The organism is Daejeonella rubra, from assembly GCF_900103545.1.
GTDB lineage: Bacteria > Bacteroidota > Bacteroidia > Sphingobacteriales > Sphingobacteriaceae > Daejeonella > Daejeonella rubra.
On sequence record NZ_FNHH01000002.1, the window covers coordinates 230,686 to 273,461 of the forward strand.

The window sequence follows — 42,776 nt, forward strand, 5'->3', positions numbered from 1 at the left end:
TTTCCTGCAACGTTGAGGAGATATTTAATTGATTCCAGCCGTTCCTGATAGTTTTTTGATGAATAAAACTGTTCAACATATTTATCTGCATCCTTTTGCCCATCATTGATCAGCATTTTAAGGAATCCCCTGGTATATCTACTGCTATACCTTTCTTTTTTAATTAGATCCAGGTTTGTACTCATATTCTCGATTATGGTATTTTTTCATTAAGCTGCTTTATTCAATTTAGCTTTAATTATAAAGTCAGATATTTTACTTCTGAATTGGAACTCTTTTTATTCAGACCTATCTTCGTGTAATAATTCTTGGCTTTTCTGCATTTGTAAAGAATTTGTTGATTCTTGTAATCTGCCAGCCTTGATTTTTGTCGAGTTCTATCGTGATGAAATTCTCGATTATGAAATCCTCATAAATGAAATTAACTTTTGCCAAAACCAGAGCTTCGCTGCTCGCTATTAATTCAAAATTGGTAGAACAGTTTTGAACAATTCCATCATTCTGCTTTGCCAGTTTCATGATCGATAGTTGATTCTGTGTTAACACTTCTTCACCCTTCGTGAATTTAAGGATAGCATCTTTACTCAGGATCTTTGACAATTTGCTGGCATCTGTATTTACATGGCTTTCTGCAAACTCTGAAATGATATTTTTTGCGGTTTTAAATGGACGGTTATTTGCAAAAGCTGTGAGAGTTAAGGCAGTACTCAGTACGGCACCAAACAGGAATGATTTAAATTTCATGACTTGTGGTTTTTAGTTTAATTAATAACCTAAAGTTCAGTAGTAAATGAGGGTTGGATATAAGCTAAAAGCACCATTTATAAAAGGTAACATAAATGATATTTTGTATTTGATTGATTTATTTTATTTAGGAATTTTTTATATAAACTATTGATAAATAATTAGTTATGTTTATTATTTTGATGATAATTCTATTCTGTTTTCAATTATTTAAGGGCAAATTGAAAATGTTCTTTGTTAAAAAATGTTAATGAGAATAAATGCCAGATATTTCATGTTGATTGCTTAACTTATTTTGTGAATATTTAATATCTGGAGGGACTGATAAATAGGTTATTCCAGCTTTAATATTATATTTATTAGTTGCGAGATAGGTTTTGTAATTATGTTTAAAAAAATATTTTTTTTCTGTATTTTTCTTGTCATCCATTTGGTCAGTTCAGCCCAATCCAGTTCCTCATTTAATAAATTAGCCTTCCTGAATGGCAGATGGTCATTAAAGACTGAAAGGGGTAAAATTGTAGAATTTTGGAAACAGACCGATGATTCACTACTGGAAGGAATTAGTTATTCTATCAGTCATACAGGTGATAGTACATTGTTGGAAACTGTAAAACTCCAGAAATTGGATGGTGATATCTTTTTCATTCCCACAGGATATGGTGGAGGGAATAATAGTACTGTAGCTTTTAAGCTTATTTCTGCTGAGAATAATACCTTTATCTTTGAGAATAAGGAGCATGATTTTCCCTCCCGTATCGTTTATCGATTAGTCTCAGATGATAAAATTATTGCATGGATAGAAGGGTCAATTAATGGAAAATTCAAGAAAATTGAATACCCTTATTCAAGGGAAACCCCCTAGAAATTTAGTCGGAATTTGCCTGGTGTTATCTTGTTCATTGCCTTAAAAAGGCGAATGAATGAACTTGGACATTCAAAGCCAATGATCTCCACGATTTCATTGATGGTGTATTCGGAATGCTTTAGCAGGTATTTTGACCTGTCTATCCTAACCTGGATAAGGTATTGATGCGGAGATTTCCCATAGGCCTGTTTGAAGGTTCGCAACAGATGGTTTACCGATAAACAGGCACTTTGTGCAATATCTTCTAAATCTATATTTTTATTGTAGTTACTGATAATGTACTCTTTAGCTAATGTCAGTCGTTTTAAGATCTCTACTTTGGTGCTTTTATTCAGAAATTTCAGATTTTCAGATTTGCTCACTACCTCATTTTTATAGACTTTAAAGTAATTTATGAGGCAGTGATGCAGATATTCATTGACCAGCAAATCATCAGGGGCCTCCTGCTCAAGTTGTTGTTTTAAATGCATGATATTATACTTCATATCACCATCAAAGGGATAAATAGTCTCTAAAAAGAAGTTTTCAGATATTTCCTCGTTAAAAAAGGGCTCATCCAGGAGTTCTTTTTGGGTTTTATGATGCGATCTATAGAAATCAGAAAGAAATGTTGGGGAAAATGAAATCGAAAGATTATTTACAGGAATATAGGAATCTACTTTGCTGGAATAACTCGTTCCCTGGTTAATTGCAAGAAAACTATCCGGAAAAAGATTCAATTTTCGCCTGCCTATGTTATAGCTTGTATTGCCATTAAACACTGTTTTTATTGAGAAATTACTGATATGTTCTGGATAGAAGGCCTGCTTTACAGTCTCACTTGATATCTGATTGTTATTCTTAAGTACTCGTATGAATTTCATGGCTAAAATGATTAAAGTTCTTATAAGGATTCAGTATAAGTTCTTTCTTCCAATAAAGTATACCGGTCGTTATGCCCTAAAAAATCGACTTGCAAGCCTGCAGCAGTATATTCCGGTCTGTTGACAAATTCGATCCCTGCAATCAGGTATTTATGGTAATCTCTCAGGCAATCATCAGTATGAACTATAATGTGTTGGATTTCAGGGTCATTTTCAAGCTCTTTTATAATCAATGTTATTGTTTTCCCATTTGAATCTTGAAGAGTTATTGGTTCCAAAAAAACCATTTTATCGAAATTCATTTCTTCTTCCAATTGAAAATTCAGGCTCATTAAAATAAAATTTATTGCATCTGATATTTTCCCGGCAAGATCAGGGATATAACTCATCCGGATAGTTAAAGGCTTACGATCCGTTAGCTTTGGCTGATCTCTATTATTTTGATTTGGGTTTAACATAGATTGCAGCTTTAAAAATCCTTTTGCTTGTTTTTGTTTATATGACGCTATCTGTTACAAAATGTTGCTGGGAAAATCAAAAAAAGTGATTTTCGCATATATTCTAATCCCGGATCTGTACTGTGTATGCAGAGAGCCTTATTTACTCAAATAATCCGTTCAATTGTATTAGATTTGTAGTAGAAATTATGAAAGATTTTAAGAATTATTATCTCATACAGGCAAGTCCTGAAGAGGTATATCTGGCATTAACCAATCCCCTGACAATCTCATTATGGACAGGTGCTGAAGCAATAATGAGCACTGAGCCTGGCTCAGAATTTTCTCTATGGGATGATAGTATCGTTGGAAAGAACATAGAATTTATCGAAAATAAAAAAATAGTTCAGCAATGGTACTTTGGTGATCAGCCTGAAGAGTCAATTGTGACTTTTATACTGCACCCTGATAAAAATGGGACATCTCTGGAACTCCGGCATACAAATATTCCTGATTCCGATATTCAGGATATGATCGATGGCTGGAACTTGAACTATTTTGGCGCACTTCAGGATTTTTATGAAGAGTAACCACCTTAAATTAATTTAGTTTCAAATGATAAGCAACAATAATTTATAGTTTTTGTTTGCCTGATCATTCACTTACCTCATTTTTTAAAATCACCGGATTAGAAGCAGGAGCTAAAAATTTTACTTCCCAATATAAGTATCCAACCACAATAAAATATTCCAGGCCTGTAATCCAATAGTTTTCATTGTATGGTAAAGTACGATAGCTCATATAGCTTAGGGGGATTAGTGCAGACCAAACCAGAATAAAACGGTATCTGACGAATATACTTAAGGCAACCAGGGGTGTCAGGTACCAGGGATGAACTACTGCTGCAAATCCAAGATAGATTAAGAGTACCCAGAAGAAACCAGAGAGTGTATCTGATTCTTTGAGATAAATATACACCATTCCTGTCAGGGTGAAAAGGATCATCAGCTTGCTTATTAATACAATTGGATTATAGTCAATTGCCGCCCAGCCAATGGTCCTGAAAAGTAAATAGATACCTCCATTAAATTCAAATTTTCCATAATAAAGATTCAGACTTTCGGTGATATGAGATATACGTTCAGGCGTATTTATAATTCCGATGCTTAGCAGAGTCGTTATTAGAATGCATATTAATCCATACCATACAGTTTTCATTAAGCCGATTTTTTTAATGAGTAGGGGGATAACCAGTATCGGTAATAGCTTTGCCTGTATGGCGAGTGATAATGCAGCTGCTGATCCAATAAATCTCTGATTGTAGAAAAGCAGAACAGTAAGCAGGAAAAAGAAGATCATGAATGCTTCAAAGTGTATGTTTCCTGTAAGCTCTAGGATGACAAGGGGGTTAAGAAGATAGATTAAAACGAGTGAAAGGTCTTTTTTTCTTTTTAGAATAAGCCTGTACAAGATATAGATCGTTCCAATTTCAGAAAAGAATATCATCGACTTCAGGACTATTAAATTTACCTGCAAGTTATCTTGCCCAATTCCTGAAGCAATCTTAAATAGTATCTGAGAGAACGGGGGATACACACTAAAATAATCAGGAGAGTTGAGCAAAGGGAACAATTGATTTAAAAAGGCATCTGAGTTCTGATTTAAGAATTGCCTGGGAGTGAAGTCGAAGGGGTTAAAACCTAATTGTTGAATCCGTCCATCCCAGATAAAGCGATAAAAATCATCCGACAAAGCTGGTATTGAAAAAATAAGGCAAAACCGAAATAATATGCCACTAAGTAGAAGAACATTGAAATTATAAGCGCCTTTATTTTTTATTATTAAATAACTGAGCAGAAATAAGGAAGTATAAACAGTAATGAGAAGTTCAAAGTTTGATCTTTCAATAAAATAGCCCATCAGAACATAGCCTGCAAGAGATATGATCAGAAGTGAATACAATGTCAATCTAGGCATTTATAAAAAATAGCTTAATTTGTAAAAGTATGCAAAAACGCACATTTACAGATCAGATGGGTCGGGTTATTTCCCTTAATTATCCACCCAAAAGGATTATTTCGCTGGTTCCTTCGCAAACTGAATTTCTCTTTGACTTGGGTTTAGACGAGGAGGTAATCGGAATAACTAAATTCTGTATCCATCCAAATGATAAGTTCAAGTCTAAAACAAAGGTTGGTGGCACAAAAAAGCTTAATCTGGAGAAAATAAGAAGTTTGAATCCGGATCTTATTATAGGAAACAAAGAGGAAAACGAACAGAGTCAAATGGAGGAGTTAATGAACGAATTCCCAGTTTGGATGAGTGATATCCTGGTTCTTGAAGATTCTGTAGAGATGATAAAACAGGTAGGTATTCTGACGGGGCATGCTGAGGAGGCCGAATTAATTGCTTCAACTATTATAAATAGTTTTGCAGATCTTCAATCTGTAAGTGCAGACAATTTAAAAACTGCTTATTTTATCTGGAAGGATCCATACATGTTGGCTGGAAAAAATACATTTATTGATAATATTTTAGCAAAGGCTGGTTTTGCTAATTCATTAACTATGAACCGGTACCCTGTAGTGAGTTTAGAGCAGTTGGAGGAGCTTGGTCCGGAAGTGATATTTCTATCTTCAGAGCCCTATCCATTTAAGGATGAACATGCTCAGGAGATGAAGTCTAAGTTTCCAAACTCAAAAGTATTGATCGTGGATGGAGAGCTATTCTCCTGGTATGGCAGCCGGCTTCTGCATACCCCTGACTATTTAAGATCACTTATAAAGCAAGTAAATTGTCATTCTTAAATAATAAGCACAATAGATTTTGTAATTATGTAGAAAAAGGTTAGTTTTGCCGACCGAAATACTTCTAGAAAAGCTGAGTTTTTACGCTCATTGATCTGAAGAATTTTGAAAATAATCCTAAATATGCGGATGTGGCGTAATTGGTAGCCGCACCAGACTTAGGATCTGGCGCTTCACGGCGTGGGGGTTCGAGTCCCTTCATCCGCACTGATTAATTCCCCGGCTACAAACCGGGGAATTTTTGTATAAACTAAAACGACATAAAACTCAGAAAATGAACATTACACAGGACAAAATAGACAATCTGAATTCTGTACTTACTGTTAAGATTAATCCTGAAGATTACAAAGAGCGTGTAGAAAAGGCGATCAAAGCCCAGGCTAAAAAAGCAAAATTGCCTGGATTCCGTCCTGGAATGGTACCTGCAGCGCATATAAAAAAAATGTATGGTAAGAGTATTTTAGTTGATGAGGTCAACAATATTCTGAATGATACATTAAGTAATTATATAACCGATAATAAGCTTGAAGTTCTTGGACAGCCATTGCCTAAGATCGATGACAGCAAGGAGTTTAATTGGGATTTTACCGATAATTTTGAGTTCGTTTACGAACTTGGATTGGCTCCTGAGTTTGACCTTGAATTTACATCTAAAGATAAATTGGTCAATTATCAGGTGAAGGTGGATCCTGAAACTCTGGCATCCCGTATCACCAACTTAAGAAAAAGCTATGGCAAAATGTCAAATCCTGACGTATCGGCAGATGATGATGTTTTGTATGCAGATTTAAAGCAACTTTCTGCTGATGGTTCTGTTTTTGAAGGTGGTATTAGTGCTACTGCATCTGTTCGTTTAGATCAGGTAAGTGACACTAAGATTAAAAAGTCACTTATTGGATTAAAGAAAGAAGATATAGTGGATGTGGATCTTCAAAAAGCATTTGATGGCAATGCTACAATTATTGCCAAGGTTTTAAATATTTCTGAAGAGGATGCACAAGACCTGAAATCTAAATTTCAGTTAACGGTTAAGAATATTAATCGTCTGGAAGAAGGAGATTTGAATCAGGAGTTCTTTGATAAGATATTCGGTGTTGATGTTGTTAAAACTGAAGAGGAGTTTAAAGAGAAGATCAGAGAAGAGCTTGAAAGCATGATGGTTCAGAATGCTGACCAGAAACTTCAGGCAGATATGCTTCAGTTTGGTTTAGATAAAGTTAAACTAAGCCTTCCTGATGAATTTTTAAAGCGCTGGTTAAAAGCGACCAATGAAAAACTGAGCGATGAGGAATTGGAACAGGGTTATGAAGATTTTGCACGTAACCTTCGCTGGACTTTAATTGAAAATAAGATCATTAAGGATAATAAACTCGAGATCAAATATGAAGAAGTCTTTGCAGCTGCTAAAAATCGTTTAGATTCTCAGTTCCGTATGTACAGTCCGCAGCCGCTTTCTGAGGAACAACTGGGACAGTATACTGCACAGTTTTTGCAGAATAAAGAAAATGCAAACAGAATATTTGAAGAGGTTAAAGCTCAGCATGTATTTGAATATTTGAAAGGTGTTATTACCTTAGATAAAAAGGAAATTCAATATGATAAATTCCTTGAGTTAAAGTAAATGATGATTGTTTTTGGTCTTATTAATTCCATTTATTTTGATCTTTCATTTACTGCATTAAAAATAAGTGTTAAATAATAATTAGAATATCTCAAAATGAACATTGATAAGAACGAATTCAGAAAATATGCGGTAAAACATCATCGCATAGGAAGTCAGCATGTAGATAGTTTTATTGGAAGGGTTCAAAATGCTTCTTTACCTACTGCAATGACTCCATATATCATTGAAGAGCGTCAATTAAACGTAGCACAAATGGATGTGTTTTCACGTTTAATGATGGATAGGATCATTTTTTTAGGTGATGCGGTTCATGAGGGGATTGCGAATATCATACAAGCCCAGTTATTGTTTCTTCAATCAACTGATGCTAAAAGAGACATCCAGATCTATATTAATTCTCCCGGTGGTTCTGTATATGCAGGTTTAGGTATTTATGATACTATGCAATATATATCACCTGATGTTGCAACTATCTGTACCGGTATGGCAGCGTCAATGGCAGCTGTATTGCTTTGTGCCGGAACCAAAGGTAAGCGAGCGGCATTGCCTCACTCAAGAGTAATGATTCATCAACCATCTGGAGGTGCTCAGGGTGTTGCATCTGATATGGAGATCAACTTGCGTGAGATGTTAAAACTTAAAAAAGAACTTTACGATATCATTGCCAAACATTCAGGTCAAACCTATGAATGGGTTGAACGGGCATCTGACCGCGATTATTGGATGATTGCAAATGAAGCCAAAGAGTTTGGTATGATTGATGAAGTATTAGTTGGAACCGGAGATAAATAAGAATGAGTAAAGGAAATAAAGATGTTAAATGTTCATTCTGCGGCTCCGGCAAGCAGGATACGCTCATGCTGATCGCTGGTCTGGATGCCCATATTTGTGATAAGTGTGTTACTCAGGCTAATCAGATCCTTGCGGAAGAACTTAATGTCCGTAAAACTAAATCAACTCAAACTTTTGAAACCCTTTTAAAGCCTATAGAGATCAAAACGCATCTTGACCAATATGTGATTGGACAGGATCAGGCAAAAAAAATACTTTCTGTGGCTGTTTATAACCACTACAAGCGTCTGAACCAAAAAATTGGGAAAGATGAGGTGGAAATTGAAAAGTCGAACATTATAATGGTTGGCGAAACAGGAACTGGAAAAACTTTACTTGCCAAAACCATCGCCAAAGTATTAAATGTGCCATTTTGTATCTGTGATGCTACTGTGTTAACTGAAGCTGGATATGTTGGAGAGGATGTAGAAAGTATTTTGACACGTTTGCTACAGGCCGCAGATTATGATGTGACTGCTGCCGAACGTGGTATTGTATATATTGATGAGGTTGATAAGATCGCCCGCAAGAGTGATAACCCTTCTATTACACGCGATGTGTCAGGAGAAGGGGTTCAGCAGGCCTTATTGAAGATATTAGAAGGAACTATAGTTAATGTTCCGCCCCAGGGAGGAAGAAAACACCCTGATCAGAAAATGATCGCTGTAAACACAAATAACATTCTGTTCATTTGTGGTGGAGCATTTGATGGTATTGAGAAGAAGATCGCGAACAGGCTTCGGACTCAAACAGTTGGATACAAAGTTGAAAAAGAAGAGTTTAATATTGACCTGAAAAACCTATATAAATATATAACCCCACAGGATCTTAAATCATTCGGACTTATACCTGAACTGATTGGAAGGCTTCCGGTAATTACTCACCTGAATCCATTGGATAGGGAAACTTTATTAAGTATATTGACGGAACCAAGAAATTCACTGATCAAACAGTATAAAAAGTTGTTTGAATATGAAAATGTAAATCTTGAGTTTGAGAAGGATGTGATGGAATTCATTGTTGATAAAGCAATGGAATTTAAGCTTGGCGCGAGGGGCTTAAGGTCGATTTGTGAAGCAATCATGATCGATGCTATGTATGAAACGCCTTCAGGTAAAACAGGAAAAGAATTGTATATCACACTGGATTATGCCAAAGATAAATTTGAAAAATCTGATCTGAAAAAGTTAAAAGTTGCATAAATGAGCCCCGATTCAATCGGGGTTTTTTGTAAGCTAAAAAATGGAATTATGAATAAAAAACAAGAACCCAAAGTTGAAGCTCCGGAATCTGTAAAAAAGACTACTGAAGTTGAGACTCCCGTTAAATCGGGACTTAAAAATAAGTCGGATATTGTTGACAACTGGTTGCCCCGCTATACCGGCCGTCCATTAACAGAGTTTAGTAAATTTATTCTATTAACTAATTTTTCCAGGTACCTCAACTTATTTTCGGAATGGAATGATAATGCTCCTATAATCGGACTTGATAAACCTATGCAGAGTGTCTCAGCCAATGGAATTACATTAATAAATTTCGGAATGGGTAGCCCCATGGCTGCAACCATGATGGATCTGTTGACGGCCATTCAGCCAAAGGCAGTTTTGTTTTTGGGAAAGTGTGGAGGATTAAAAAAGAAGAATAAGATCGGTGATCTGATCTTACCAATAGCTGCAATCAGAGGTGAGGGAACTTCCAATGATTATCTTCCTGCTGAAGTTCCTGCATTACCAGCATTTGCTTTGCAAAAGGCAATCTCAACAACCATTCGTGATCACTCGCGTGATTATTGGACTGGAACTGTATATACTACTAACCGTAGGGTTTGGGAGCATGATAAGAGCTTTAAGAAATATCTCAAAACTTTAAGAGCAATGGCGGTTGATATGGAAACTGCAACAATTTTTACAACCGGTTTTGCGAATAAGATTCCAACAGGTGCATTATTATTGGTATCAGACCAACCAATGATACCAGAGGGTGTAAAGACAGCTGAAAGTGATTCAAATGTTACTGAACAGTATGTTGAGACGCACCTGAGAGTGGGAATAGACTCATTAAAGCAATTGATAAATAATGGTTTAACTGTGAAGCATTTGAAATTCTAATCCAAATAGCTTCCAGATATATTAACCATATTTAACTTAAGACATATACTGTTTTTCACCCAATTTCCATTGGTTAATACTACTAAAACAGTAGATTTTTAAAATATAATTTCGTGTGTTTAATAGATGCGATACAATCTTTGTATTTTATTCACTTTTGGCATTTAATCTGTTGTTACGAGCTTAAATGCTTATTTTTGCACTATGTGGTATAATAATATTCTTGAAACCATTGGGAATACTCCTTTGGTCAAATTGAACAATATAACGAAGGATGTTAAAGCTACGGTTTTAGCAAAGATCGAAACAACCAATCCTGGTAACTCAATTAAGGATAGGATGGCCGTGAAGATGATTGAAGATGCAGAGCGGAGCGGTAAACTGAAGCCAGGAGGTACTATTATTGAAGGCACATCCGGAAACACTGGAATGGGGCTTGCAATGGCAGCAATAATAAAGGGCTATAAGTGTATTTTTACTACCACAGATAAGCAGTCAAAAGAAAAAGTTGATGCTTTGCGGGCTTTTGGGGCTGAAGTTATTGTGTGTCCTACAAATGTTGACCCTGAAGATCCCAGATCATATTATTCTGTTTCCTCGCGCCTGGAGCGTGAAGTTCCAAATTCATGGAAACCAAATCAGTATGATAATTTGTCAAACTCTCTGGCTCACTATGAACAGACCGGTCCTGAAATCTGGAAACAAACAGATGGTAAGATCACTCATCTTGTAGTTGGGGTTGGTACTGGTGGAACTATCTCAGGTACTGGTAAATACCTTAAAGAACAGAATCCTGATATAAAAATATGGGGTATTGATACTTATGGATCCGTGTTTAAAAAGTACAAGGAAACGGGAATTTTGGATAAAAATGAGATCTATCCTTATATTACCGAGGGAATAGGGGAAGACTTTCTGCCGAAAAACGTAGACTTTAATATCATTGACCGATTTGAAAAGGTAACAGATAAGGATGCTGCTCTGATGACCCGGGATATTGCCAGAAAAGAGGGAATATTTGCTGGTAATTCTGCAGGATCTGCACTTGCCGGACTTATGCAGTTGAAGGATGAACTAAAAGAAGGTGATGTAGTTGTTATCATTTTTCATGACCATGGTTCCAGATACATGGGCAAAATGTATAATGAAGACTGGTTAAGGGAGCGTGGTTTTCTTGCTGATGAGAAACTTACAGCTAAGTCAATTTTATCAAAACGCGGGAGACAAGAAATTGTTACCATTGATTGTGAACAATCTGTTTTGCAGGCAATCAACACAATAAAATCATTGAATATTTCCCAGATTCCAGTTACTCAGAAAGGAATGGTTGTAGGGAAAATAACGGAGAGCGATATTTTGAACGCAGTATTGGAGAATCCATCACTTCGTTCGGGTTCTGTAAAGGATATCATGACTGCTTCTTTTCCTTTTGTGGATCTGAATACAACCATAGATAAGATCACAAGTATTATTAATAAAGAAAATATGGCGGTTCTTGTTGAAGATCAGAATGGTAATATTGAGATCATAACTCAATATGATATCATCAATGCTATATCAGTCTGATCAATTATTGACCTGATCTCTCATCATAAGCACAAAACAGAACAAAACCAAAACCTGATAACATTAATAAATGATAGATCAGAAATCCGAAATCCTTAAAATATAGTCCGGCAAGAGCAGCTAGAAAAAAATAAATAAATAGTAGAAATTCAGGAATAAATTTCCCCAGCCTCTGCTTCTTTGAATAGTGATTTTCCTCTTTTGATTCGCTGAACTTTGGGGTTCTGATAAACGCTGTTTTTTGGCCTTGAATTCCTTTTAAAATAGCTATGGTATTGTGATATGACATACCCATCGATACAACTATAGCTATCGGAAATGCACTTATGATCTCTATTATTGCGTCAATTGCTTTCTTTTTATCCATTAAAATTGCTGTAAAGCAATAAAGAAAATTGATTAGCAAGACTATAATTAATGAGGTACTCCAATTAAAGAACTGATCAAATTCAGTTGATTTATTCTTCAAAATCATTAGAGGAACACTTAGCAAACTTGTTATGAGGATAAATGCATAGATATAATTGTTTAGGAGCTGCAGGCTTCCAAACAATTTTGTTGAAAGAGGTAGTTTACATTTCCATAGTCTGACCATCAGTTTTTTGGAGGTTTCAACTCCTCCCTTTATCCATCGAAATTGTTGTGATCTTACTGCACTGAGCAGATTCGGAAGTTCCGCAGGAGAAATGATTTCAGGACAATAATTGAACCTCCATCCTTTCATTTGGGCACGATAACTCAGGTCTAGATCTTCTGTAAGTGTATCAGCTTCCCATCCTCCTGCATTTTCAATACAGGATTTTCTCCAAATTCCAGCGGTGCCATTAAAACTTATAAAATATCCACCCTTTGCACGACCATCCTGGTCAATAATAAAGTGACTGTTTAGTCCGATTTCCTGTGCTCTTGTGAGCCATGACTCCCGTGGATTGATATGTCCCCATCTGGTTTGCACCATTCCAATTTTATCATGGCTGAAATGTGGTAGAGTGTTGATCAAAAAATCCGGACCCGCAATAAAGTCGGCATCAAAAATCGCAATGTATTCTCCTGTAGCCAAAGTTAACCCGTTTTGTAGAGCACCCGCCTTAAATCCTGTTCTGTTTTCGCGTTTAATATGAGAGATTGTAAAACCTAATGCCCTTAATTTCCCTGTTATTTGTTCAATAATAGCACTTGTATCATCATTAGAATCGTCAAGAACCTGTATTTCTAACTTGTCTTTAGGGTAGTTTAAATTGGAAATTGAATCCAGGAGTCTTTTAATTACAAATCGTTCGTTATAAATTGGTAACTGGATGGTTATAAGAGGAAAGGTTTCTAATTGAATTTTGGGATTTACTTTATTCCTGTTTGCTAAAAAAGTAATTAGCAGCGCTAACTGTCCAAGACTGAAGAGGATGATGAAGAAGAAAAAAAAACTATATAAAATTATAATGCCAAGCGCTAACATGATTGATTTGAATCCCGGATTAAATATTTTTAAAGATGGTAAGTAATATTTTATATCCGGCCATAATAGTTCCATAGATAGTCCCGGATACTTTACTTACTCCAATTCTTCTTCTATAGCTTACCGGTACTTCTGTAAAATTCATTTTGTGTTTTGCTGCCTTTACCTGCATTTCTACTGTCCAGCCAAAGGTCTTATCCTTCATGTCTATTTGTTGCAAGGCTTTCCATCGAATTGCTCTGAATGGTCCCAGGTCCGTAAAATGGACATTGTAGAATGATTTTATCAGTTGTGTTGCCAGCCAGTTTCCTGCTATTTGCTGAATAAGCATAGATCCTGGTTCCCTTACACCCAAAACTCTTGACCCGATCACCATATCATAACCTGAATTTAGTATTGGGGCAATAAGTATGTTAATTTCGCCAGGAAAGTCTGAATAATCGCCATCTAAGAATACAATAATATCTTCAGGATCTGCTTTTGACTGGAGATGATCAATACCTTTCAGGCAGCTGTATCCGTATCCTTTTCTATTTTCCCTTAGGACAGTAGCCCCGTGCTCATTTGCAACTTTCCCTGTATTATCTGTGGAAGCATTATCAACAACAATCGTTTCATGTACCAGTTTGGGAATATCTGAAATGACTTTCCCTATCGATTGACTTTCGTTGAATGCAGGTATGATTACATAAACTATTGGTTTTTTGGTATCAGCACTCATTATTAAATTTCATGACGATTATAAGGTTCAAATCTTCCTTCTTCCTCCATGTTTTCCAGTTTAAGAACTCCTCTTGGGCAGACAGCTGAGCATATTCCGCATCCCACGCATGAGGCACGAATTATATTCTCGCCTTTTTGAGCGTAGGCTCTTACATCGATACCCATCTCACAATAAGTGGAGCAATTGCCGCATGAGATGCACTGCCCCCCATTGGTTGTTATCCTGAATTTTGATTTGAACCGTTGAAATAGTCCAAGAATTGCTGCCATCGGGCATCCGAAGCGACACCAAACCCTTGATCCCATTATTGGGTAAAATCCAGTTCCGATCACCCCTGAAAATACCGAACCGATCATAAATCCATACCATTGCGAAAATAATCCGGATGCATCGCCAAGAATAGTACCGCTCTTCCATGAATTTAACCATAATAAGGCTGTGGTTAAAGTAACGAATACCAACACAGAATGGACCATCCAGCGTTCCACTTTCCATGCTTTGAGTGATTTATCCGAATTTTGCCTGTATGGATCTCCAAGCGTTTCCGCTAAAGCACCACAGCCACAGATCCATGAGCAATACCAGCGTTTGCCATAATTATAGGTCAATATTGGTGTGGCAATAAAAGTCATGACAAGGCCCCAGAAAACCATAAAAACACCAATATTCCCGGACTTGATCAGATAATCGATGTCATTCGGGAACAGATAAGAATATTTTAATGGCCAGAAATATGAGAAGTAAAATTCAGGTTGATTCAATTTCAGTAAAAATGCAGGAATTAAAAAGGCAAATCCAAGCTGGAAAAACATAACAGAGAAGGTTCTCAAAATCTGGTATCTGCTGTGTCTGTACTTACCGATGAAACGAATACCCATAATGAGAACTGCCAGGGTGTAGAAAGTGCCGTATAAAAACCACTGATCAGATACTTTGTTCCTGAGTATCATGCTTATTGGGTCCATTATCCTGATCAGTCCATCTAAATAATAGGGAAACCAATATAGAATAATGTAAAATCCCGTCATCAAAATGGCAATTCCCCAGGCAATTGCACCCCGGTTTGTTGCGGGGCTCTGCATAATACCATTGTTCTTTATTCCTGGTATTGCTTTATAATATGGAATCGAAAATATAATTCCTCCTGAAAAAACCAAGCTGATAATTAACCAAAAAAAGAGTTCAGGCTGAGTTTCTCCCTGACCAGATGATGCAATTATTGAACAAAGTATTGCAGCTGCAATAAGAGTTGCGCCTATCTTTTGTGAAAGAAGGCTTTCTGATGGCTTTGCTATTGATAAGGAATTGTCTTGCATTTTTTTTTATTTGGAAAATGATGCATCTATATTAAAATCTATGAATGCTTTTGCTATTTCTTTATAATGAGCTTTCGAAAATTCAGGATCAAACCAGCCCTGGTTTAGGTGTTCTATAACATATTCTATCTCTTTTTGATCACGTATCCATTGTTCAGCAATAACTTGTCTGAACCGTATTCCCATAAAATTAAACCCGAGAATACTTCTATCTGATTTGTTATAATTGGCTCTGAATGAAATTTTGCTATTTTCGTGTTCCCAGTAAAAGCTTTCTTGTTCATTGGTAATGACAGGAGGAACCTTTCCATAGGTTTGATATTCAATATCAAAGAATTTTGCTGAATTGAACCAAATGCCCCGGTCATATGATGTTCTGTGACCGCATATCGTGTTAGCTAATGTTTCGGCCTGCATTTTACCAGTATACCATAACTGTTCTATAGGAGCTTCACCTATTTTTGCAAAACGAAATTGGGCACAATCTCCGGCAGCAAAAATATCAGGGATATTGGTTTCTAAAAATTCATTTACCAATATTCCTTTCTCTATTTCTAATGTGCTATTTTTTAGGAAATTAATGTTGGGTTTAACTCCTGTAGTTATCCCTACAAACTGGCAATTAATGATTTCTTCAGTATTGGTAATAATGCTATTTACGCCAAGCCGATCGATCGATCGGATTTCTTTGAGTTCTGTATTGAATCTCAGATCAATCCCATGTTTATGGAGGTGATTCCCAATTAATTGGGCTTCTTCCTGTGGTAATACATTGGCCCAATAGGCATTCTCACGAATCAGCATAGTGACAGATATATTTCGGCTGTGAAGCATTTCAGCCATTTCAATACCAATTAATCCGCCACCAACAATAACAGCTGAAGAAATATTGGAGGTGTTTTTCTCCATTTCCTCAAGATCCTGAATACTGTAGAGACCTTGAACACATTTTAAGTCTTCTCCCGGCCAGCCAAATTTGTTTGGAATTGACCCTGTTGCCAAAATCAGTTTGTCATAAGATAAGAAACTATTATCCTCTAATTGAATAGTTTTATTCTCTGGATCTAAGCTTTTAACAGATGCCTTTACTAGATTAATTCTATTCTTTTTCCAGAACCAGTCTTCGTAGGGTTTGGTATTTTCATGTTTCATGTGCCCCATGTAAATGTACATAAGGGCCGTACGCGAGTAGAAATGTTCGCTCTCTTCTGAGATGACAGTTATTTTCGCATCTGAATTTTTCTTACGTATGTTGCGGGCACAGGTAATACCGGTAATGCCGTTTCCTATTATGATAATATTCATAAATAGTATTTAATACGCGCTTTTGAGTTATACTTGACCAATAATACTATTATACGGAAAACCATCTATTATTGGATTTTTAATCTGTATTTAAGGCAATAGAAATTTTATGCAGACTACTATTTTTGAAGATTTATTGTCTTAATTGTCCAATTTTGACCGTAATCCCTTTCTTGGAGTAGTTTAATCCTGGTTTTTAGGAATAATCTACTTATTGAACTCTTAATTTTTCTTTATTAAAAATCTAATTAAAATCAATTCTATTAGACAATAGCATTCATGGCAAAAATACTAAAGCTGAGTGAACTTAAAAATTACCTCATTAATACGTTATTATACCAATCTTTGATCAGTGTCCTTTAGCATACGCCTCAATCCTTTTGATATCAGCACCCAAAGCTCTAAGACGTACGTCAATATCCTGATATCCGCGCTCTATTTGTTCGATATTATAGATTATAGAGGTTCCCTGTGCAGATAGAGCTGCAATAAGTAGGGATACACCCGCTCTGATGTCTGGGGAAGTCATTTCTATACCGCGAAGTTTTACTTTTTTATCAAGTCCAATTACTGTAGCACGATGTGGATCACATAAAATGATCTGGGCACCCATATCTATTAATTTATCGACAAAGAACAGACGGCTTTCAAACATCTTCTGGTGTATAAGCACATTCCCTTTGGCTTGTGTTGCTATTACAAGCATGATACTCAATAGATCTGGTGTGAATCCAGGCCATGGAGCATCAGCAATGGTCATAATTGAACCATCAATGAAAGTTTCTACTTCATAATGTTTTTGGGAAGGAATAAAGATATCATCTCCTCTTAATTCAAATTTTATGCCCAGCTTCCGAAATACCTCAGGGATCATTCCAAGTTCTTCATATCGAACATTTTTAATGGTAATTTCAGACTCAGTCATAGCTGCCAGGCCAATGAATGATCCAATTTCAATCATGTCAGGTAATAAACGATGTTCTGTTCCACCAAGTTTAGTTACACCTTCTATTTTTAGCAAGTTTGAACCAACCCCTGTTATTTTTGCTCCCATACGATTGAGCATTTTGCACAGTTGCTGAAGATAAGGCTCGCATGCGGCGTTATAAATTGTGGTTATTCCTTTAGCTAAAACTGCGGCCATGACAACATTTGCAGTTCCTGTTACAGAGGCCTCATCAAGTAAAATATAAGCACCTTTCAGATTGCTTGCGTCTACGTTAAAGAAATTTGTTTTTTTATCATAAATGAATTTAGCACCTAATTTTTCAAACCCCAAAAAGTGTGTATCTAGTCTTCTACGTCCTATTTTATCACCTCCCGGTTTTGGAATGGCAGCTTTTCCGAAGCGAGCCAATAATGGTCCAACTATCATTATTGAACCTCTCAAGCTGCCTCCTTTGGCTCTGAATGATTCGGATTGGAAGAAATCGAGATTAATATTTGTAGCCTCAAATGTATAGGTATCTTTATTTAACCGTTCAACTTTTACACCAAGGTCACTAACCAGTTCAATCAGTTTATTTACATCCTTTATGTCTGGAATATTACTGATAGTGATTTTTTCTTCAGTCAGTAGTACAGCTGAAATTATTTGTAATGCTTCATTTTTTGCTCCTTGAGGTATTATTTCGCCCTTTAGGGGCTTACCACCAACAATTTCAAATGCGTTCATCTGTACTGCGAAATTTTAAATAAGAGATTAGTTAATTGGGGAAAGCACTAATTTACAAAAACTAGCTTTTGTTCCTTGAATAAAATGAAATAGTATTTATTAAGAGATAGAAAAGCCCATTGCTTTCATTTTTTTAGAATTTTCGGCTGTGTTTTTTTTAAGGGGAGCAGAATCGAGGGACTTTTAATATTATTAATCGGAGTGAAGTCAGTAGCGTTTGCCACTTGGGTTATTAGTCCTCTGACGATTTGAGCCTGGATTATTCCGGTTAGTGTTTTGTCTTCCTTTATTTTGGTTTGAATTTCGTTGTCTGCTGGGTGAGACAGCTTGTCTAACTTCAACCCGCTGAAGATTTACATTTTCTTCAAGTTGTAATGCTCCATTTGACATTTCACGCAGATCTTTGATTATAGTTTCATCTGCAACACTATCCTTATTCCAGGTTACATAAGCCATTTTCATGAAATTAGCAATTGATTGCACCATAGCTTGTTTTCTCTCTGGATCTTCGATTGCTTTAGCTCTGCTTATCATTAACTCAACTGTCTTGCCGTAATGTTTATATTTAATACGTTGTTGAGGGTAGGATAGAGGGGCAGGTTTAAATCTGATTGCATCCTCGGAAGGTTTTGGATATGGTGAATCTACATCGATCTTAAAGTCGGAGATGATATGTAGATGGTCCCATAATTTGTGTTTGAAATCAGCTACATCACGAAGATGAGGATTTAAAAACCCCATCAAATCTATGACAACCTGAGCATAACGATTCCTTTCATCTTTGGTAGGTAAATCAACAATATATTTCACCATATTTTGAACATTACGTCCATATTCGGCTAATATTAATTTTTTCCTTGTAGTATTATAATCGAATGTCATTGTAATTGTATTATTTCGCAGTACAAATATGCGGTTTAAATGCCTTAAATTGCGATTTTGATTTTATTTTATAATCCTCAATTTAGCAAATTTTAATAATAATTGCTTCTGTCCTAAATCTTTAAAGAATATAGTTGCTTTTATGTCTGGTTTGTTGCCTTCCATATTGATAACCTTTCCAAAACCAAATCTCTCATGCTCCACTTCCATACCAACTTGTAAGCCCGAAGTATCGGATGGACTGAATCCCTCACTTGGGACATGAGCTTTTGGTAATATAGAACTTGTTCTTACTGAAGAAGATGGTTTAGGTTTGCTAAACATTTCTTTTTGCTGCCATGGAGATCGTTCTTCATCCAAAAACGGATTGTCCGTTTTTTTTTGCGCCTGTTTAAAGTCAAGTTCAAGATACCTTGCGTCAATTTCTTCAATAAATCGGCTGGGTTCACAGCTAGTTAAAGTGCCCCATCGGTAACGTGATGTTGCATATGAAAGAGTAAGTTTTTTACCAGCGCGGGTTATTCCAACATAGAATAATCTACGTTCTTCTTCCAGGTCTGTTCTTGAACTTAAGGACATTTGAGAAGGGAATAGATTCTCCTCCAGGCCCACAACGAATACATTGTCAAACTCTAATCCTTTAGCTGAATGAATGGTCATTAACGATACTGTATCTGCATCAGGATTTTTGTCGTTGTCATCATTAGTCAGGAGAGCAACATCTTGCATAAAAATGTCAAGACTTCTCTCTTCAATATCTTCACGTTCGCTGAATTCTTTTATGCCATTCAGTAATTCCTGAATGTTTTCATACCTGCTTAATCCTTCAACTGATTTGTCTGAATAGAGATCTTTAAGTAGAGTTGAATGTTGTGCTATATGCAGCGCTGTATCATAAGCGGAATGAGTTTTAGTCATTACCTGAAAACTTTGGATAAGTAATGCGAAATTTGCAACCGAACCAGAGCTTCGGGAATCAAGATACTTATGTGCGTTACAAATTATTTCCCATATGGTCAGATTGTTTTGATCAGCAGCTATCATAATCCGCTCAATTGTGGTATCTCCAATTCCTCGTCGAGGGTAATTGATGATTCTTTTTATTGCTTCTTCATCGTTAGGGTTGAATGTTAATCTAAAGTAAGCGATAAGGTCTTTGATCTCTTTTCGCTGATAAAACGAAAGGCCACCATATATTTTGTAAGGAACGTTAAGTTTTCGAAGGGCTTCCTCCATTGCTCTCGATTGAGCATTTGTGCGATACAGGATAGCGAAATCATGGTATTTAGACCCTTTTAAAGCCTGTTCCTGAGCAATAGCTTCAGCAACTATTTTACCTTCCTCATTATCGCTAAAAGCTCTGTATACTTTTATTTTATCTCCTGTTTCATTTTCAGAAAATACAGATTTTTTTAGTTGATTTTTATTGTTTGCAATTATGCTGTTGGCTACATTGACAATGTTTTGAGTAGACCGATAATTCTGTTCTAGTTTATAAACTTTCAGGTCTGGGTAATCCTTTTCAAAATTTAGTATGTTTTGGATGTTCGCACCGCGAAAAGCATAAATACTTTGAGCATCATCACCAACTACGCATATATTTTCATTGTTTGCAGCAAGTTTTTTTACGATAAGGTATTGTGAATAATTAGTATCCTGGTACTCATCAACCATTAAATACTTGAATTTATTCTGGTATTTGTATAGAACTTCCGGATGCTCCCTTAAAAGAACATTGGTTTTATAGAGGAGGTCATCAAAGTCCATAGCACCAGCCTTAAAGCATCTTTGCGCATATATTTGGTATATTTCACCGATGCTTCCCCGACCGGTTGAAAAGTCCTCAGCCTGAATTTGAGCGTTTTGCAAATAGGCTGCCGGTGAAACCAGGTTGTTCTTCGAGGAGGAGATACGATTGTAAACAAAGTTGACATTATAGAGCTTTTCGTCAAATTGTTTTTCCTTTATAATCGCTCTGAGCAGACTTTTACTATCATCTGTATCATAGATTGTAAAGTTACTTGGATAGCCAATTTTTGTTGATTCAACTCTAAGGAGTTTGGCAAAAACGGAGTGAAATGTTCCCATCCAAATGTTTTTGGCTTCGTTTCCAACCACTTTCATAATGCGTTCCCGCATTTCTTTCGCGGCTTTATTCGTGAAAGTGAGTACCAGAATGTTGAATGGATCTACATCTTTTCTTATCAAATGTGCCACACGGTAGGTTATAACTCGCGTTTTTCCTGATCCTGCACCCGCCACTATCATCACTGGTCCTTCGGTCTGCTCTACTGCTGCACGCTGCGAAGGATTCAATCCATCTAAATAATCCAAAATTAACTCCTGTTTTTGTCTGCTAAATTACTAAAGAGATTTGAGATTAGAGATTCAGGTCATTGGACAATTTCTCCACCATGTAACCTAAAATTGGCTAAATTGAGGAAATCGAAATAATGAATAGTGATAAATTAGTCATTATCAATTAACCCCGACTTACCCGGATTATTAAGGTTTTCGTTAATGTTGATTATTTTATCATCCAGGTCATTAATACAATAGCCTAATTGTTCAACAAATTCATCTTTTTCAATGAGGTTATCTTTTTCAAGAAACATCAATCCTTTTAGGGTAGCAACAGGACTACGAATCTGATGAGAAAGGTGGGATGAATACTCTGAAAGTTTTTTATTTTTTACTTTAAGGTCTTTTGTCCGGTCATCGATAATTTCTTCAAGGTTCTGATTTGCACGGTCAAGGTCATCCTTTTGTTTGGAGATTTCAAGATTCAATCGGGTTAAAACTTTATTAGTATTCGCAGATTTCCGAACGTTTTTAATTAACAGGAATATAACGAGAAATGCCATAGCTGCAATTGCACTGCTTGCCCAGAAAAGTATCTGGGTGTTTTTCTGCTTTGCAATGGTTAGCTCGTTTTCTTTTTGTTTCTCGAGTTGGATATGCTGAGTCTCCAAAAGACTTATTTTTTCAGAAATATTATTGGCATATTTTGCGCTGTCTTGTTTATATGCTTTTTGCAGATAATTTAATGCTTGAAAATAGTTTTTACGTTTGTTTTCTAGTTCATAAGATACGATAGTGAAATTATATTCAAGTTTGGTGTCCTTGAGCAATTTTGCATAGAGTAATCCCTCATTGATGGTTTTCTCTGCTTTGGAAAATCTGCTTTGTGCTATATGAATTGAGCTGAGTGTTAAATTAACAGCTGCTATCGAGTTATTTAATTTTTCTTCTTTTGCATTCTTCAGAGCATCTGAAAGGTGTTTCTCTGCTTTCTGATAATCTCCAAGATTAAGATAAAGTACCCCCATGTTTTGATTACTTTGAATAATTCCTAATTTATTATTCAAAGTAATAAACATTGAAAGGCTTTTCTGATAATCAGAAAGTGCCTTTGTGTAATTTTTGCTTTGCTGATTTGCAGTACCGATATTTAAATAAAGGCCCGCTAAAAGATTTTTATTTTTTAACTTCTCTGCTATTTTTAAACTTTTGTTAAAACTTTCCAGCGATTTTTTTAAATCAAGGTCTCTATAGAGATTTCCTATATTGTTATAAACTTTTGCTTCTCCTTCTAAGTTTTTACTTTTTTTAAAGTAGCTCAATGCATTTAAATAGTTTTCAATAGAAATATCAATTGAGTTTTTGTAACTGTTCCCAACACCAATTACTCGATAGGATTCAGCTATACCGTTAATGTAATTTAATTTAAAGGATAATTGCAGAGCTTTTTTTGCGTTTGTGATTGTAATATTCGGATTAATTAAACGAGACTTAAATGCATTGTTATTAAGCTCAATAATTTCAGATGTATCAGTAGTATTTGTGATTTTATTGGAACCATTTCTGATATTTTGCGTATAAATTAAAAAGGCTATAGGTATTAATATAAAACTTAAAATTTTCATAACTATATTTGCATGTAAGTTTAAAAAAAAATAAGCAAACAAAATAGAAGAATTGGTTTAATTTTTCTATAAAATGAAGTTTGAAAAATGAGTTAAGATATAAAATTTATTAATTAATCATAAAAATCCCCAAAGTCATGCAAAGAATTCTATGCATTTTATCCTTTTTAGTAATTATTTTACTAAATGGTTGTGAAAAAGATCAATCAATTGTGCCAAATGAGAAAACTTTGATCAAATCAGAGAAGGGCCTCTTATGCCGTGGTTGTGGTGATTGGGATCTATCAGATCCAACTTCTACAACTGAAGCAACCACAACTAATAAACAAGCTGGTACAGATACCGCTTTTGTTAATAGTAAAAGATTTAGAAGAGATATTCCAGTTATACCAACAAATTCGAAAGAAAAATAATATTTCATTTGAATTTGTTAATGGTTTATGCCATTAATATACTGGTTGTCAATTTTAATAAACATATTTCATTTACAGTTTGGTGAGATTTATAAATCATTCAACTTGTCAATTGATTAACACATTTAACCATGAAAAAAATAATTTTAACAGTTGCAATCTCTGTTTTTATTTCGTTTGGTTTAATAGCTAGTGAAAAAAGTAATACTTCAAATACTGAGGTAAATGTGAAGAAGGAAAAAGTTAAGCCTGTCGAAAAAACTTTAGCATCAAGTGATGCAAGCGACAAACGTTTGGCTAGCTGGGATTAAATATTTCAGAAATAAATAATAAAATAGATTGAGTTTAGACTCATTCTATTTGAATCAGCAAATAAATAATCCAATTGGATTATTTATTTGCTGATTTTTTTTAGCCTTTTAGGCTGAAATTAGATTTATATCTTTGTGTCAAAACCAATTATATGCAAAATATTAGAAAGTATGTTCATGATAATAAGCAGCGCTTCTTAGATGAGCTATTCGATCTGCTTAGATTCCCATCTGTCAGCGCCGATCCAAAATATAAGGCTGAAATGCTCAAAACTGCTGAGTTTGTCGCAGACAAGTTGAAGATTGCTGGAGCTGATTTGGTAGAGATTTGTCCTACAGCTGGTTACCCTATAGTTTATGGCGAGAAAATCCTGGATGCCTCACTACCTACAGTTCTGGTATATGGCCATTATGATGTTCAGCCACCAGATCCACTAGAATTATGGAAAACCCCACCATTTGAGCCAACTATTAGGGACGAAAAGATTTATGCCCGAGGTTCTTGTGATGACAAGGGTCAGTTTTATATGCATGTGAAGGCTTTTGAGCTTATGATGAAAACCAATACTCTTCCATGCAATATTAAATTCATGATTGAGGGTGAAGAAGAGGTCGGTTCCAGTAATCTTGCAATTTTTGTTAGCGATAATAAAGAAAAATTAAAGGCAGATGTTGTATTAATATCTGATACTTCGATGATCAGTCTGGAACATCCATCTCTGGAAACTGGTTTACGTGGACTTTCATATGTTGAAGTGGAAGTTACCGGACCAGACCGTGATCTGCATTCTGGAGTTTATGGTGGTGCTGTTGCAAATCCAGCTACAATACTTGCGAAGCTTATTGCTTCTTTGCATGATGAAAACAACCATATTACTATTCCTGGTTTTTATGATGATGTATTAGAATTGAGTGCTTCGGAACGCGAAATGCTTAATAAAGCCCCATACAACGAAAATGAATATAAAATTGATCTTAAGGTTGACGAATTATGGGGGGAAAAAGGATATACAACTTTAGAACGTACCGGTACTCGCCCAACTCTTGAAGTAAATGGAATTTGGGGTGGTTATATAGGTGAAGGAGCAAAAACAGTATTGCCTTCAAAAGCATTTGCTAAAATTTCCATGCGCCTTGTTCCTAATCAGCAATCAGATAAAATTACCAAATTATTTAAGGACCACTTTGAAAGTATAGCTCCAAAAAGTGTAAAAGTTAAGGTTACTCCTCATCATGGGGGTGAACCTGTTGTAACACCTACCGACAGTATTGCATACAAAGCTGCACAAAAAGCAATTTTTGAATCATTCGGAAAAGAACCAATTCCAACCAGAGGTGGTGGAAGTATTCCTATTGTAGCTTTATTCGAAAAAGAATTAGGTATTAAAACTGTTTTAATGGGGTTTGGTCTGGATAGTGATAATCTTCATTCACCAAACGAAAAGTTTGATATCGCTAATTTTTATAAAGGAATAGAAACTATTCCTCTTTTCCACAAGTACTTTGCTGAATTAAGTAAATAAAATTTCTGTTAATATCTTATTCCAGGTACTATGCCCGGAATAAGATATTTATTTTAAATTTTCCACATTTCGCAGGTTTTCAAAAATTTCTCATCTGCATCTGCTCCTATTCCCGGAGTATCTGGAATATCCAGAAAATATCCATCATAAGATACTCCTCCAACAACCGGATCGACTAAATGTCCGAGCAAGCATGTGTCCAGATCGAAATACTTAATATTCGAACATGCGTATGCAAAATGTAGATTGGCACTTAGTGCAATCCTGCTTTCGAGCATACTTCCAATCATACAAGGCACACCAGAATCATTTGCAATTTTATGAATTTCCAGTCCCTCATTGATACCCCCCGACTTAGCAAATTTTATATTTATAAGATCGCAAGCATTTGAATTTATAAGCTTTCTGGCATCATGATGATTGTAACAGCTTTCATCAGCCATGATTTTTATAGTTGTCTTTTTTCTTAATTCAGGTAGATAATCATCATACCAGGTTCGCATGGGTTGTTCACAAAACTCGATGTCGAGGTTACTCATCCCATTTAAACAATACAAGGCTTCTTCAAATGTCCAGCCCTGATTGGCATCAATACGGATTACCATTTTTTTACCTACAGCTTCTCTTATTTTGCGTATTCTCTCTAAATCAACGTCAGGCTTTTTGCCAAGTTTTATCTTTAATATGCTGGCACCTTGCTTTTGATATTTAATTGCTGTTGAAGCCATATCTTCCGGACTTCCAATTCCGATGGTCATATCGGTTTCAATCGTTCTTTTTATTCCGCCTAAATATTTATATAAAGGTTGATTATGATTTTTTGCTGCCAGATCATAAAGTGCCATATCAAATGCACTTTTAATAGTGGGGTTGTGGGCTGAGTAATTATGAAGATCCTGAATACGGGCAGGAATATCAAGAGCATCTTTTCCTTTCCAGATCTTTGCGAAATCTTTTGCCATTGACAGGCAGGTTTCCTGGGTCTCCCCAACGATCATTGGAAAGGCAGAACATTCACCAACACCATAAAGATCAGTATCCGTATGGAGCCTTATGAAAACATTCTGTGCATAATCCATTGTTCCTGTTGCAATTACAAAAGGTTCCATCGGAATACTAAATCTGTAGATGTCTATGTGGGTAATTTTCATGGCGAAATTTAGCTCTTTATGTCTGATCAGGAAAATAATTCTTTTAAAAATAGGTTCTAATTACAACTTGAAATTAGTAGTATGCCTGTTAGGAAATGCTAAATGATTATTTTTGTTGTCTAATACAATAATATGTCAAACAGACTAAAAAATCAGACATCCCCTTATCTTCTACAACATGCGAACAACCCTGTCGATTGGTTTCCATGGGGTGAAGAGGCTTTAGAAAAGGCTAAAAATGAAAATAAGCTTATTTTAGTTAGCATCGGATATTCTGCATGTCACTGGTGTCATGTTATGGAGCATGAAAGCTTTGAAAACGAGGAAGTAGCAGACATAATGAACGAGCATTTTGTTTGTATTAAGATAGATCGTGAAGTACGTCCCGATATTGATCAAATTTATATGGATGCTGTTCAGCTGATGACAGGAAGTGGTGGCTGGCCATTAAATTGTTTTTGTTTACCCGATCAGCGTCCGATTTACGGTGGTACCTACTTTAAGAAGGAAGATTGGAAAAGTCTCCTGAAAAATCTAGCCGATTACTGGCATAAAAAACCAGACGAAGCTGTTGGATATGCAGTTAGGCTTACCGAAGGAATTAATAAAAGTGAACAGTTGGTTAAAATTGAACAAGAAGTTGAATATACTAAAGCAGATGTTTCAGTTATTTTTGATATATGGAAGCGTTCATTTGATCTGGTAGAAGGCGGATATAATAGAATCCCTAAATTTCCACTTCCCAATAACTGGCAATTTATGCTTCGCTATGCGCATTTAATGAATGATGATGTAGCACATACAGCTAGCCGGATTACTCTCCAAAAAATGGCATTTGGCGGAATATATGATCAGATAGGTGGTGGTTTTGCACGATATTCAGTTGATGGAAGATGGCATATTCCTCATTTTGAGAAAATGCTTTATGACAATGCTCAGCTTGTATCTTTATATTCAGAAGCCTTTCAATATACGCCTGACCCAATATATAAGAATGTTGTTTTTGAATGCTTAGAATTTATTGAAAGAGAAATGACATCTGCAGATGGCGGTTTTTATTCTGCCATTGATGCCGATAGTGAGGGTGTAGAAGGCAAATATTATTCCTTTTCTAAGGATGAAATAAAAACAATCTTAGGTGAAGATGAAGATTTGTTCAGTATTTTTTACCAGGTTACTGAAGAAGGTAACTGGGTTGAAGAGGGTACAAATGTTTTTATAAGGAAATTTGAAAATGCTGAATTAGCATTGCAATTGGGGATTTCCGTTGATATATTGGAGAGTAAGATAGCACTCGCAAAGTCTATGATTCTTCAAGCTCGTACTTCCCGTATCCGTCCCGGATTGGATAATAAAATCCTTGCTTCATGGAATGGGATGATGTTAAAAGCCTATTCAGATGCATACCGGGTTTTTGGGGAAAATAAATTTCTTGAAAAGGCAAAGAGAAGTGCAGGTTTTATTCAGGGTAAACTTATTAGTAATAATGAACTTACCCGGGTTTATAATGTAGACATGGGGCAAGAGGCTCATTCAGTAGCTTTCCTTGATGACTACGCATTTGTTATTGATGGTTTGATCGGACTTTATGAGGCAAGTTTTGATGAATCGTATCTTCAAACTGCAAAACAGCTCACAGAATATGCGATCTCAGAATTTTATGATGAAATGAGTGGAATGTTTTATTATACTGCAAGATCAGGTGAGAAGCTAATTGCCAGAAAACAAGAAATAATAGATAATGTTATTCCATCGTCTAATTCAGTGATGGCTCATAATCTGTTTAAACTCGGTCATTTTTATGATCAGGATAAGTATTTAAACATATCGGGACAAATGTTGCGAAATGTCCACTCTCAAATAAAAACTTTTGGGTCTGGCTATTCAAACTGGGCATCTTTATTATTATTTCATGTTTTTGGAATGTTTGAGATTGCTATAACAGGTAATAGTTCGGAAGAAAAGAGAATGGAATTAGAAAAACATTACATTCCTAACAAAATACTTTTGGGAGGTTCTTCAGGAACATTACCTTTGCTAAAAGATAAAGGCGCCACAGAAACAAAAATCTATGTGTGCCAAAACAGAACATGTTTATTGCCTGTTAAAGAGGTGATTGACGCAATTAAACAAATCGATAACCCAAGTACCAGACCAGGAGCTAAGGAAAAGGAATCCTAACCTGTCAATTACTTAATTTTATTAAAATGACAATTCAATTAAACAGCGTTGTAGCGCTAACGTATGATCTTTACACAAAGGAAAATGATCAGGAAGTATTTGTAGAAAAGGCAGATGAACAAAGTCCTTTAGTTTTTTTATTTGGAGTCGGAATGATGCTTCCAAAATTTGAAGAAAATTTAGCTGGTTTGAATATTGGTGATGCTTATGATTTTCATCTGCTTGCAGAAGACGCCTATGGTGTAAAGGATGAAAATAGAATTACTGACCTTCCAAAGGAGATGTTTGGTGATATGGAAATGCCAGAGATTAGTTCTATCCTTCCATTGCAGGATGATCAGGGTAATCAATTTAGTGCAAGAGTAAAAGAAATTACAGAGTCCTCCGTGATTGTGGATTTAAATCACCCAATGGCTGGTCAGGATCTTCATTTTATTGGGAAAATTATTTCAATTCGTCTTGCAACTGATGAAGAACTTGCTCATGGACATGCTCATGGAGCAGACGGACACGAGTCGCACTAATAATAAATCTATATAAAAAATGGTATTGAAATTTCGATACCATTTTTTTGTGCTTATTAATCTTTGATTTTCTTTCACACTTAATTAAAATTGCTTTCAAAAAAAAATAAAAAATCATCTTTTCTTCATGTTGCCAAAATAATTTTATAGAAAAAATAAACAACATGAAGAAAAATACACAAATCAAAAGTGCTCTGCTTTTATTAAGCGTAGCCTTAATGAGCCTTGGCTCATGTAAGAAAGATACAATTTCATTAGACAATGAACTTGAATTTGCCAAACTTGAAGCGATAACTATTAGCAGCACATCTGCCATTTCAGGTTCTGGTAACACATCTGACAGTTTATATGCAATGGAAGCTTGCAAAAAGGGAAATAAGAAAACTACTGTTGAATTATCTGGCCTTTCTGCCGCTATCACAACTTACCTTGGTGCCAACTACTCTGGTTTTACTTTCCAAAAGGCATACCAGGTTGCAAATCAAACTACTTCTGCTGTAGAAAGTTTTGTTGTGGTTATACAGTTTAATGCTAAACCTGTGGCATTAAAGTTTGATGCTGCCGGCGCTTTTGTGAAAGTTTTAGAGCTTAGAGAAGGCCGTAATATGAAGGGTCGTGGTGGATGGCATGCTGGTGGTTGTTTTGATAATAGAGACGGAAAACAACGCGATACCCTTGCAATAAGTGCTATTCCTGCTTTGATTAAAACATATATGGCTGCCACTTATTCAGCTGATACAATAGTTCATGCTTTTGTTAATAAGGATCAAAGTATTGTACTGATCAGTAAAAATGTAAATTATTTCGCAACAGCATTTAGCTCTGCAAATATTTTCATTAAGCGTACTCAGTTGCCAGCTGTCCCTGCAAAAGGCAGATCAATTGAAGCGTCTGCATTGCCTGCTGTTTCTACCGCCTACCTAACTACCACCTATCCAAACTTTGTATTCAAAAAGGCTTTTGAGTTGAAAGTGAATGGTGTTATCAAAGGATATCTGGTTTTATTTGATGCTAACCTGACCAAATACGCAATTCATTTTGATGCTAACGGACAGTTCGTAAAAGCTGTTACAATCCGATAAGTAAACTCTTTTTATTATCTAAGAAGCAGCTTCCATTATGGGAGTTGCTTCTTTATTTAAGGGCATTCACGATCATGCAACTATTTCCAAATCAGCTTCTACACTCATTTATCGAATAAATGTTAGCATAATTATATAAATTGCGCGTTCTAGTCTAAATTTAAATTTTCAGATACTCTAAATTTTAGGGTCTAATTATTTCTATTCCGTTTTACAAACATTAAATTTTCAATGAAAAAAATCATTCACTTTTTATTCTTTTTTCTAATCTCAATTAGTGCAATTAGTCAGATACAAACCAATACCATTTCCATTATTCCTCAACCGGTTTATATGCTTAAAGGAACTGGTCATTTTACTCTTCCAAAAAATATTCTGATCCATGCACCAGATTCGCCAGAACTTTTTCAAACAATTTCAATTTTAAGTGAAAGGATATCATTGCCCACCGGTTATCACGTTAGTTCTGTAACTAGTCAAAGTCCGGCAACAATTCAATTGTTTTTGAATGATGTTTATGATAGTAAACTGGGAAATGAGGGATACAGTCTTTCGGTTACTCATGCAAGCATTAAAATAAAAGCCAATAAACCTGCTGGTTTATTCTATGGCGTTCAAACATTGATCCAGCTGCTTCCAAAAGAGATTGAGAGTAAAGAACTTGTGAAAAATATTAATTGGGTAATTCCTGTTGTTGAAATTACTGATTATCCTAAACTTGGATGGCGGGGTTTAATGTTTGATGTGGCAAGGCATTTTTTCACAATGGACGAGGTTAAGCAATATATAAATGCTATGTCCCGGTATAAATATAATGTATTGCATTTGCATCTAACAGATGATGAAGGGTGGCGAATTGAAATAAAGGGTTATCCTAAATTAACGGAAATTGGTGCATGGAATGTTAAAAAGGAAGGTGAATTTGGAGATTTTATTCCTCCCTCAGCTAATGAGCCCCGATACTACGGTGGGTTTTATACCCAGGAGGATATCAAGGAATTAGTTCGTTATGCTAAAGACCGATTTATCGACATTCTTCCTGAAGTGGATGTTCCTGGTCATAGTCTTGCAGCAATTGCTTCATACCCCGAATTATCATGTACCCCGGATGCAGTCAATTATAAGGTTAGATCTGGCGAGAAGATCATGGATTGGTCAGGAGGTGCTCCGCCTAAGGCTTTATTGGATAATACCCTTTGTCCGGCAAATGAACTCGCTTATAGTTTCATGGATACCGTAATTTCTCAACTGGCAGAACTTTTTCCATTTGAGTACATTCATCTTGGTGGTGATGAGGCTCCTATAAATTACTGGCAGAAAAATGAGCAGATCAAAGCACTAATGGTTCGTGAGGGAATGAAAGATATTACGGAAGTTCAGGGGTATTTTACCCGAAGAGTTGAAAAGATCGTTGAATCCAAAGGGAAGAAAATGATGGCCTGGGATGAAGTGTTAGAAGGGGGGGTGAGTCCTACTACTGCTGTTATGAGTTGGCGCGGGATGAAATATGGCATTGAAGCGGCTCATAATAAACACGAAGTTGTAATGAGCCCTACAACCTATGCTTATTTAGATTATATGCAGTCTGATGTTATTTCAGAGCCAAGAGTCTATGCCTCACTCCGGTTAAATAAGTCTTATGAATTTGAACCTGTTCCGGAAGGAGTAGATCCCAAGTATATTAAAGGGGGGCAGGCAAATTTATGGACAGAACAGATATATAATATTCGTCAGGCTGAATATATGACATGGCCCAGAGGGTTTGCAATTGCGGAATCTGTTTGGTCTCCCAAGGATAAAAAGAACTGGCCTGAATTCTTTTCCAGGGTGGAAGAGCACTTTAAGCGACTTGATTTTTCTGAAACAAAATATTCTCCTGCCGTTTACGATCCAATATTTAAGGCGGGTAGAACATCCGACAATAAATTAACTATTGATCTTAGTTTAGAAGTTGAGGGCCTTGATATTTATTACAGTTTTGATAATTCTTTTCCGGACAGATTTTATCCTAAATATATGGGGACATTAACAGTCCCAATTGATGCTAAACAACTAAAGGTGATCACTTATAAAGATAAGGTACTTGTAGGCAGAATGTTAACTATGCCTGTTGCGGATTTAAAAAAGCGCGCAAGGCTGTAATAAATAGCATAAAAAAGCCGGTAAAACTTGAATTTTACCGGCTTTTTTATTGTTAGCTTAATTTTAATTTATGCTAGAGCATATAGTTCCTCGCGTTGTTGTTTTACAGAATCACTATTGATATATTCATCATAGGTCATTAGCTTATCTATAATTCCACCTGGCGTTAACTCAATAATACGATTTGCAACTGTCTCAGTCAATTCATGATCTCTTGATGTAAATAATATCACACCCTTAAAATCTTTCATCCCGTTATTCAAAGCTGTAATTGATTCCAGATCCAAATGATTTGTAGGCTCATCAAACATAAGAAGATTGGCTTGTTGCAACATCATTCTGGAGAACATACACCTCATTTTTTCACCTCCTGAAAGCACAGATGATTGTTTCAGTACCTCTTCCCCAGAAAATAACATCCTGCCTAAAAATCCTCTGATAAACTGTTCATCTTTATCTCCTTCTGAATATTCACGCAGCCAATCGATCAGGTTTGTGTCTTTAGTTGTGAAATAGTTTGAGTTATCATTAGGTATATCTGCAATATTTATGGTCACACCCCATTTAAAAGAACCTTTGTAGTCAGAATCTCTTCCACTAAGGATATCGTAAAATGCAGTAGTAGCTAAACTGTTTTCTGAAAGAATAGCAATTTTATCTCCTTTATTAACCATTAGATTAATTCCGGAAAATAATACCTCGCCATTTAATTCTTTTTTTAGATTCTCTATTTGAAGGATCTGATCACCTGCCTCTCTGCCCTGGTGATTAAAGATGATTCCCGGATATTTACGATTCGATGGTTTGATCTCATCGATATTGATTTTATCTAATGCCTTTTTACGACTGGTTGCCTGTTTGGACTTGGATGCGTTAGCACTGAATCGACGGATAAACTCCTGAAGCTCCTTCACTCTTTCTTCCGTCTTTTTGTTCTGGTCAGAGCGTTGCTTCAAGGCCAGTTGGCTCGACTCATACCAGAACGAATAGTTACCGGTATAGATATTCATTTTGCTGAAATCAATGTCCACTACATGTGTACATACTGTATCTAAAAAGTGCCTGTCGTGAGAAACTACGAGAATGATCCCCTCATATGAAGCAAGGAAATCTTCAAGCCAGGCAATAGTTTGAATATCCAAATCGTTTGTAGGCTCATCCAGCAGCAAAATATCTGGTTTCCCAAATAAGGCCTGAGCTAATAAAACTCTTACTTTTTGGTTACCATCCAGATCTTTTAGTAAGCTATAATGAAACTCTTCTTTAATTCCCAAATTACTAAGCATGGTCGCCGCATTATTCTCGGCATTCCAACCATCCATCTCTGCGAAAATATTTTCCAGTTCACCTGCACGTTCGCCATCTTTCTCGGTAAAATCTTCCTTTGCATAAAGCGCATCCTTTTCTTTCATGATGCTATATAATTCTTTATGTCCCATCATTACTGTTTCAATGACAGAAAATTCATCAAAAGCATAGTGATTCTGGGTCAGAACCGCCATTCTTTCGCCTGGAGTAAATGACACAGATCCGCTAGAAGGGTCGATCTCCTTAGAGAGGATTTTTAGAAAGGTTGATTTGCCGGCTCCATTTGCTCCGATGATTCCATAGCAATTTCCCGGAGTGAATTTTAAGTTTACTTCTTCAAAAAGAGTTCTTTTGCCGTAACGTAAAGATAGATTTGATACTGTAATCATGAATATTTATTAAGGTGCAAAGGTACGGATTTTCAATGGCATATGAAATTTTGACGACTTCCTTGTTCTTTAATTTACTTTTTTATGTTATTTGATCACTCTTGTGCTGGTATAAATTCTTATAATAATACAGAGACAACTTCGGGCAGATTTTACATTCTTCCCACTGAATATCCTTTGATATTCCAAAAAGTATCAATTTTCATCCCGATGGAAATCTTTGTCCTCCCTATGGAAATCGGGAAAGCTACCATGTCCATTACAAATTTTATTCACAAAGCATCGTGAGCACTTCTCAAATATTTAAATAATATGCTTCTTTGTATAAATGAACAGGATTAAAGAAGAATTATATAAACATTGCCTGCAATACGTTGAGGATTGTATTAATACAGCTCAGCTCGCTATCGAAGATGCCCGCGAGTCAGCGAATGATGATACCAAGAGTAGTGCAGGGGATAAATTCGAAACAGGAAGGGAAATGATGCAGCAGGAAATTGACAGGAACAGAAAGCAGTTGGAAGAAGCCAAAAAAATGAAGCTGGTGCTTGACAAGATCGAAGATCATCATGTTTCAGAAATAGTCCATGCCGGAAGCCTGGTAATTACTAATTTTGGGAAATTCTATATTAGTATCAGCCGTGGTCAGATACAGGTTGATGGAACAAACTATTTCGCAATTTCTGCAGTTTCCCCCATAGGATTGAAACTTATGAAACAGAAAATAGGATATGAATTTGATTTCAATGGTAAGCCATTTAAAATTGAATCAATTCTTTGATTTCTTAAAACAATATCAATTCTTCCTGGCTGGTGTTTTTTGAACAATGTTTTTGTTTACCCAGTTGATGATCTCTTTAGTTAATGCAATACGTCTGTTTGAAAAGGCGTGATCAGTATTCCATATCTTATATTCAAAAGTTTTGCTTTTATTATAATTGGTAAAACTGGAATTATTCATATGCTCATCAACCACCATCACCGGTTTTTTTGAATTTGCAATTATCTTTTCAATATTGTATTGATCAATATCAATCAATATATCATTGAGGAATTGATTAGGATCACAGTTATGCATTCCAAGAGTCAGAAGATATTCTTTTAGGCCAATTAAATTGCCTTCTGCATTTTCGCCCTTCAAAAGTGTAAAAGGATTAAAAACTGAAACTGCAAATACTCCTTTAATTCTCGGATCTGTTAATCCTGCAATTAGGGCAAGTCCTGCACCCATGCTATGCCCAACATAGATAATTTTTCCAGTATCAACTTTCAGGGTCTCCCTGTTCAAACTGTCGGTCAGGTAGTCGACAACAGCACCGGCATCTTCAATAGCATTTTGGAATTTAAAAACACCCTTGCTTCCCCAGGTACCCCGATAATTAAAATAGACTACATTAAATCCTGCACGACGCATATTTTGTGCTATGTCCAGACTTCGTTCATTTCCAGGTAAGCCGTGAAGAAGTACAATAGTTGGGTGTGGCCCTTCTCCATTGGCTGTATAGGCAAAACCATACATGGTTGATCCTGATGATTTAATTTGTAACTCTACCTGTCCCGCAGGATATAATTCGTCTGGTTTGAAGTCAGTGTACAGATAATCGATATTATTTGTTTCAGATTTAGATGGGTCTGATTTACATGAGGAAAGAAGGGATAGTGCTGTTAAAAAAAGAATGGAAAACGAAAAAACAACTTTCATAGTGGTTTCTGTAAAATTAAGGACATAAAAAAGGGCTTAAGTTTTAACCTTAAGCCCTTCAATATAAGTATTTTTTTTATTGAACTTTAAAATCAATTTGGGTATCTGCCCACATAAGTGAAACTTTTCCATCCTTAGCAATGTCAAAGGTCATCATCTCAGTAAATTGCTTTGCCTTGCCAGGTTTTACATTTAAACGTAAAGCATCTTCGCTTTCTTTATAAACAGTACCCCATTGTTTCCAGTCCTTATTAAATATGATCGTCCATTCTTTTTCGCCGGGGATTGAATAGACACTGTATTTTCCGGCTGGAAGTTTTTTACCTTCAATGTTAACATCTTTACTTGTTTCAAAAACTGTAGCCTCATTTGCGCCTGTTCTCCAAACTTTTCCAGCTGGGGCAAGTACATCTAACGATCTGCCTTTTATTGAAGGGCGACTGTAGTCTATGGAAATTTCAGCACCTGATCCTAAGGTTTGGGATATCTTTGCTGGCGGACTTGCTCTTTTGCTTTTATCTTGCTGAGCAGATACATTCGAACTGGTGAATAACCCAACTATAAGGGTTAATAGCAATAATTTTTTCATATTATTCTTTCTAGATATCTAATATAAGGCTTTGATTTTGTATAATAAAAAGATGTTACGTTTTAAAAACTTTTTACAATACTATTATGAAGCGTTTTGGTATTCCAATAGCCACTTGCAATAATTCTTCTGATAGTAAATAATGGATCGTTTTCATCCCTTTTTTCTGCAAGAATAAACGCTGATGTAAAACCTCTTTTCTTTAGTTCAGGAATCGCTTCTTTGTTCCACAAGCCAAATGGGTATGCAAAGTACTTAACATCCTTTCCCGTGATATCTTTTAGTGTTTTGGTAGGTTTTTCAATCTGTGTGACCCAGTCATCTCCCTGGTATTTTTTCACATTCTGATGATCATAGGTATGAGAGCCAATCACGTGTCCGGCATCAGATAATTCTTTAACCTGTGCTTTGCTCATATAATTTGGTTTGCCCAGTGAAACGGTCATGATAAAAAAAACAGCCTTAAAGCCATATTTTTTCATCTCAGGGACAGCAACTGTATACTGATCAAGCTTGGTGTCATCAAAAGTAAGCATAATAGGCTTTTCAGGCAATTTAGTTCCATACAGCAGATAGCTGTAAAGCTGGTCAGGTAAAATTGTCTGATAGCCACTATCTGCCAGCATTTTCATCTGTGATTTAAATTCAGCAATTGGCACTATATAATCCTTGCCCATTTTTCCATCGGAGGAAGTCCAGTTTCTAACCTGGTGGTAACATAGAATGGGGACCTGAGGGCGAGCTAAAATTTCGGCAGAGCTGGCCATTTTTCCTTTTACATCACTATGTGTTTCGCCTCCGGAAGTTTCAGATGCGTCATTGTTAGACAGATCCACAGAAATACTATCTGTTTTTTCTGATGCTTTGGGCGCCGAATGTTGCTGACATGAACTCAGGTAAACCGATACGATCATTAAAAAGGGTAGAATGATTTTAGTTTTCATTGAATAATTAAAAATACGATTTATAGAGTAGTTGATTGTTTACGAAAATAGGGAAATTTGACTCATCCCAAACGTATGAATGAATTAATTTAGTATTGAAATCGCAGGAATAAATCGTTTGATAATTTTTGCATTACCTTTGTGATTTAATTGGCTAAATGATAGAGAAGGTATTAAAGAATTTAAAGATTGCATCACTCAATGAGATGCAGCGTGTTGCGATCAGTTCCGCCAGCAGTAAGGATACTATAATTTTGTCGCCAACTGGTTCAGGAAAAACAATCGCGTTTTTAATACCTGTATTAAGCCGGCTGGATCAATCTAAACCGGGTATTCAGGCAATGATCTTAGTGCCTTCAAGGGAATTGGCCTTGCAAATTGAGCAGGTATTTAAAGCTATGGGTACAGGATTCAAGGTCAATTGTTTTTATGGGGGCCATCCGGTAAAGACAGAAAAAAACAATTTAACTCAGGCTCCATCTGTATTGATTGGTACACCCGGACGAATTGCATACCATATCCGCCATGAGAATTTTAATCCGGATGATATACATACCCTTGTTTTGGATGAGTTTGATAAGGCCCTTGAATTTGGTTTTGAAGATGATATGGCTTTTATTATCAGTCGTATGAAAAATGTAGGAAGGAGGATTCTTACCTCCGCTACAAAAATGCCAGAAATACCTTCCTTTACAGGTCTTGGAAAATCAGCTGAAGTAAACTTTCTAAGCGATTCCAATAGTTTGCCCGATCTGATCATTAAAACGGTCGTTTCTGATGCAGCTGATAAACTTGAAACCTTATTTTCGCTGATCTGTAAAATTGGAAACCGATCTACATTAGTTTTCTGTAATCATCGGGAAGCAGTTGATAGAATAAGTGCATTATTATGGAATATGGGACTTGATCATGGTGTTTTTCATGGTGGAATGGAACAGGAAGACCGGGAAAAGGCTTTATTGAAATTCAGAAATGGAAGTTATAGATTTTTGATTACTACAGATCTGGCCTCCCGCGGTTTGGATATTCCGGAAATTGAATTTGTTGTTCACTATCAGCTTCCTCATAATGAAGAAGCTTTTTTGCATAGAAATGGGCGGACTGCCAGAATGAATTCCAGCGGAACAGCTTATGTAATTCTAACAGAAGATGAAAAGCCTTCATTTTTAAAGGATAAAACTGAGATTGAAATTTTGCCTGAAAAGAACGTTGTACCCGAGAATACTTCCTGGGCAACTCTTTATTTAGGAGCGGGAAGAAAAGATAAGATCAATAAAATTGATATTGTTGGCTTGCTTATGAAGAAGGGGAAGCTGGAAAAGGATGAATTAGGTTTAATCGAAGTTCAGGATTATGCTTCTTACGCAGGTGTTAGCCGTAAGAAGATCGGGAACATCGTAAAGCTTTTGAAAGACGAAAAAATAAAGAATAAAAAAATCAAAATAGAGGTTTCCAGGTAACAGATATGAGCAATAACGACATCATGAAAAAGCTTCGTGTAGCGCTTAAGCTAAACGATCAGGAAATTGTTGACATCCTTAAATTAGTTGACTTTACGATCACTAAAGCTGAACTGGGAGCTATTTTCCGAAATAAAGAGCATGAGAACTTTAAGCCATGCGGAGATCAGATCCTGCGAAATTTTCTCAATGGACTGATCATTTATAAACGAGGTCCTAAACCAGAATAGTCTCATTTTTTCAGAAATTTACTGTGTTTTAAATTATTTTCCTAACATAGGGAAAAGCATTTTTATTTCAGTTTCTGAAGGCCGCCTTCCATATTCACATATTTCAAAAGCTTCTGAGAACTTAACTTGCTCTGCTTTTTCTGCTCCATACCATTTCTGCAGGCTGGACTTCACTTCAGCAGAGATAGATCCTGTTCGTTGTTTTTTCAACCACTCAATTCTTTCAGCAGGTCCGCTGGGTACCTTTTCAGGGTTTCCGCCAATCCATGGAAGCCACTCATAAAATTGTGATTTATGGGCATCAAGACTGTATATTTTTTTATCAAAAACTGAAGTGATATCTACTGCAATATCTGGCTGGAATGGATTCGGCTTTTTGAAATTATCCTGAAAATAAAGAAAGACTGGATTTTTACGTAATGGGGGAGTGTCAGCAGCTACATTTGGTACTCCAACCATAAAGGCGGCATCCTGTACTAAAACGCCTGTGTAACGATGATCCGGATGATAATCATTGGGTCTGGGGGCAATAACAACATCTGCATTCCATTCCCTTATTCTTCGTATTATTTCAAACCTGATAGCCAGAGTTGGCAATAATTCTCCATCATGATTGTCAAGAACTTCATAGCTTACCCCTAATCGTCTTGCAACTTCTTTTGTTTCTTCAAGCCTTCTTTTGGCCAGCATCCCACCGCCTTCATTCATATGTCCGGCATCGCCATTGGTAACAGATAAGAATTTAACTTTATGCCCCATGGCTATAAAAAGGGCTGCTGTACCTCCACTTTTAATATCGCAATCGTCAGGATGTGCACCAATCATAATGATTTGAAGAGGTTTTTCCTGTGCACTTATTGTGGTAAAGCAAAAAATTAGTAAAAAGAAAAATAATGATTGAATTTTCATTTGGTTTGCGTTTTAGATGCTTAAATGAAGATATGTATTTAATCCGTAATTGGAAATTTTGCGTATTCTCAGTCTTTAGGTTTTTTGACTTAATAATCAAATATTTTTTTTTCAATTCTTCATTGAGATTTTTGCATTGAAAAAGGTTTTATTACCTTCCAAGCAAATTAAATTGTAAATCCGGATTTTATGAGCTTTTTGAAAACAAGGTATATGAAAGGAACATCCCTGCAGATCGGATTGTATGCGGCTGTTACAGTATTTCTGACATATACAATGGTTTTTGGCTTCAGGAAATCATTTACTGTAGCAACTTTTGATGGGATTACCGTTGCAGGATACAGTTATAAAACGATCCTGGTGATCAGTCAGATGTTAGGTTATATGCTTGCCAAATTCTATGGCATCAAATATATATCTGAATTGAAGCGGCATGGGCGGGGGCAAATTATTATGCTGCTTACTGTTATTGCCTGGTTAAGCTGGTTGTTTTTTGCACTTGTGCCACCGCCTTATAATATTGCCTTTTTATTCATCAATGGTTTCCCTCTGGGAATGCTTTGGGGGGTAGTGTTCTCCTATGTGGAGGGCAGACGCAGTACTGATTTTATTGGAGCAACACTTGCAGTGAGTTTTATATTTGCTTCAGGCTTTGTAAAAACCGTAGGTGCCTGGCTGATGCTAAATTTTGGGATCACAGAATTTTGGGTTCCATTTTATACAGGACTTGTTTTTGCAGGTCCGTTATTGCTCTTTGTATATTTGATAGAAAAAATTCCCTCCCCTGATGAAAAGGATATTGCTTACCGTATGGATAGGGTTCCAATGCTTGCTGCAGACCGGAAAAAATTTATAAAGATTTTCCTTCCTGGTTTGATTGCTTGTATCCTGATCTATGCTTTTGCAACCATTTTCAGAGATATGAGAGATAATTTTAGTGCCGAGATGTGGAAGGAAATGGGCTTTTTCGATAAACCCGAACTTTTTGCTAAAACAGAAACGCCAATTACGATCATTATTCTCTTACTAATTGGTAGTATGGTACTGATAAAAGATAGTTTTAAGGCATTGATGCTTTCACATTTTTTTATCGGTTTAGGGTTTATTATTGCCGGACTTTCATCTTATCTTTTCATCAATCAAAGCCTGCCTCCGGTCTGGTGGATGACCCTTGTAGGTTTGGGATTGTATATGGTCTATATCCCTTTTAATTCAGTTTTTTTTGAACGTTTAATTGCAGCGTTCAAGCATACCGGTAATGTTGGATTTTTAATATATCTGGCTGACTCTTTTGGTTATGTAGGTAGTGTTGGTGTGATGCTTAGTAAGGAGATTTTTAAAGTTCAGTTAAATTGGGTAACCTTCTTTTCTAATAGCGTAATTTGGCTCTCACTTGCCGGACTAGCATTAACAATTTTTTCGTCTGTTTACTTTTTTGCTAAGTATAAAGCTTTGGTTGTAAAGACAGAAGAAATTTGATTTTTTAGATTAACGAATTGCTTTTAATAAAAATGGAAATAGAAAATAGAGAAGCGGTTTTAAATGAATATGGTTTTAAGCTGGATGAGGTTATTATTAAGCCATTTGGAACGGGGCATATTAACTCAACATTTTTGGTTACTCCCAAAAACGCCAGTGCGCAGTTTATTTTGCAAAGTATTAATATCAACGTTTTCAGAAAGCCTGAGATCATTGCTCAAAATGTTAAGCTGGTGGCAGATTTTCTTGCAGAACATTATCCTGAGTATTTATTCGTAAAGGCTATTCCAACAATTAAAGGCGAGGAAATGGCTGTAGTAGAAGGGGTTTACTGGCGATTAACAAGTTTTATAAACAATTCGATCTCATTTGATACCTTAAGTGATCCAAATCAAGCTTATGAAGCCGCTTTGCAATTTGGAAGGCTTAATAAGCTGCTTTCAAATTTCGATGCTTCACAATTAAAAGAAACAATTCCCGGTTTCCATGACCTTGGCTTACGTTATAAACAGTTTACTGATGCCCTGGAAGCGGCATCAGAAGTTGTAAAACAAAAGGCATCGAAAGAAATCAGTACAGCCCTGCATTACCGCTTTATTCTTGAATATTTCAATTCATTTAAGAATTCCAGGGAGTTCCCGGATAGAGCAATGCACCATGATACCAAGATCAGTAATATGCTTTTTGACAAGGATACCATGAAGGGCATCTGTGTGATCGATCTGGATACCTTAATGGCTGGTAAATTCATTTCCGACCTGGGAGATATGATGCGAACGTATCTGTGTGCATTCTCTGAAAATGAACCTGATATTAGTAAGATCACTATCCGTTTAGAATATTTTGAAGCTATTGTAAATGGGTATCTGCATGAAATGGGCTCGATATTAAGTCCGGTAGAAAAAGAACTGATCCTGTTTTCAGGGAAATATCTGATCTATATGCAGGCAATAAGGTTTTTAAGCGACTACCTTAATGGTAATATTTATTATCCTATTGCTTATCCGGAACAAAACCTCGACCGGACTAAAAATCAATTTAAATTATTGTCTGAATTATTTGATAACGAGAAAATATTAGTTGATATCGTAAATAAATGCTTAAAAGAACATAAAGCCAGGAGATAATTTCTTTAGAGTTTGATATCCTAATAATCGAATTTCTTAAGTTTTAAGCTCATCTGAAAAATTTATTCAATTAATTAAGGAATTTATATCATTACTGTCCACTTAAAACAAGCTGAGTGACAGTTGGTTACAATTTAGTTCTTTGACATCTTTGTAGTCTATATTTTTAAGTAGCTCATTTAC

General features: G+C 36.0%; 39 protein-coding genes and 1 tRNA gene (1 of these 40 running past the window's edge). 21 read left to right on the forward strand and 19 right to left on the reverse strand.

All coding sequences use genetic code 11. The features are described from left to right. Positions 1–185, reverse strand: partial view of a hypothetical protein gene (locus BLR27_RS02505; protein ID WP_090699153.1) — the 5' portion only. Its footprint begins 712 nt before the window's first position; 185 of the gene's 897 nt are visible here — the first part of the coding sequence; its start codon is at positions 183–185; the stop codon falls past the left edge of the window. Between the two features lie 103 nt (positions 186–288). Further along, the gene (locus tag BLR27_RS02510; RefSeq protein WP_090699158.1) at positions 289–744 is read right to left on the reverse strand and encodes a hypothetical protein; all 456 of its coding nucleotides are present in this window, start codon (positions 742–744) and stop codon (positions 289–291) included. A gap of 385 nt (positions 745–1,129) precedes the next feature. Here BLR27_RS02510 and BLR27_RS02520 point away from each other — a divergent pair, with 385 nt between their 5' ends. Next, on the forward strand, positions 1,130–1,609 hold the full coding sequence (locus tag BLR27_RS02520; protein ID WP_143007685.1) for a DUF6265 family protein: 480 nt from the start codon (positions 1,130–1,132) through the stop codon (positions 1,607–1,609). Here the strand turns inward: BLR27_RS02520 and BLR27_RS02525 are convergent. Continuing rightward, positions 1,606–2,475: an AraC family transcriptional regulator gene (locus BLR27_RS02525; RefSeq protein WP_090699169.1), complete on the reverse strand. Its 870-nt coding sequence runs from the start codon at positions 2,473–2,475 to the stop codon at positions 1,606–1,608. The two genes, BLR27_RS02520 and BLR27_RS02525, sit on opposite strands and share 4 nt — an antisense overlap. Positions 2,476–2,495: 20 nt before the next feature. After that, complete coding sequence (locus BLR27_RS02530) at positions 2,496–2,933, reverse strand: hypothetical protein (protein ID WP_090699173.1); 438 nt, start codon at positions 2,931–2,933, stop codon at positions 2,496–2,498. Between the two features lie 188 nt (positions 2,934–3,121). On the opposite strand from BLR27_RS02530, the gene BLR27_RS02535 reads away from it, so the two are divergent. Continuing rightward, positions 3,122–3,502 carry an SRPBCC domain-containing protein gene (locus tag BLR27_RS02535; protein WP_090699176.1) on the forward strand — a complete coding sequence of 127 codons (381 nt, stop codon included), beginning with the start codon at positions 3,122–3,124 and terminating at the stop codon, positions 3,500–3,502. A 64-nt stretch (positions 3,503–3,566) separates the two neighbouring features. On the opposite strand, the gene BLR27_RS02540 is transcribed toward BLR27_RS02535, so the two are convergent. Next, positions 3,567–4,889, reverse strand: a complete 1,323-nt coding sequence (locus BLR27_RS02540; RefSeq protein ID WP_090699180.1) for a hypothetical protein — start codon at positions 4,887–4,889, stop codon at positions 3,567–3,569. Between the two features lie 29 nt (positions 4,890–4,918). Between BLR27_RS02540 and BLR27_RS02545 the strand changes: the two genes are divergently transcribed. From BLR27_RS02545 to BLR27_RS02575, 7 genes are all read left to right on the forward strand, one after another. After that, positions 4,919–5,719: an ABC transporter substrate-binding protein gene (locus BLR27_RS02545; RefSeq protein WP_090699185.1), complete on the forward strand. Its 801-nt coding sequence runs from the start codon at positions 4,919–4,921 to the stop codon at positions 5,717–5,719. A 125-nt stretch (positions 5,720–5,844) separates the two neighbouring features. Continuing rightward, positions 5,845–5,926, forward strand: a tRNA-Leu gene (locus BLR27_RS02550). A 67-nt stretch (positions 5,927–5,993) separates the two neighbouring features. Beyond that, positions 5,994–7,340 (forward strand): trigger factor, encoded by a 1,347-nt coding sequence (gene tig, locus BLR27_RS02555; RefSeq protein WP_090699190.1) that lies wholly within the window; start codon positions 5,994–5,996, stop codon positions 7,338–7,340. A 96-nt stretch (positions 7,341–7,436) separates the two neighbouring features. Continuing rightward, complete coding sequence (clpP, locus tag BLR27_RS02560; RefSeq protein ID WP_090699194.1) at positions 7,437–8,135, forward strand: ATP-dependent Clp endopeptidase proteolytic subunit ClpP; 699 nt, start codon at positions 7,437–7,439, stop codon at positions 8,133–8,135. A gap of 2 nt (positions 8,136–8,137) precedes the next feature. Next, positions 8,138–9,376, forward strand: a complete 1,239-nt coding sequence (clpX, locus tag BLR27_RS02565; protein ID WP_090699197.1) for an ATP-dependent Clp protease ATP-binding subunit ClpX — start codon at positions 8,138–8,140, stop codon at positions 9,374–9,376. A gap of 48 nt (positions 9,377–9,424) precedes the next feature. Further along, positions 9,425–10,282, forward strand: coding sequence for an AMP nucleosidase (locus tag BLR27_RS02570; RefSeq protein WP_090699382.1), 858 nt, complete (start codon positions 9,425–9,427; stop codon positions 10,280–10,282). A 204-nt stretch (positions 10,283–10,486) separates the two neighbouring features. After that, positions 10,487–11,848, forward strand: coding sequence for a pyridoxal-phosphate dependent enzyme (locus tag BLR27_RS02575; RefSeq protein WP_090699201.1), 1,362 nt, complete (start codon positions 10,487–10,489; stop codon positions 11,846–11,848). 4 nt (positions 11,849–11,852) lie between these two features. On the opposite strand, the gene BLR27_RS02580 is transcribed toward BLR27_RS02575, so the two are convergent. From BLR27_RS02580 to BLR27_RS02615, 8 genes are all read right to left on the reverse strand, one after another. After that, the gene (locus tag BLR27_RS02580) at positions 11,853–13,301 is read right to left on the reverse strand and encodes a glycosyltransferase (RefSeq protein WP_176767587.1); all 1,449 of its coding nucleotides are present in this window, start codon (positions 13,299–13,301) and stop codon (positions 11,853–11,855) included. 19 nt (positions 13,302–13,320) lie between these two features. Then, positions 13,321–14,022 carry a glycosyltransferase family 2 protein gene (locus BLR27_RS02585; protein ID WP_090699208.1) on the reverse strand — a complete coding sequence of 234 codons (702 nt, stop codon included), beginning with the start codon at positions 14,020–14,022 and terminating at the stop codon, positions 13,321–13,323. A gap of 2 nt (positions 14,023–14,024) precedes the next feature. Beyond that, positions 14,025–15,341 (reverse strand): 4Fe-4S binding protein, encoded by a 1,317-nt coding sequence (locus BLR27_RS02590; protein WP_090699212.1) that lies wholly within the window; start codon positions 15,339–15,341, stop codon positions 14,025–14,027. Positions 15,342–15,347: 6 nt separating this feature from the next. Continuing rightward, positions 15,348–16,646, reverse strand: coding sequence for an NAD(P)/FAD-dependent oxidoreductase (locus BLR27_RS02595; RefSeq protein WP_090699217.1), 1,299 nt, complete (start codon positions 16,644–16,646; stop codon positions 15,348–15,350). A gap of 349 nt (positions 16,647–16,995) precedes the next feature. Then, positions 16,996–18,321 (reverse strand): UDP-N-acetylglucosamine 1-carboxyvinyltransferase, encoded by a 1,326-nt coding sequence (gene murA / locus BLR27_RS02600; protein WP_090699221.1) that lies wholly within the window; start codon positions 18,319–18,321, stop codon positions 16,996–16,998. 207 nt (positions 18,322–18,528) lie between these two features. Continuing rightward, entirely contained in the window at positions 18,529–19,203 is a 675-nt protein-coding gene (locus tag BLR27_RS02605) for a DUF4290 domain-containing protein (protein ID WP_090699225.1), read from the reverse strand. Between the two features lie 63 nt (positions 19,204–19,266). Beyond that, positions 19,267–21,537 carry an ATP-dependent helicase gene (locus BLR27_RS02610; RefSeq protein ID WP_090699228.1) on the reverse strand — a complete coding sequence of 757 codons (2,271 nt, stop codon included), beginning with the start codon at positions 21,535–21,537 and terminating at the stop codon, positions 19,267–19,269. Between the two features lie 134 nt (positions 21,538–21,671). Continuing rightward, positions 21,672–23,171 (reverse strand): tetratricopeptide repeat protein, encoded by a 1,500-nt coding sequence (locus tag BLR27_RS02615; protein ID WP_143007686.1) that lies wholly within the window; start codon positions 23,169–23,171, stop codon positions 21,672–21,674. Positions 23,172–23,266: 95 nt separating this feature from the next. Here BLR27_RS02615 and BLR27_RS02620 point away from each other — a divergent pair, with 95 nt between their 5' ends. The 3 genes from BLR27_RS02620 (at position 23,267) to BLR27_RS02630 (ending at position 25,376) form a co-directional block, all read left to right on the forward strand. Next, positions 23,267–23,542: a hypothetical protein gene (locus tag BLR27_RS02620; RefSeq protein ID WP_090699239.1), complete on the forward strand. Its 276-nt coding sequence runs from the start codon at positions 23,267–23,269 to the stop codon at positions 23,540–23,542. 131 nt (positions 23,543–23,673) lie between these two features. Continuing rightward, positions 23,674–23,853 (forward strand): hypothetical protein, encoded by a 180-nt coding sequence (locus BLR27_RS02625; RefSeq protein WP_090699243.1) that lies wholly within the window; start codon positions 23,674–23,676, stop codon positions 23,851–23,853. A 152-nt stretch (positions 23,854–24,005) separates the two neighbouring features. Further along, a complete protein-coding gene (locus BLR27_RS02630; RefSeq protein ID WP_090699247.1) occupies positions 24,006–25,376 on the forward strand; it encodes a dipeptidase in 1,371 nt (456 codons plus the stop codon). A gap of 53 nt (positions 25,377–25,429) precedes the next feature. Here the strand turns inward: BLR27_RS02630 and BLR27_RS02635 are convergent, their stop codons facing one another. Further along, the gene (locus BLR27_RS02635) at positions 25,430–26,527 is read right to left on the reverse strand and encodes a mandelate racemase/muconate lactonizing enzyme family protein (RefSeq protein ID WP_090699251.1); all 1,098 of its coding nucleotides are present in this window, start codon (positions 26,525–26,527) and stop codon (positions 25,430–25,432) included. Between the two features lie 132 nt (positions 26,528–26,659). Between BLR27_RS02635 and BLR27_RS02640 the strand changes: the two genes are divergently transcribed. The 4 genes from BLR27_RS02640 (at position 26,660) to BLR27_RS02655 (ending at position 32,456) form a co-directional block, all read left to right on the forward strand. Further along, positions 26,660–28,708, forward strand: a complete 2,049-nt coding sequence (locus BLR27_RS02640) for a thioredoxin domain-containing protein (protein ID WP_090699255.1) — start codon at positions 26,660–26,662, stop codon at positions 28,706–28,708. A 26-nt stretch (positions 28,709–28,734) separates the two neighbouring features. Then, positions 28,735–29,232, forward strand: a complete 498-nt coding sequence (locus tag BLR27_RS02645) for an FKBP-type peptidyl-prolyl cis-trans isomerase (protein WP_090699259.1) — start codon at positions 28,735–28,737, stop codon at positions 29,230–29,232. Between the two features lie 164 nt (positions 29,233–29,396). Next, positions 29,397–30,314 (forward strand): PepSY-like domain-containing protein, encoded by a 918-nt coding sequence (locus tag BLR27_RS02650; RefSeq protein ID WP_090699264.1) that lies wholly within the window; start codon positions 29,397–29,399, stop codon positions 30,312–30,314. A gap of 231 nt (positions 30,315–30,545) precedes the next feature. Beyond that, positions 30,546–32,456 carry a beta-N-acetylhexosaminidase gene (locus BLR27_RS02655; RefSeq protein WP_090699268.1) on the forward strand — a complete coding sequence of 637 codons (1,911 nt, stop codon included), beginning with the start codon at positions 30,546–30,548 and terminating at the stop codon, positions 32,454–32,456. Between the two features lie 68 nt (positions 32,457–32,524). On the opposite strand, the gene BLR27_RS02660 is transcribed toward BLR27_RS02655, so the two are convergent. Then, the gene (locus BLR27_RS02660; RefSeq protein ID WP_090699270.1) at positions 32,525–34,153 is read right to left on the reverse strand and encodes an ABC-F family ATP-binding cassette domain-containing protein; all 1,629 of its coding nucleotides are present in this window, start codon (positions 34,151–34,153) and stop codon (positions 32,525–32,527) included. Positions 34,154–34,481: 328 nt separating this feature from the next. Here BLR27_RS02660 and BLR27_RS02670 point away from each other — a divergent pair, with 328 nt between their 5' ends. After that, complete coding sequence (locus BLR27_RS02670; protein WP_090699279.1) at positions 34,482–34,934, forward strand: 3-oxoacyl-ACP synthase; 453 nt, start codon at positions 34,482–34,484, stop codon at positions 34,932–34,934. Between the two features lie 15 nt (positions 34,935–34,949). Here the strand turns inward: BLR27_RS02670 and BLR27_RS02675 are convergent, their stop codons facing one another. From BLR27_RS02675 to BLR27_RS02685, 3 genes are all read right to left on the reverse strand, one after another. Continuing rightward, on the reverse strand, positions 34,950–35,855 hold the full coding sequence (locus tag BLR27_RS02675) for an alpha/beta hydrolase (protein ID WP_090699283.1): 906 nt from the start codon (positions 35,853–35,855) through the stop codon (positions 34,950–34,952). Between the two features lie 76 nt (positions 35,856–35,931). Continuing rightward, positions 35,932–36,444: a DUF2911 domain-containing protein gene (locus BLR27_RS02680; RefSeq protein ID WP_090699286.1), complete on the reverse strand. Its 513-nt coding sequence runs from the start codon at positions 36,442–36,444 to the stop codon at positions 35,932–35,934. A 62-nt stretch (positions 36,445–36,506) separates the two neighbouring features. Next, positions 36,507–37,388: a polysaccharide deacetylase family protein gene (locus BLR27_RS02685; RefSeq protein ID WP_245704402.1), complete on the reverse strand. Its 882-nt coding sequence runs from the start codon at positions 37,386–37,388 to the stop codon at positions 36,507–36,509. Positions 37,389–37,546: 158 nt separating this feature from the next. On the opposite strand from BLR27_RS02685, the gene BLR27_RS02690 reads away from it, so the two are divergent. Both BLR27_RS02690 and BLR27_RS02695 read left to right on the forward strand, forming a co-directional pair. Continuing rightward, a complete protein-coding gene (locus tag BLR27_RS02690) occupies positions 37,547–38,848 on the forward strand; it encodes a DEAD/DEAH box helicase (RefSeq protein ID WP_090699290.1) in 1,302 nt (433 codons plus the stop codon). Between the two features lie 23 nt (positions 38,849–38,871). Further along, a complete protein-coding gene (locus BLR27_RS02695; RefSeq protein WP_245704404.1) occupies positions 38,872–39,078 on the forward strand; it encodes a DUF1456 family protein in 207 nt (68 codons plus the stop codon). Positions 39,079–39,111: 33 nt separating this feature from the next. Here BLR27_RS02695 and BLR27_RS02700 read toward each other — a convergent pair whose 3' ends face one another. Further along, positions 39,112–39,987: a PIG-L deacetylase family protein gene (locus tag BLR27_RS02700; RefSeq protein WP_090699298.1), complete on the reverse strand. Its 876-nt coding sequence runs from the start codon at positions 39,985–39,987 to the stop codon at positions 39,112–39,114. Between the two features lie 189 nt (positions 39,988–40,176). Between BLR27_RS02700 and BLR27_RS02705 the strand changes: the two genes are divergently transcribed. Further along, positions 40,177–41,466 (forward strand): DUF5690 family protein, encoded by a 1,290-nt coding sequence (locus BLR27_RS02705; RefSeq protein WP_090699303.1) that lies wholly within the window; start codon positions 40,177–40,179, stop codon positions 41,464–41,466. Positions 41,467–41,498: 32 nt separating this feature from the next. Further along, positions 41,499–42,593 carry a phosphotransferase enzyme family protein gene (locus BLR27_RS02710; protein WP_090699307.1) on the forward strand — a complete coding sequence of 365 codons (1,095 nt, stop codon included), beginning with the start codon at positions 41,499–41,501 and terminating at the stop codon, positions 42,591–42,593. Positions 42,594–42,776 lie beyond the last annotated feature (183 nt).

Bases quoted from the DNA above. Each gene is read 5' to 3' on its own strand.
- BLR27_RS02510 (WP_090699158.1), bottom strand. From the start codon at position 744: ATGAAATTTAAATCATTCCTGTTTGGTGCCGTACTGAGTACTGCCTTA.
- BLR27_RS02520 (WP_143007685.1), top strand. From the start codon at position 1,130: ATGTTTAAAAAAATATTTTTTTTCTGTATTTTTCTTGTCATCCATTTG.
- BLR27_RS02525 (WP_090699169.1), bottom strand. From the start codon at position 2,475: ATGAAATTCATACGAGTACTTAAGAATAACAATCAGATATCAAGTGAG.
- BLR27_RS02530 (WP_090699173.1), bottom strand. From the start codon at position 2,933: ATGTTAAACCCAAATCAAAATAATAGAGATCAGCCAAAGCTAACGGAT.
- BLR27_RS02535 (WP_090699176.1), top strand. From the start codon at position 3,122: ATGAAAGATTTTAAGAATTATTATCTCATACAGGCAAGTCCTGAAGAG.
- BLR27_RS02540 (WP_090699180.1), bottom strand. From the start codon at position 4,889: ATGCCTAGATTGACATTGTATTCACTTCTGATCATATCTCTTGCAGGC.
- BLR27_RS02545 (WP_090699185.1), top strand. From the start codon at position 4,919: ATGCAAAAACGCACATTTACAGATCAGATGGGTCGGGTTATTTCCCTT.
- tig (WP_090699190.1), top strand. From the start codon at position 5,994: ATGAACATTACACAGGACAAAATAGACAATCTGAATTCTGTACTTACT.
- clpP (WP_090699194.1), top strand. From the start codon at position 7,437: ATGAACATTGATAAGAACGAATTCAGAAAATATGCGGTAAAACATCAT.
- clpX (WP_090699197.1), top strand. From the start codon at position 8,138: ATGAGTAAAGGAAATAAAGATGTTAAATGTTCATTCTGCGGCTCCGGC.
- BLR27_RS02570 (WP_090699382.1), top strand. From the start codon at position 9,425: ATGAATAAAAAACAAGAACCCAAAGTTGAAGCTCCGGAATCTGTAAAA.
- BLR27_RS02575 (WP_090699201.1), top strand. From the start codon at position 10,487: ATGTGGTATAATAATATTCTTGAAACCATTGGGAATACTCCTTTGGTC.
- BLR27_RS02580 (WP_176767587.1), bottom strand. From the start codon at position 13,301: ATGTTAGCGCTTGGCATTATAATTTTATATAGTTTTTTTTTCTTCTTC.
- BLR27_RS02585 (WP_090699208.1), bottom strand. From the start codon at position 14,022: ATGAGTGCTGATACCAAAAAACCAATAGTTTATGTAATCATACCTGCA.
- BLR27_RS02590 (WP_090699212.1), bottom strand. From the start codon at position 15,341: ATGCAAGACAATTCCTTATCAATAGCAAAGCCATCAGAAAGCCTTCTT.
- BLR27_RS02595 (WP_090699217.1), bottom strand. From the start codon at position 16,646: ATGAATATTATCATAATAGGAAACGGCATTACCGGTATTACCTGTGCC.
- murA (WP_090699221.1), bottom strand. From the start codon at position 18,321: ATGAACGCATTTGAAATTGTTGGTGGTAAGCCCCTAAAGGGCGAAATA.
- BLR27_RS02605 (WP_090699225.1), bottom strand. From the start codon at position 19,203: ATGACATTCGATTATAATACTACAAGGAAAAAATTAATATTAGCCGAA.
- BLR27_RS02620 (WP_090699239.1), top strand. From the start codon at position 23,267: ATGCAAAGAATTCTATGCATTTTATCCTTTTTAGTAATTATTTTACTA.
- BLR27_RS02625 (WP_090699243.1), top strand. From the start codon at position 23,674: ATGAAAAAAATAATTTTAACAGTTGCAATCTCTGTTTTTATTTCGTTT.
- BLR27_RS02630 (WP_090699247.1), top strand. From the start codon at position 24,006: ATGCAAAATATTAGAAAGTATGTTCATGATAATAAGCAGCGCTTCTTA.
- BLR27_RS02635 (WP_090699251.1), bottom strand. From the start codon at position 26,527: ATGAAAATTACCCACATAGACATCTACAGATTTAGTATTCCGATGGAA.
- BLR27_RS02640 (WP_090699255.1), top strand. From the start codon at position 26,660: ATGTCAAACAGACTAAAAAATCAGACATCCCCTTATCTTCTACAACAT.
- BLR27_RS02645 (WP_090699259.1), top strand. From the start codon at position 28,735: ATGACAATTCAATTAAACAGCGTTGTAGCGCTAACGTATGATCTTTAC.
- BLR27_RS02650 (WP_090699264.1), top strand. From the start codon at position 29,397: ATGAAGAAAAATACACAAATCAAAAGTGCTCTGCTTTTATTAAGCGTA.
- BLR27_RS02655 (WP_090699268.1), top strand. From the start codon at position 30,546: ATGAAAAAAATCATTCACTTTTTATTCTTTTTTCTAATCTCAATTAGT.
- BLR27_RS02660 (WP_090699270.1), bottom strand. From the start codon at position 34,153: ATGATTACAGTATCAAATCTATCTTTACGTTACGGCAAAAGAACTCTT.
- BLR27_RS02670 (WP_090699279.1), top strand. From the start codon at position 34,482: ATGAACAGGATTAAAGAAGAATTATATAAACATTGCCTGCAATACGTT.
- BLR27_RS02675 (WP_090699283.1), bottom strand. From the start codon at position 35,855: ATGAAAGTTGTTTTTTCGTTTTCCATTCTTTTTTTAACAGCACTATCC.
- BLR27_RS02680 (WP_090699286.1), bottom strand. From the start codon at position 36,444: ATGAAAAAATTATTGCTATTAACCCTTATAGTTGGGTTATTCACCAGT.
- BLR27_RS02685 (WP_245704402.1), bottom strand. From the start codon at position 37,388: ATGAAAACTAAAATCATTCTACCCTTTTTAATGATCGTATCGGTTTAC.
- BLR27_RS02690 (WP_090699290.1), top strand. From the start codon at position 37,547: ATGATAGAGAAGGTATTAAAGAATTTAAAGATTGCATCACTCAATGAG.
- BLR27_RS02695 (WP_245704404.1), top strand. From the start codon at position 38,872: ATGAAAAAGCTTCGTGTAGCGCTTAAGCTAAACGATCAGGAAATTGTT.
- BLR27_RS02700 (WP_090699298.1), bottom strand. From the start codon at position 39,987: ATGAAAATTCAATCATTATTTTTCTTTTTACTAATTTTTTGCTTTACC.
- BLR27_RS02705 (WP_090699303.1), top strand. From the start codon at position 40,177: ATGAGCTTTTTGAAAACAAGGTATATGAAAGGAACATCCCTGCAGATC.
- BLR27_RS02710 (WP_090699307.1), top strand. From the start codon at position 41,499: ATGGAAATAGAAAATAGAGAAGCGGTTTTAAATGAATATGGTTTTAAG.